Consider the following 48,566-nt stretch of genomic DNA (forward strand, 5'->3'; position numbering starts at 1 on the left):
CGGTCGAGAATACGACGAATGACATGATCAGGAACGTCGATCCTGGATTGACGCATGCCACTCCGGCCATTCAGATCGGGTATGGTCATCGATTTTTCCGGGTTGTCGAACCACGCGAACCACGTGCGACCCTCGCGCCCATTTGCCGTCTTTCGGCTGCCGGGCCGCCGGCAACGGCGTGAGGCACACGTCCGCAGTGTCGTGACGACAGGTCGTTTGCGCGACCCCTAAGCACGGGACGCTGCCAGACTGATGAGGTCGCTGATCTCTCGCGAATGCGAGACCGGCGATAGATGGCTCGAGCGAAGTTCGATGGTATGGGCTTTCATCCGCTTCGCCATGAAACGCTCGAAAGCGGGATCGATGGTGCGGTCCTCTGTCGATACAGCGTAATAGCTTGGCTTGGACCGCCACGCCGCAATTGTCGTTTTTTCGGCAACGAGCGCCCGGCGGAACGGTTGCTGGACTGCGTACAATATGCGCGCGCGATCGCGCGGCACGTCACCCGCGAAATCATTGAGGAAGGACGCTTCGCTGAGCCGACCCTCGTCCCCGTCGTAAACGATGCCCGCAGAAGCAGACGGAACGGGAAAGCGCTTTCCAACTAGCTAGTTGTCTGCCGCCGGCGCTCGTCACGAAGATCGCGGTCATGGACGACTGCGAACAATGGCGACGCCATCAGCGTGGTGACCACCGCCATGAGCACCAGTATCGAAAAGAGCGCCGGTCCGATGATGCCGCGCTGCAGGCCGATGTTGATGATGATGAGCTCCATCAGCCCGCGCGCGTTCATCAGCGCCCCGATGCCTAGCGCGGTCCGGTTGTCCTGGCCGGTCAGCCGGGCAGCCGCCCAGCAGGCGCCGAACTTGCCCAGCACGGACGCGGCGAGGATCGCCAGCGCGACGAGCAGCAACGACGGCTCCATCACCAGCCCGAGCTGGGTGTTGAGGCCCGAATAGGTGAAGAACATCGGCAGCAGTAGCGCGACGGTGAAGGGTTCGAGCTGTTGCCGCAGATCTTGCGACAACCGCCCCCTCGGCATCACCACGCCGAGCAGGAAGCCGCCGAACACCGCATGCATTCCGACCCAGTCCATCGCAAAGGCGGCGAGCAGGAACAGCATCAGTGCAAGACCGAGATGGGCTTGGCTCAGCCGCCCCGCGCGCTCCACCGCACGCCCGAACGGCGCCAGCAGCCTGGGGCCGAAGCCAAGCACCAGCACGGCGAACAAGATGCCGCCGCCGATCGCCTTGATCGCGACCCCGGCACCGTCGCCGAAGGTCGCGAGCACGATCGCCAGCACCGCCCACGCGCCCGCATCGTCGATCGCGCCGGCCGACAACGACAGGCCGCCGAGCGACGAACCCGTGAGACCGCGTTCGTGGATGATCCGTGCGAGCATCGGAAAGGCGGTGATGGAGATGCAGGCACCCGTGAACAGCGTCGCCTGCACGGTCGTCAGGGTCGGTGCATACAGGCCCGGCAAGCGCATCAACCAGGGCGTGATGAGCACCGCCATCAGGAAGGGCGCGGCCATGCCGGACAGCGACACCGCGGCCGCGCTGCGCCGGTGGGCACGGAAGTGCGCGGTCTCGAACCCAAGTCCCACGAGAAACATATAGAGGCCGACGCCCAGCTGCGCGCCGACGTACAGGATGCCCTTGGTGTCCTTGGGGAACAGCGCCGCCTGCCATTCGGGGAACAGCAGGCCGAACAACGACGGCCCCAGCACGACGCCCGCGATCATCTCGCCCACTACCTGCGGCTGGCCTAGAAAGCGCCGGCCGAACCAGCCGATGCTCCGCGCCGCCCCGACGATCGCGAACAGCTGAAGGAAGAAGAGCGTGCTGAGCTGGCCTGGAGTCATTCCCCGCCCACGGCTAACGGCCGGCGCGGGTAAAGGCCATAGCCCAGGATAATGGCATGGCAGGCGGCGGGGAACGCCAGCGCCGCCGCCGGGCTGCCCGTCGTATCGGCGAGCGCCGCTCGCCAGCGGCACGGCCGCGGGGATCAGGCGGCGTGAACCTGCGGCCGATCACCTCGTCGATGTTTGACGAAGGTGCATTCACCTATGCGCGGGTGAGCGGGACCGTGCCTGATCGGGTGTCGATGGCGCGAGCCGGCTTTCGCCCGGCGCGATCCCGTCCAGCGTCCAGCCACCGACGCTCCACCGCACCAGCCGCAGGGTCGGATGTCCCACGGCGGCCGTCATCCGGCGCACCTGCCGGTTCCTGCCCTCGTGCAGAGTCAGCTTGAGCCAGCAATCCGGGACCGTCTTGCGAAAGCGGACGGGCGGATCGCGCGGCCACAGGTCGGGGTCGGCGATGCGCTCGACTCCCGCGGGGCGGGTCATCCCGTCCTTCAGGCGGACGCCATGCCGGAGCGCTTCGACACCGGCCGCCGCGACTTCGCCCTCGACCTGGGCGAGATAGACCTTGGGCAGCTTGTAGCGCGGATCGGCGATCCGCGCCTGAAGCGCGCCGTCGTCCGTCAGCAGCAGCAACCCTTCGCTATCGAGATCCAGCCGCCCGGCCGGATAGACGCCCGGCGTATCGACATAGGCCGACAGCGTCGGACGGGCGCCGGTCGTCGTCCGGTCGGTGAACTGGCACAGCACGCCGTAGGGCTTGTTGAACAGGATCAGCGTCACCGGGCGTGCCGTCGGGCGAGCGCGATCCCGGCGAGGTTCTGCGTGCGCTTGATCCACCTGATCCGCGGCGGCGGCACATCGCCCACCAGCCCCCGAAACGCGGCGAGGTGCGCCGCCTCGGCGCCCCGGCATTTCAGCTCGCCTCTGGCTTTCGCGATCACGTCGGCGGCGTCCCCGATCAACACGACCTCCGTCCAGCCCGCCGCTCGCGCGACGGTGAGCGCCTGGATCAGCGCCAGCCACTCGGCATCGCTGCTGGTGCCGTGACCCAGGTCGGGCACGACCGTCGTTCGCCCACCCGCCACGACCGCGACCTCCATCACGCCCGCCTTGCCTCGGCAGCCGCCGTCGAAGAAGACCTTCACGGATGGAAATCCCGGCGTGACGCCATTCCTGCGGCGCCTGCACAAAATGGCGTGGCGACGCGCATCCGAAAAAGCAGTCGCATCGTAGCTTGCCGATATCCCCTGGCGCCGATGCCGGGTTCATGGAGCAAGTCGATGACGGACGGCAAGGCGGAACGTGGCCGTGGGTACAGCATGGGCTGCGCCACGGGGGAGGGGTACAGCGCCAATTACCTCGCCGCGAAGCATCGCATCAGCGCGCAGCAGGCACGAGACCTGCTGCAAGAAGTCGGTCCCGATCGCGAGCGCCTGAACCTGACGGCAAGTGCCGTGAGGAGGGCGATGCAGGACTGACCCTTGATGAGGGTCGCCAGGCCCCGGCGGTCGCACCGATGATCCGCGATCGTTCGACCTTGGTCGCAGACGCAATCATCTGGTAATCGGTTCAGCCGATCAGGAACGGATGCAGTCGAGCTTCCTGTTCGCGGTGGATGCGTGCCGCAGCCTGATCCGCGTCGAGATGGGCGGGTTCTTCGACGCGCCGGACGTCGCGTGCTTCAGGGCCGGGCTGGAACAGGCGTTGGCGACCTTGGACGCGGCACCCAACCAGCATGTCATGATCGTCGATATTCGCGACATGAAGGTTCAGGCGCAAGGGCGGGTGGCGGACTTCCAGGCCATCTTCGCGGAACCGGGCTACCGTTCGAGCCGCCTGGCGATCGTCGCGGGCTCCTCGCTTTCCAGGACGCAGGTGAAACGCGCCGCAGCCGGCCGGGAAGCCGCCTATTTCGACCGGCCGGACGATGCCGAAGCGTGGTTGTTCGGGGCCAGTCATCTTCTGCCGGCTGGAGTGGCATCCGGCGGGTATCGTGCCTCTTCGGATCAGATCGGCAGCGGCCGTACGGTGCCGTCCCGTCCGGTACGCGATTAGAACTGCATCATTGCCTAAGACGATGGTCGAAGTTCCGCCGTCGGCCGTGCCATCGTAACGACCCGCTCATCACATCGCGCGACTTCTCAACAGCTTCGAGGAGGATACCGTGCGAAATCGGGAAATACGTCGACGGGTGGTGCTGCCGGCCCGGATGCGTCTGGACGGCGGCTGGGTGGACGTCTCGATCCGCAACCTCTCGTCGCGCGGGCTGATGATCCAGAGCGCCCACCCGGTAGAGCGCGGCACCTATGTCGAGGTTCGTCGCGGCGCGCATGCGATGATCGGACGCGCGGTGTGGCGCAAGGGCCGAACCTTCGGGCTCCACACGCAGGATCGGCTGGACGTCGAGGCGATCATCGCGCGGCCCGACGTCGCTGACAGCGTGCGAGCGGGCGGCGAGCCGGAACGGCGACACCGGCCCCGCGTCGTACCGGACGCGGAACGCAGCGTCCGCCATGGCAGGCGCGCGCAGTTCGCCGTGTTCGGCGTCGGCGCCGTCGTGGTGGCGCTGCTGATCGGCACGACCGTGTTCGACATCCTGTCGCAGCCGTTCGCCGCGGCCAGGGCGGCAATGATTTCGCCGATGGCCGGGGAGCGGTAACCGGGCCGCGCCGTGCGACTTCGGTCTAATCGCGACCGGGATCGCCGGCGCATAAACCTCTTGCTAGGGCGGAACCGGGAACCCTGTCTGGGTGAGCCGCAAGCCGTTCTCCGTTCGCGCGTCGATCCCCCGCGTCCTTGCCTACGGGGTCGGCGTGGCCGTGTTGTCGCTCGGGTTCGCGTCGCCCGCGAGCGCCGGCTGCACCACGTCGTCGACCGCGCTGACGCTGGCACCGTCGACGTCCTACGATGTACGTGGCGGCACGGTGCCGTCGGTGGCGGGATCGGCCGGCCTGTCGTGCACTGGTACGGCCTTGAGCGTGCTCGGCGGCAGCTATGCGCGGGCGACGATTACCAGCGCCAACGATTTCCGGCTGGTCGCGCCGACGGGTGATGCGATCACCTATGCCGTGTCCGCCGACTCCGGCGCCACCCAGACTTTCACGCAGGGCGGGACCGTCGATTATATGAACGTCACCCTGGTGTCGCTGCTCGGGTTCGGCAGCGCCACCAGCTATACGGCGCCGCTGCACGCGCGGCTGACGAGCGCGCCCAACCTTCCCGCCGGCACCTACAAGGATCGGCTGACGGTCGTTTGGGACTATTCGATCTGCAACGGCGTCCAGGTGGCGGGAGTCTGTGTCCTCTATGAGCGCGGTCGCGTCACTACCACGGTCGACGTGACGCTGGTGGTCGGCAGCGACTGCCGCATCGCGGCACCGGACCTGTCGTTCGGTTCCGCGCCGTTGGTGTCGCAGTTCCAGCCGGTCACCCGATCGGTACTGGTCGATTGCACGCGGGGCACCACCTACAAGGTCGCGTTTTCCGCCGGGCGCAACGCCTCGGCGCGGCCGTGGCGGACGATGAGCGACGGGGCGGGGCACGCCCTCCAGTACAATCTCTATCGCCCTGACGGCGCGACGATCTGGGACGAGAGCAATCCGCTGGCGGCGGCTGTGGCGGGCACCGGCGGCGTCACGCCCAGCCAGGTCCAGTCCTATGTGGCCAGGATCAATCCGGCGCAGGCGACACCCGCGGCGGGCAGCTACACCGATCAGGTGCAGGTCGTCATCAGCTTCTGACGCGCCGGGCAGGTAGGCTCGTCCTGGTGGGCTGCCGTTTATCGGCAGGTCACCGTGCCGATGTCGGCGAGCGGGCCGGTATCGGCCGGCACCTCCGCCGAGCCGTGACACGCCCGGCCGTCGGCACCGCGGGCGTCGACGTCGATCCGGCCCGTCATTGCCTCGATCAGCAGCACACCGTCCCACCCGACGATCGCCTTCGCCTGCCCGTTCAGCGTCGCGACGGTGCCCGGCACCAGCGGCGCGCCCACGCCATCGACCAAGCGCGCCGTCACGCTGAGATGATAGCGTACCGGCAGGTCGATCACCGCGCCGGTTCCGGCGCGCAGCGCCGCGCGGGTTTCGGTGCGTTCCGCGATCGCGCCGACCGGCAGGCGCACCGGATCGATCGCGAAGCTGCCGGCATGATTGGCGGTGACGTTGGGCACGAACAGATGCCCGCTGCGGTCGGTGCGACCCATCGGCTGGTTCTCGTAATAGACGGGAACGCCGGCCAGCCCGGTCGACACGACCGCGAACGATCCGGGCAAGGCGTTTTTCGCATAGACGCGGCCATGCATCAGCGCGAGCGAGCCCGTCACGCTGCCCCAGACCGAGGTTGCGTCGCCGCTGGAGGCCACGCCGCCGTCGACCTGGACCATTTCTCCCCGTCCGCCGGCGCTCGCCTGCCCCAGAAATCGTCCCTGAGCGGTGCGCGCGAGGTCGGTGGCGAAACCGAACCCGCCATCGCTCGGGATCGATCGTGCGGCACTCGCCTGCACACGCACGCCGCCGTCCGGATCGCGGGCGACCCCGGCGCTCGCGATCGTGCTGCGGCCGAAGGGGATCACGATCCTCGCCTGCATGCTGAACCGGCGCCGCAGGTCGTGATCGACCGCGACGAATGCCGACGTGCGACTGCCGAGCGGGAGCGAGAGGGAGACGGAGGCCAGATCGAACCGCAGGCCGTCGCGCTGGCGTGCCGAGACATAGCCCGCGCCGAGGCTGCCGACGCCGCGCACGGGCATGCTGACGCTCACTCGATCGCTGCGGCGGCTGCCCGCATACCGGCCAAGATCGAAGCCGCCGAGATCGGTGAAGCCCCCGCTTCGTTCGACATGGTCCGCCCCGATCGAAAAGCTGCTGGACGTATAGGTATAGCCAGCGGTCACTTGCGTCCCGGTCGTCCGCGCGGTCCGGCTCACCAGCAGCGATCCGCTGACCGCGCCCCAGCGTCCCGGCGACCAGGCGGCACCCGCGCCGGCGCCGACCAGGCCCGGCGTGACCTCCGTATGCGCCGACAGCGTCAGGCTCCGGCTGAAGCCGCGCCGGATCGAGCCGGACACGACCGCGCGCCGATAGTCGAAACTGCTGCGGCCATAGCCGTGCCGCAGCACACCCGCTTCGATGCTGAAGTCGGTCAGGCCCGGTCGCAGCAGTTCGGGCGCGACATAGAACGGAATAACCGTCGCGATCTCGCGCCCGACCGCATCGGTGGTGACGATGCGCGCCTCGCCGGCGCCGTTCACGACCGGCACGGAGTCGAGCACGAAGCGGCCCGGCGCGACGGCGGCGCTCGTCTGGCGATAGCCGTTGATGAACAGGTCGACGCCGGTCGGCACCGCGGCCTCGCCGGCGAAGCTGGGCAGCGGCACGGTGATGAGGTCGGGTCTCAGGGCGAAATCGCGGGCCAGCTGGACGCCGCCGATCCTCACCGCCCCGGTCCAGGCGAGCGCGCGGGTGATGAGGTCGCCTGCGTTCACCTCGATCGCGCGGCCTTCGTCGACCCAGCCGTAGCGCGTGTCGAGTCGGGTGTAGCCGCGCCGGGAACCGGTGCTCGCGATACCGGTATTGGCGATGGTGCCGAACCGTCCGAACACGCGCTGCTCTGTCCACAGCGACGCCACCGTCCGGCGGTTCGCCCGCTGGACGTACAGATCGTAGTTAAGCAGCGCGCCGGTGTCGACGAGGGTGGCCGTCGGATCGGTGGTCGGAGCATTGATCCGCCGCGTCGGCAGCAGCGCCGGCGGAACGTCGATCAGCAGCCGCTGACCCGCGACATCATAGGTGGCGCGAACGCCGGGCCAGTGCGCGACGTCGACCGCGCCGGTCTGCGGCACTGCGATCCCGGCTTGCCGCAGTTCTTCGGTATCGACCAGCAGGCGCTCGCCGTCCTGCACCATGCCGGCCAACGCGCCACCGGCCTGACCGTTGACGACCAGCTCCACGAACAGTGTCGTGGGCAGGGCCGCCGCCGTTCGGGCCTCCGCGCGGTCGTCCGCCGCCACCGCCGGTGCCCAGGGCAGCAACAGCAGGGCGAGAAACAGAAGGGCGCGCATGCGTCCGACCCTGCCGGTGGTCAGGCCTGGTTGCCGAGCACTTGGTCGATGCCGTTTACGCGGACCCTCACCGTGCCGACCTGGCCGGCGGGCAAGGGTAGCGCCAGGGTGGCGCCCGGCAGGACGTAGCCGGCCAGCCCCGCCTTGACGACGATCTCGCGGCCGCGATCCAGCAGGCGCAGGTCCGTCAGGCGAGCGTGCGCCGCGCCCGCGTTGCGGATCAGCAGGACACGCGCCGCGCCATGGGTGACGATCCGCGTATCGAGCTGCGGCGCGCCGACCGGTCCGGTCAGCGCGAACAGCGGGACCGAGTAGCGCATCTGGACCGCAAGCCGCGCCTGCATGGCACCCGCCGCTCCGACGTCTGGCGGCTTGGGCAGCTCGTCGATCACCAGCCGATAGCTCGCCTCCGGCGCCGTACCGCGAACGCGGCGGATGATCCGGACGAGCTGACGCGCGCCCGGCGCCACCGTCGCGATCGGCGGGCTGGCGACGATCGCATCCTGGCGATCGAGCCGATCCTCGCCATCCGGCTGCGACCAGCCGAGCGTGCGGACCTGCAACGTGATCGGCTCGCCGCCCTTGTTCTCCAGCCACAGCGCCGACGCCTGCTCGCCGGCCCTGATGACCGGATCGACCGGCCAGATCACGACGGCGGAGGCATGGGCGATGCCCGGCAGACAACCGAGCAGGAAGAGCAGGCTGAAGCGGCGCATGGGAAACTCCTGCGCCCGGTCACCAGGTAAGGGTGACGCGGACGGTGTCGGTGTAGGTGCCGGCGGCGGTCGGCCCCGACAGAGTGGCGACGGCGCGGATCGGGATGGCGCGCCTGCCGCCGACGAAGGCGAGCGGCAGCGGGACGGACCACGGGATCGACGCGCCGTCGGCAAAGAGCTGATAGCGGATCGTCCCGGCACTGCCGGCGCGCTGGAGGAAACGGTCGCCCGCCGCCGGATGATCGCCGTTGTCCGCCGCCAGGGTGGCCGACATGCCGGGCGTGCACTCGACCGCGATGCCGGCGCCGGCCGTGGAAATCAGCGTCGCCGTCGCGCCCGTGCCCGCCACGCCCGCGACCGTGCCGAGATCGATCGTGCCCCAGCGGCCGCCGGTATCGGCGGCGACCAGACAGCCGGCGACGATCTGTGCCGTTACGTCGATCGACTTGCCGGTCTCCGCCGCCGCCGGGGTCGCGGCGCCCAGCACCAGCACCGCGGCCAGGGCGGCTTCGCGCGCGTGCACCGCGCTCACCAGGTCAACGTGACCTGGACGGTGTCGGTGTACCGCCCGGCCGCGATCACGGCGCCGCCGCTGTTCACGCGCGCGTAGATCGGCACGGTAAAGGGCGAGGTCGTCGCCGTGCCCAGTGAGATCCGGCTGCCGATGGTAAGCTCGCTGGTGCGCTGGGCGTCGCTGAACAGGCGATAGTCGAGCGTGTTGCCGTTGGACGCCATCCGCCGCTTGCCGGCGGCGTCGTTCGCGCCGGAGCCGACGGTGAGCTGCGGGGTGACGCCCGGCGAGCACTGCACTTGCAAGGTGCCCAGCGTGCCGACCAGCTGGCCGTCGACATTGCCGAAGATACCCGGCTGATCGGCGAAGGCGATGTCGCCCAGCGTTCCGGCGTTCGTCTGAAGCTGCGTGGCGCCGTTGACCACACAGGCGTTGGTGACGTTGAGCGACACGCCGATGGTGCCGGCGGCGCTGTCGGCCGCGGCAGGCGTGGCGGACAGCAGCGATGTGGCGACGGCGGCGCCGATGAGCGAGCGGATCAGTGTTGCGGATAGCTTGGCCATGTCGATATCCCTGTTGTCGTTCACAGGGGGGCCTCGTCGCGGGCGGTAAAGTTATCCTTACGGGCTGGTGGCAGGTTCCCGATCTTAGACCGAAGTCGCATCCCGGTCCGCGTTTCGTCGCCGATCGATCGCGGCGATCGCCCGCCGTGCTTCGCGGCGCGCGCCGCGCACGGCATCGTTCTTTCCGTGCGACAAGGCGAGCCATGCGTGACCGACGGCGGCGAAGCCAAGCGTCCCGGCGATTCCGGCGATCCGATGGGCCAGACCCGCCATATCGTCCTCACCGTCCAGGGCCACGATGCCTTTCATCAGCAGGTCGCGGAACCGCAGCGTCATCGCGCCGATCTCCGCGACGCCTAGTCCTTCTTCCAGTCGATCGAGCACGTCGACCGCGCCATCGGGCCGCCAGCGTGCCGCGGTCGCGGTCAGCTCGTCCGGCGTGCAGGGCTTGGGCAGCAGACCGTCGAATCCGTCGGCGTGGAGCAGTGCCACATCGGCGACGCGTGTGGTCGTAAAGGCGACGATCGGCACCGATGCCTCCGCACCTTCCCGCCCACGGATCGCCGCCGCCGCCTTGAAGCCGGTCATTCCGTCCATGCACAGGTCCATGAGAATAAGGGCCGGGCGCAAGGAGAGCATCGCCAGTGCCTCCTCACCGCTGGCGGCGGTGGCGATGGCCCAACCGGTCGCCGAAAGGACTTTGGCGGCGAACTCGCGATTGATCGGCTCGTCGTCGACGATCAGCGCGAGTGGCGGGATTGATCCGGACTCCACTATATTCCTGACTATTATCTATATGATCGCTGTAGACAGTCGACATCGATAGTGAAACGTGTTGGTCTGAAGCATGTAGATCATCGATAAGCGGCCGAAGGGGTGAAGACGGGCGGACGTGTCTTGATAGCGGATGACCATCCGCTCACCCGTGAGGGGCTGGCTCTGGCCGCAAGATCCGCCATGCCGGGCATTACGACGATCTGTGTCGGTTCGATCGCGGAAGCATCGGTCGAGATGGAGAACCGGGCAGGTTTCCGCATGGTACTGCTCGACTTCCAACTTCCCGATGCGCGTGGCTATTCGGGTCTGCTCGCCTTGCAGTTCCGCGATCCTCGGACCCCCATCGTGGTGGTCACCGCGCGCGAGGACCCGTCACTGGTCGAAGCGGCGAAGGCGCTCGGCGCGGCGGGGTATCTGTTCAAGAGCCTGCCGCTCGATGCGATCGCCGTGCGTCTCCGCGACGTCGACGCGGGTCGAACCAGTTTTCCCGCCGACACCGTTGCAAGTGCGACCATCGCCGCCGCCCGCGCCCGCATCGGCGACTTGTCACCAGCACAGCACGGCGTGTTGATGGCGCTGACCGACGGCCGCTCGAACAAGGAGATCGCGCGCGTTCTGGACGTGACCGAAGCGACGGTAAAGGCGCACCTGACCGCGATCTTCCGCAAGATGGGAGTCACCAACCGCATCCAGGCGCTGTTGGCGATCCAGCCGCTGATCGGGTCGGTCGGCGCATGACCCCGCCGGTCGATGGAGTCCAGGCACCGTCGCCCGCGCGCTTCCTCCTGATCGCGCTGATCGTGCCGGCGTTCCTGATCGGCCTCTTCGGCTGGCTGCGAACGGAATACGGCCGATCGGAGCAGGTCCGTGCCCAACTGGTGCGATCTTACGATCGCCGGATCGATCAGCTCCATCTCCTGTCCCGGCTGAAGGATGCCGAGACCGCTCAACGTGGCTATCTGCTAACCGGCGATCCCGCCTTTCTCGCCCCGTTCGACCCCGCGCGTCGCGATATCGAGCGACGGTTGGCCGACGCCGCCGATCGCGCCGACCCGAAGGTCCCGAGCGCGTACCCGCCGCTCGTCCGGCAGCTCGTCGCGCTGAAGTTCGCCGAACTCGACGGAACCATCAAGCTGGTACGGGCCGGCGAACGCGCGCGCGCGCTGCAGATCGTGGTCGACGGGCCCGGACAGCGAATCATGGATCGGCTGCGAACCGTGATCGGCGCGATGGCCGAGGCCGAGGAACGTCGTACGACCGAGCGACGCGCGGCCTATCTCGCTTATCGAGCCCAGTTGCAGCGGATTCTGCTGATCGTGATCGGGGTGCTGGTCGCGATCGTCCTGATAGCGCTGTCGTCGATCTGGCGTCTGCGGCAGCAACGTCATGCGTCCCTGGTCGAAGCCTTCGAAGCCGCCGAGCGCAACGCCACCATCCTGAACAGCACCACCGATGCGTTGCTGACTCTCAACCCAAGCGGCACCGTCGAAGGCACCAACGCCGCCGCCACGCGGATGCTTGGCTATGCGCCCGCCGATCTGCAGGGGCGCGATATCGGCGCGATCCTCGACCTCCCCCGCACCGAAGGAAGTTTCCACCAGCGAGTCGGACTGGTCGACGGACAGCTCCGCCAGGGGTTCCTTCCCGACCGGCTGGTCCGCCACCATGACGGGCGCGCCGTGGCGGTGGACGTGGCGATGGGCGTCATGGCTCTGCCCAGTGGCCTGCATATCGTTGTGTCGCTCCGCGACATCTCCGAGCGCAAGCGGGTCGAGCGGCTCAAGGGCGACCTGATGTCGACCGTCAGCCATGAACTCCGCACCCCATTGACCTCGGTGGTCGGATCGCTGGGATTGCTGCGCGCCGGGGCGGCGGGCAAGATACCTGTCGCCGCCGCTCGCCTGGTCGAAATCGCCGAAAACAACAGCCGCCGGTTGATCCGGTTGATCAACGACATGCTCGACATCGACCGTATCGAGTCGGGCAAGCTCGAGATCGAGCAGGTGCCCATCGACCTGCGCGCCGTGCTGGACCAAGCCTGTGTCGGGAGCGAGGGGCTGGCCCGTGCCAAGGGTGCGACGATCGATTGTCACAAGCCCGCAGCGCCCGTCGTGATCGCGGGCGACCACGACCGGCTGCTGCAGGTCGTCACCAACCTGGCCTCCAACGGCATTCGTGCCGGCGCGGTCGGTGCGACGCTCGACATGAGCGTGGTCTCCGACGGGGTAACCGCGACGGTGCTGGTCGAGGATCGGGGGGCGGGTGTGCCGCTGGCCTTCCGGGATCGGATATTCGGTCGCTTCGAGCGGGCGACGCCGGACGACGGCGCGACCGGCACCGGGCTGGGGCTCGCCATCTCGCGGGAGATCGTGATCCGTCACGGCGGCAAGATCTGGTTCGAGGATCGCGCCGGCGGCGGTACGCGGTTCGCCTTTTCCGTGCCGCTGCTAGGTCGTGCGGCGAGCGCCGACCCGGGCGCGGCCGCGGTACTGGTATGCGAGGAGGACGACGAGGTGGCGCGTCAGCTCATCGCGATCGTCGCCGCGGAAGGATGCGCCTATGATCTGGTCAGGTCCGCCGACGAGGCACGCGCGGCGATCGCGCGGCGGACCTACACCGCGATCCTGGTCGGGATCAGCCTGCCGGAGGAAGGCGGCATCGCCTTCGCCCAGGCCGCCCGAGACGGAGACCCGCCGGTCGATGTGCCGATCGTCGTCGTCGCGCGGGCGACGACCGGCGGCGACGATCTGGTGGTTCTGGACGTGGTCGACCGGGTCGACAAGCCGGCCGACCCGCGACGCCTGTCGCTCGCGATCCGGTCTGCGCTGGCGAGAGCCAATGCCCGCCAACCGATCATCCTGCACCTGGACGACGATCGCGACCTGCTGGAGGTCGTCGCCGCCGCGATGGAGCCGGAGGCGCGGATCGTCACGGCGACCGATCTCGACTCGGCCCGGTCGATCCTGCAGCGAACGTCTCCCGACGTGGCGATTTTGGACATGAAGCTCGCGAACGGATCCGGGCTCGATCTGCTGCCGTTCCTGACCGATGCCGACGGTGTGGCGATCCCGACGATCATCTACTCCGCCCAGGACGTCTCCCCCGAACTGGCGCGATCGGTGGATGCGGTGCTGGTCAAGGCGCGGGGTTCGATCCCGGACCTGAAGGCGACGATCCGCCGCGTCCTGGAATTGGGAGGGACTGGCCCATGAAGCCGCTGTCGATCCTGTTCGTCGACGACGACGACGATATCCGGGAGATCGTGGTGCTCGCGCTGTCGCTCGATCCCGCCGTCACGCTGCGCGCGATGGCGTCCGCGCGGGAAGCGCTGAACATGCTCGCCGCCGGCTATCGCCCGGACGTGGCGCTGCTGGACGTGATGATGCCGGGGATGGACGGTCCGACGTTGCTGGACCAGCTGGGGCGGCTGCCCGCGACGGCCAACATCCCGGTGATCTTCATGACCGCCAAGGCCCGGCAGGCCGACGTCGCCCTTTATCGCGCGCGCGGCGCGACCGGCGTCATGACGAAGCCGTTCGATCCGATGACGCTGGCGGCCGACATCCGGGCGGTGCTGGCCGGCGGCGATCGACCGCCCGGCGACGGGTAGACCAGCGACCGCCGCGCCGCTGGACCGGCTGATCCTGCGACGATCGTGGGCGGCGCCCCTCGATCGACGGAACGTCCCGCGTACCTCGAAGGTTGGGGCCACCGCATACCCCGATCGCACACAAGGAAACGACATGGCCGACCGTCTCGACATCGACAATGCGAGTATCTTCGACAATCTCGACGAGCAGCAAGTGGAGTTCGCGGGCGAGGTCGACGGCGACGAGTACCAGTTCGCCGTCCGCTACGACCTGCTGGAGGCGCTGACCGGCGACGCGCCGGAGGGCGACGCCGCCGAGACGTTCAACCGCTATGTCGATCCGATCAGTGATGCAGCCCTGGTCGCGCTCGCCCGCGATCGCGACCAGTCGATGATCGTGGTCAGCGAGAACGACCTCGAATAGCGGGCCGCGTCAGAACTTGGCACCGACCTCCACGCCATAGAAACGCGGCTCGCCCGCGATATAGGTCGGGTCGCCGAAGCCGCCGCCGGTGTTGCCGGCGTCGAGCAGGTAGCGCTTGTTGGTCAGGTTGCGCGCGAAGCCGCCGATCCGATAGCGCCCGTCCGCCAGCTCGATCCCGGCGCGCAGGTTGACCAGCGTATAGCCGCCCTGGCTGATCGCCTCCGAATTGGGCAGCTCGAAGAACACCTTGCTCTGATAGGTCGCCGACGGCGTCGCGTAGAAGGTGACGTTGTCGGCCACCGGCGCGCGCAGGCTGGCGCCGAGCGACGCGGTGTAGTCGGGCTGGAGGCGGAAACGGGCGCCGGCATAGGTCGGCGCCACGTTGTTGCCGCGGTCGATCCGTCCGTTGAGATAGGCGAAGCTGCCGAACAGCGACAGCACGGGCATGACGCGGTAGGTCGCCTCCAGCTCGAAACCGGGGTTCTTGGCCGACCCCGCGCTCTGCGTGGTGACCACGCCGGCGCTGTCGGTGACCGACACCTGAAAGCCGCTATAGGTCTGGTAGAATCCGGACAGCGTCGCCGACAGCGTCGGCGTGCCGATCTTCACGCCCGCTTCGTAGTTCCACACCACCTCGTTGGGCACGATCTGAAGGTTCGGGGTGACCGGTGTGCCCGCCCGCGCGGCGAGCTGGACGATCGGGCTGCGGCGGCCCTTGCTGATCGTCGCGTAGAGGTTGACGTCGTCGCTGACGCGCAACAGCGCGTTGACGCGCGGCAGCACGGCGGTGAACGAGCGTTCCGCGACGAACTTAACGCCGCCGGTGCTGGCGGTGCCGAGCAGGCTGGTCCGCACGCCCAGCGCGGCGAGGATCGTGGAGTTGGGCTGGATCGAGCTGTAGCCCGATTGGCGGTCCTCGATCAGGATGCGCGCGCCGGCGGTGACTTCCAGGCGCGGCGTCGGAATCCAGGTCGCGTCGGCGAACACCGAATAGGTGTCGTTGTTGCCGAAGTTCGAGAACACGGAGCTGTACGGGATCTGCGTGGCCGCGCCGCGCGTCAGGATGGCGGTGGCGCGGGTGGCGGGGATCGTGCCGTTCGCCGCGACGCAGGCGGTGCCGGTCGGGATGCCGGCGCCGTTCAGTGCCGTGCGGATCGCGGCGAAGGCGGGTGCGACCGAACACGCGATGTACGTGCCTTCCTCGGTCGAGAAGGGCACCCGCTGCGAGCCGTTTTCGAAAAAGGCGTTCCAGCCGAACGACGCGCGAAATTTCGGCCCGTCGAAGGCGAAGCGGCTCTCGTGGCTCCACTGGTCGCCGCGCGCGTCTTCCGCGAACTCCAGATACCAGGCCGGCCCGCCGTCCGCGTCGAACACCTCGTTGCTGTTGAAGCGGCGATAGCCGTTGACGGTGGTGAAGGTGATGCCGGGCGACAGGTCGACCTGCACCGTCAGGTTGGCGTCGTAGAGGTCGCGCGTCAGCCCGAGCCGCGCGTCGCCCAGTACGGCGGCGCTGAACGGCGAGCCCGACAGCTCGGCACGGCCATAGTCGCCGGTCTGGCCGCCGGTCGGCGCGAAGACACGCGACCTGAACGCGGTGCCGGGATTGCGCTGGCCGTCATAGGTCAGGACCAGGCTGGCCGTCACCGCCTCGTTCGGCCGCCAGCGCAGCGAGCCGCGAATGCCGCGCTGGTCCTGGCCGTTCAGGTCGTCCTGATCGATCCGACCCTGGTTCTGATTGGGAATGGTCGGATCGCCGGCGATGTTGCGGACATAGCCGTCGCGATATTTGTACGCGAACGCCAGTCGCGCGGCGAGCGTGTCGTTGCCGATGTTGATGAAACCCGACGCCTGCGTGCGGTTGAAATTGCCATAGGTCGCGGTCAAACCCGCCGATGTCCCCGCCTCGGCCGGCGCGGAGATGATGCTGACCGCACCGATCGCGGCGGCGGTGCCGAACAGTGTCGCCTGCGGCCCCTTCACCACCTCGACGCGGGCGACATCGTACAAGTCCTGATACGCACCGCGCGACCGCGAGATGTCGATGCCGTTGTAGTATAGCGTCACGCGCGCGCCTTGCTGCGCCGACCCGGAATCGGACGTGATGCCGCGGATCACGAAGCCCGGATTGTTGGCGCTCTGTTCCTGGATACGCAGGCCCGGCACGTAAAGCGCGAGATCCGACAGCGAGTTGACGCCCAGGTCCGCCATCCGCGCGCCGGTCTGCGCGGAGACGGTGACGGGCACGTCCTCGACCTTCTGCTCGCGCTTCTGCGCGGTGACGACGATGTCGTTCTCGCTCGTCTCGGGCGTCGGTACGCTCGACGAGGACTGGGCAAGCGCAGTCGTGGAGGCACAGGTCAGAAGAGCGGCCAGAAGGCCGCCGGTGAGCTTGGTCATGTCGATTATCCCCTTTGTCGGCGGCGATAGGCGACGCGTCTTGCAATTATGCGACAGTTCGACGTGACGACGATGACATCGGTGTCACGCGATGACGCGGCGATCCCGCATCACGGTCGCGCTATGGCCCACGCGCCCGCGCGGCGTCCGCTGCTTCACGGTGTCGACCATGATCCAGTCGTTGCTGACCCGGTCGGCGGCGATCGTCAGCGCCATGTAGCCGCGCCGCGACGTGTCGCACCACTTCAGCTCGGGATTGGCGCGCACCAGCGATGCGGCGACCGTCTTCGGGTCCGCCGCGATGCCACCTTCATAGCCCGGCGACGTGACGCTGTGCCCGGCGAACTCGACCGCCGCGGGGCGACCGCCCTGTGCCAGATCGTACGCCCAGGCATTGTGGCTGTCGCCGGAGATCACCACCGTGTTGCCGCCGCCCGCCTGCGCACCCTTGAGAAAGCGAGCCCGCGCCGCCGGGTAACCGCCCCAGCCGTCGAAGTTGAACGGCAGTCCCGCCTTTGCCGCGGCGATCCCGCGTTCGACGAAGCCACGCGCCCGATCGGTCGATCCACCGAGCCATGCGCCGGCGTCGGCGGGCATCTCGGTATCGCCCATGATCGTGCCGAAGCCGACCACCTGCCACGGTCGCCCGCTGCGGACCGATGTAGCCATCGCGTGCGCCAACCAGCTTTCCTGCTGCGATCCCATCATCGTCGCCGCCGGGTCCTGCCACGCGCCGTCGCGGAACCCACGCAGCGCGCTCGCCGGGTCGGTGCCCTCGAACAGCGGGGCGATGTCGGGTTGCTCGGTGCGGGCCAGCAGCCGCGTCTCGGTGCGGAACAGCGTCGCCAGCGCGCCGATGTCATACGCCTTCCACGGCTCGTCGGACACCGGCATCCACTCGCGGTACGCCTGGATGGCGGCAGCGCGACGCGCGTTCCAGTCGCCTTCCGTCGCGGGACTGTGGTTCTCGGCGCCACCCTCCCAGCTGTCGTTGGCGCTCTCATGGTCGTCCCACTGCGCGATCATCGGCAGCTTGATGTGGAGTGCCTGCAGGTCGGAGTCGGCGCGATAGCTGGCGTAGCGCAGGCGATAGTCGGCGAGGTGGATGATCTCGCCGGCGGGCAGGGGCACCCGCCCCGGCACCGCGTCCTTGGCGGGCGGGTATTTGTCGGGCGCGTATTCGTAGAAGTAGTCGCCGAGGTGGATCGTGCAGTCGAAGTCGTCGCGCGCGACCGCATGGCCATAGGCGTTGAAAAAGCCATAGCCGATGTTCGAGCACGAGAAGATCGCCGCCCGCCACGGCCGCGTGCCGTCGGCCGGCAGCGTGCGGGTGCGGCCGACCGGCGAGAAGCTGCCGTCGGGAGCGACGAACCGGAAATGATAGCTACGGCCGGGCTGCAACCCGTCGACCGTGATCTTCGCCGTATGATCGCGCCACGGGCCGGTAACCTGCGCGCCGGTCGTGACCGGGCGCGCGAAGTCGGCGGTCTCCGCGATCTCGACCTTGAGTTCCGCCGCGCCGCCGCCGGCGGGGACATAGCGCGTCCACAGCAGCACCGAGTCCGCCCCCGGCTCCCCGCTCGCCACCGCATGGGTAAAGCCGGTCAGCCCGATCACGCCCTGCGCATGCAGGAAACCGGGGATGGCCAGCGCGCCCGCCCCGAACATGCCGGTGGCGAGGACGGAACGGCGCGAGACGGGGAAGGTCATGAGACGGCTCCGATCAGCGAAAGCGACCACTCAGCTGCACGCCGATGACGCGCGGCTCGTTGTACACGGCGGCGAGGTAGTTTTCGATCACGCCCTTGAGGTTCTTCTGGTTGGTGACGTTGCGCGCGAACGCCGCGATCTCCCACGCATCGTTCGGCGCGGCATAGCCGACCCGCGCGCCCAGCTCGTAATTGCCGTCCGCGTAGAACTCGCGGGTGCGATAGAGGACGAAGTTGGTGTAGCCCTGAATCGTGAAGTCGCCCGCGACGAACAGCCGGCCCTGATTGGCGAGCGGCAGGTCGTAGCGCGCGTTCGCGTCGATGCTGTACTTGGGCGCGTTGGGCAGCGGGTTGCCGTTGATCGCTGCGAAATACGTCGTGCCGGCGCCCGAACCGCGCGTGAAGAACGGGTCGAGCACGGTGCAGACCTGCACGCCGTTCAGGCCGCAGGTCTGGGCGAAGACGTTGCGGTCCTTGATCTCCGTGTGCAGCGCGCTGGCGCCGAGGCCCAGCGTGAAGTTCGGTACCGGCCGCCACGTCACCTCGGCCTCCACGCCCCGGCCGATCGCATGGTCGGCGTTGAACAGCACGCCGTTGCCGTTGCTGTCGTTGCCGTTGAGCTGAATGTCGTTGACCGAATAGGTGAACACCGCCGCGTTGAAACGCAGCGTGTCGTTGAAGGCGCTGCTCTTGATGCCCGCCTCGAACGACAGGTTGGTTTCCGAGTTGGCGGTGGTGAAGTCGGCGTTGAACACCGCCGATCGGCCCTGGATGGTCGGGCCGCGGAAACCGCGCGCGGCGCGCACGTAGAGGCTGACGTTCGGATCGGCCTGCCACAACAGCGACGCATCCCAGCTCGGCTGCGTGTCGGTCAGCCGCACGTCGCGTCGCCCGGTGTAGGTGACGATATTCGCCTGCGTGTTCGCGGTCTTGAGCAGCACCGTACGCTTGCGGTCCTCGGTCACTCGCGCGCCGCCGGTGATCGTCAGCGTCGGCGTGAGCTTGAAGCTCGCCTGGCCGAACGCGCCCCAGCTGGTGTTGATGTCGTGGAGCAGCACCCAGTTGTTCGGGTTGCGCGCCGCCGTGGTCAGGAAGAACGCGCGCTGATCGAACTCGGTGAAGTCGCGCTGATCGAAATAGATGCCGCCGACCTGCCAGGTGAAGCGCCGGTCGCCGGGGCTGGCGAGGCGCACTTCCTGCGTCCACTGGTCGAGGTCGCGCAGCCGGCCCTGCGACTGACCGAAGCCGTTGGCGACACCGTTGAACGGATAGTTCGCCGCAGCACCACCATCGGTATCGCCGCGGCTATAGCCCGAGCTGGTCTCATAGCCCGTGATCGACGTCAGCGTCGCCGCGCCGAAGTCCCACGCCGCGCGCACGGAGCCGCCATAGGTGTTGTACGCCTGCGGGTTCTGCTGCCCCTCGTCGAGCGCGACGCGGTCCCACGGCTCCGCGTCCGACTGGTTGGAGCCCTTCCTGAGCGCCGCGCGATGGAACAGCGTCGAGGTGCCCTCGTACCAGCGCGCATGGCCCGACGCCTCGATCGACACGCCGTCGGCCGGGGTCAGCCGCAGTTGGAGGCGCAGGTTGCGGTCGTCATAGCCGCCCATCACGTCCGACTGCCCGACCGCCGTGCCGTCCGCGCTCGGGCCGGTATAGCTGTTGCTGACCCAGTTCTCGCGGTGCTGGAGCAGCGTCGAGACGCGGAAGTCGAGCACGCCGGGGATCAGCGGCCCGCCCACGCCCGCGTCCAGACTTTCGGTGAAATAGCTGCCGACCGACAGGCTGGCGCGCGACTGGAAGGTGTCGCTGGGCTTGATCGTGTCGAACTTGATGATGCCGGCGGTGGTGTTGCGCCCGAACAGCGAGCCCTGCGGGCCGCGCAGCACCTCGACCTGGCCGATGTCGTAGACCGGGTTGGACTTCAGCACGACGTGTTCGAGGACGATGTCGTCCTGGATGATCTCCACCGGCTGCGACGCGCCCAGGTAGAAGTCGACGTTGCCGAGGCCGCGAATATAGAAGCGCGGAAAGATGCGGCCGGTGGTGGTCTCGACGTACAGGCCTGGCACACGGCCCGACAGCGCCAGCAGCGTATCGTCGCCGCCACTGGCATAGGTGCGCTGGTCGTCGCCGCCGATGACGCCGACGGAGACCGGGACGTTCTGCAGGTTTTCGGCGCGGCGCTCGGCGGTCACGATGATGTCGCCGACGCCGGTCTGCCCGTCAGACGCGACGCTCGGGTCGGCAACCGGGGCGGTCTGCGCCCCGGCGGTGCCCGCCATCAGCAGCGCGGCGGGCGCCGCACCGAGCAGGAAGGCGGCGCGGCGCAATGGATCGATCGTCATGGAACCCCCTGATGTACCTCGGGTCCCCGGCCCGGCGCGTGCGATTCAGTCGCCGCCCCGTTGTGCCTGCCCGTTGCCCGGCCGCTACGGGCCGATTGTGTCACGGCCATGACATTGCGCGCTTCGACCGGCCGCATCGCGCACCCGGTCGTCGCGAGGTCATTGCACCGGGACGTGCGCTTGGGCATGGACGGTGGCGCGGTGACAGAGCGTTCGGTCTTTTACGACGTCTCCGGACGCCGACGGCGGCGATTCGGGGTGGCGGTGGCCGCCTTCGTCGCGCTGCTGCTGCTGGCGGCGGTGGCGCTTGCCGGAACGGTGCTGGACGTCACCCCGCAGTCGCAACTGCCGTTCGCGGTCGAGCACGGCACGCCCTCGGCGACCCGGTACGAAAGCTTCTTCCATCGTGGCGATCGGCGGTTACGTCGCGAGGCGCACAAGCTGCGGCGACTGTGGGACGGTGGTGCGGTCACGGCGAACCGGCCGCTCGCGATCGCTTTTCACGCGCCATGGGACGATGCCAGCGCCGCCTCGCTGCAACGCCATGTCGAGGGGCTCGACTGGCTGGTGCCGGGGTGGGTGTCGGTTACCGGCGCCGATCACCGGGTCACGCTGTTCCCCGATCCGCGCGGGCGCGCGATCCTGGCGCATGCGGTGCACCGGCCGCTGTTGCTGCCGATGATCCAGAACGCGCTGAACGGGGAGTGGGACGGTCCGGGCATGGCCGCGCTGCTGCACGACCCGAAGGCGCGGGCGGCGACGCTGAACCGGGTCGAGGCGCTGCTCGTCGCCGAAAAGGCAGACGGCGCGTTCTTCGATTTCGAAAACCTGCCCGTCAGCGCGCAACCCGACTATCGCCGTTTCCTGGCGGAGGCGCATGCCCGCTTCGCCGCGCGCAAGTGGGTGATCGCGATCGCGGTGCCCGCCGACGATCCCGACTGGGACCTCGCCGCCTATGCGCGGGTCGCCGACAAGCTGTTCCTGATGGCGTATGACGAACATTATCAGGGCGGCCCCGCCGGCCCGATCGCGTCGCAGCGCTGGTTCGAGGGCGTGGTCGCGCGCGCGCAGCGGCTGGTGCCGCCCGACCGGCTGGTGGTGGCGGTCGGCTCCTATGCCTATGACTGGCGCACCCCCGGCGACACCGACGCGAACTCCGTCGAGGAAGCGTGGCTGGCGGCGCACGATTCGGGCGTCGTGCCGACCTTCGATCCCGGCAGCGGCGACAGCAGCTTCGCCTATGACGAGGAAGGCGTCCATCATCAGGTCTGGATCGCGGACGCGGCGGCGGTGCACAACCAGATCGCCGCGCTGACGCGGGTCGGCATCCGTTCGGTCGCGTTGTGGCGGCTGGGCAGCGAAGACCCGTCGCTATGGACGATCTTCGGCCGCGATCACCGCACGTTGCCGCCCGCCGGGGTGTTGCAGTCGCTGCCCGCCGGCAACGAGGTCAACATCGACGGGGCCGGCGAAGTGCTGCGGATCGGCGCGGTCCCGGTCACCGGCCGGCGACGCATCCAGACGGACCGGGCGGGCGCGATCACCGGCATGCGCTGGGATGAACTGCCGATGCCATGGCAGGTACAGCGGACGGGCTTCAAGCCGGGGCTGGTCGCGCTGACCTTCGACGACGGCCCGGACCCGACCTGGACCCCGCGCGTGCTCGACGTGCTGAAGGCGTTCCACGTCCCCGCGACGTTCTTCGTGATCGGCGAGAACGGGCTGACCGAGCGGCGCCTGCTGCTTCGCGAGCTTGCCGAGGGGCATGAGGTCGGCAGCCACACCTATACGCATCCCAACCTTGCGCGCGCGGGCGAGAGCGAGACGCGGCTGGAGCTGAACGCGACGCAGCGGCTGTTCCAGGCGTTCACCGGCCACTCGCTGCGGCTGTTCCGGCCACCGTATTTCGGCGACGCGGAGCCGAGCACGGCGGACGAGATCGTGCCCGTCGCGCAGGCACAGGGTATGGGCTATCTGACGGTCGGGTTGCACGTCGATCCCGGCGACTGGAAACGGCCGGGCGTGCAGGCGATCGTCGACGCGACGGTGGCGGGGGTGGAGGCCGGACCCAAGGTCTGCGATCCCGACGCGGCGGCGAATTGCAGCCGTAATATCGTGCTGCTCCACGACGCCGGCGGCGACCGCGCGCAGACGGTGGCGGCGCTGCCCGCGATCATCCGGACGCTGCAGGCGAAGGGTTATCGCTTCGTGCCGGTGTCGGCGCTGGCCGGGCTGTCGGGCGGGGCGGTCAATCCGCCGCTGGCGGCCGGCGACCTGCGCGCGGCGCGCGTCGATCTGGCGGTGTTCCTGCTGCTCGGCTGGCTCAGCGAGGCGCTGCAATGGCTGTTCGCGATCGCGATCACGCTGGGCATCGCGCGCGCGGTCGCGCTGTCGGGACTGGCGCTGGTGCAGGCGCGGCGCGAGGGGCGGACGGTGTTCCCCGCGATCGATCCGGCGATGCGCGTCACGGTGCTGATCCCCTCGTACAACGAGGAGCGCGTGATCGAGCGCGCGGTGCGGCGCGTGCTCGACAGCCGCGACGTGCATGTGGCGGTGGTGGTGATCGACGACGGGTCGAAGGACCGCACCAGCGCGGTGGTCGCCGACGCCTTCGCCGACGAACCGCGCGTGACGCTGCTGACCCTGCCCAACGGCGGCAAGGCGCGCGCGCTCAACACCGCGCTCGCGAGCGTCGATACCGCCGTCGTGATCGCGCTCGACGCGGATACGCAGTTCGAGCCGACGACGATCGCGCGCCTCGCCCGCTGGTTCGGCGATCCGTCACTGGGCGCGGTCGCGGGCAATGCGAAGGTCGGCAACCGCGTCAATCTGGTCACCCGCTGGCAGGCGCTGGAATATATCACCGCGCAGAACCTGGAGCGGCGTGCGCTCGCCCGGCTGAACGCGATCACCGTCGTGCCCGGCGCGGTCGGTGCGTGGCGGACCGAGACGCTGCGCGCGGTCGGCGGCTATCCGGTCGACACGCTGGCCGAGGATCAGGACCTGACGATCGCGGTGCAGCGCGCGGGGTGGCGGGTGACCTACGACCAGCACGCCGTCGCCTGGACCGAAGCGCCCGAGAGCTTCCGCGGGCTGGCCAAGCAACGCTTCCGCTGGGCGTTCGGGACGCTGCAATGCCTGTGGAAGCACAGCGGGGCGATCGGGCGCAGCCGTCCGCGCGGACTGGGCTGGATCGGGCTGCCGCAGGCGATCCTGTTCCAGGTGCTGCTGGCGGCGATCTCGCCGATCATCGATCTGGCGCTGCTGATCAGCATGGTCGGCACCTGGCTGCGCGTCGAGGAACATGGCTGGGCGCAGACGCAGACCGATCTGGGGCGGATGCTCACCTTCTGGCTGATCTTCACCGCGATCGACCTGTTGAGCGGAATCATCGCCTTTGCCTTGGAGCGGCGCGAGCGATGGCGGCTGTTGTGGCTGCTGGTGCCGCAACGGATCGGCTATCGGCAGGTCATGTATTACGTCGTGCTCAAGGCGCTGGTGCAGGCGATCCGGGGGCCGAGCGTGGGGTGGGGCAAGCTCGATCGGACGGGGCGGATCGCGGCGGGGACCGCGTCGGGCTAGGCCGGTCGCCAGTCGGTGAGGCCATCGCCGGCGGCGACCGCAACGCCCGCCGTTCCGACCGGCTCGACCGCGCCGTCGGTGAGGAACGCGATCGTGCCGGTCTCAGCGGCGGGGACCCTCGCCAGCAGACGCGCGCCGGCCGAGCTGCGCGCGACCACGACGCCCGCATTCGGGCTGCCGTCGCGCGCGTAAAGCACGGTGTAGCTCTCGATCGCCGCCGGGCCGGTGTAACCGAGGTCGAGCGGCGGCACCGGGCCGTGCCGCGCCTCGGCCTGCCAATCGAAGCCGAAGGGCCGTGCCGCGCCCGGTTCACGGCTCAGCACGATCGCGTGGCTATAGGTCGCGAAACCGCCATTGCCGAACAGCAGCGCGCGCTCGCCGCCTTCTCGCAGCCGCTCGCACGCGGCGGCGACGGCGTGGCTCATGAAATTGCCGATCGGCCCGCCGGCGAAGGTCAGCCCGCCGGTCAGCGTCATCGCCCGGTCGACGCCCAGCCCCAGCACGCGCCGCGCCATCTTGGGCACGCACGGGAAGCACGAATACAGCTCGACCAGATCGACATCGTCGATCGCCAGCGCGTTGGCGGCGAGCGTCGCCGCCAGCGTCACGCGCATCGAGCCGCTGTCGGCGAAGCCCGGCCGCGCGAGCACGTCGTCCGCCTCGCGCGCCGCCGCGCCGCGCCCGACGAACGCGAGCCGATCGTCCGGCACGCCGTGCGCGCGGGCCAGCGCCAGGCTGGTGACGATGAACCCCGCACCCTGGTTCACTGCGCTGTTGGCGACCTGTAGCTTGGTATAGGGGAAGGCGATCGGGCGGTTGGCGGCGCTCGGCGTGACGACCGCCGCCGCCGTGACCGGCGCGCGCAGCCAGGCGTGCGGGTTCGCCGCCGCCACCGCCGCCATCCCCGACCAGATCGCGCCGCTCTCCGCCTGCGCCTCCGCCAGCGACTGTCCCCACGCGGCGCGACAGGCATTCTCATAGAGCGGGTAGACGTCGACCGGCGCCACCAGGCCATAGCGTGCGCGGTCGCCCGGTGCGCGCACGCCGTGCCGCCCGCGCATCGCGTTGTGATCGCCCGGCGCGTCGCCCGCAGCGGCGGCGGCCCGCCGCGCGGCGGTGCGGAGCGCTTCGCCGCCGACGACTGCCGCCACGTCCAGCTCGCCCGCCGCGATCGCGTTCGCCGCCTCGTCGAGCAGCCGGATCGGGCTGTCCCCCATCGGCGCCGGCGTCTGTTCGCGACGGCGCGGCGCGCTCCCGAGCGCATCGGCGATCCGATCGACCACGGGGTTGAGCATCGGGAACGACAGCTGGTCGACGACCGCCAGCGAGTCGAGCCGCGCCAGCCAGCCGCCGCCCGCGTCGCGATCCGCCGCGCGCAGCGCCGCGACCATCAGCCCGACCGAGTCCATCGCCGCGAACGGGTCCTGCTCGCGGTCGTTCGCCTGGCCGACGCCGACGATCACGGGAGTGCGGGCAGGGTCCATGCCGCCGTCCTATCGCGGCCGAGGCGCCCGCGCTATGTTGCGCTGAAACGGGAGAGGCACGGATGGAACGGTTCGAGGTGCGCAACGGCGGGGTGACGTTGAGCGTGCTCGCCGATGGTCCGGTAGGCGGCACCGATCTGCCGATCCTGTGCGTTCACGGCTGGCCCGAACTCGCCTGGTCGTGGCGCCACCAGATCGCGCATTTCGCCGCGCAGGGCCGCCGCATCGCCGCGCTCGACGTGCGCGGCTATGGCGACAGCAGCAAGCCGACCGCGATCGACGCCTACACCATGGCCGAGCTGACGAGCGACGTCGCGGCGGTGATCGACGCGCTTGCCAGCGACACGGGCGGCCGCGCGATCCTGTTCGGCCACGACTGGGGCGCGCCGATCGCGTGGCAGACCGCCGTGCGGTATCCCGACAAGGTCGCGGCGGTGGCGGGGCTGAGCGTGTCCTACACGCCGACGAGCGACACGTCCTTCATCCCGGTGATGCGGACGCTCAGCGAGGGTCGCTTCTTCTACCAGCTCTATTTCCAGACGCCGGGCGTCGCCGAAGCGGAGTTCGAGGCCGACCCCGACGCGCTCGCGAAGACCTATCACGCCATTTCGGGCGAGGGGATGCGCGCGGGCGCGATGCAGCCGAAGGGGCCGGACGCCGATTTCCTAAGCGGCCTGCCGATGCCGGACCCGCTGCCGGCCTGGCTGCCGGCGGAGGACCTCGACATCTACCAGCGGGCGTTCGCCGCCGGCGGCTGGACCGGGCCGTTCAACCGTTACCGCGCGCAGGAACTCGACCATGAGCAGCGTGCGCCTGTGGTCGGCAGGCACGTGACTCAGCCGGCGACGTTCATCGCGGGCACGCTCGATCCGGTGCGCCGCTTCCTTCCCGGTCACGACAGCTACGCCGATGCCGGCCGCGCCTGCGACGACTTTCGCGGCACCACGCTGATCGACGGTGTCGGCCATTGGGTGCAGCAGGAGGCACCGGCAGCGACCAACGCCGCGCTGGAGGCGTTCCTGGCGGGCTTGTAGCTCCCCGCGTTTGACCCTCGCGCCCGCGCCGCCTACCCCGCCGCCGTGGCCGAACCCGCTCCCACCATCGTGCTGGTCGAAGACGACCCGGCACTCCGCACGCTGACGACGCGCGCCTTGCAGGAGAACGGCTTTACCGTCCGCCCCGCGAGCGCCGCGCCGGAAATGTGGCTGGCGATGGGGCAGGGGCCGGTCGATCTGGTGCTGCTCGACATCATGCTGCCCGGCACCGACGGCATCGCCTTGTGCCGCCAGCTGCGCCGCGACAGCGACGTGCCGATCATCTTCATGAGCGCGAAGGGCAGCGAGACCGATCGCGTCGTCGGGCTGGAGCTGGGGGCCGACGATTACATCGCCAAGCCGTTCGGAACCCGCGAGCTGGTCGCGCGTGTCCGCGCGGTGCTGCGTCGCCCGCCGATGGAGCGGCGCGAGGGCGCGCGCGAGCGCGGCGAGGTGACGTTCGACGGCTGGACGATCAACCTGCCGCGCCGCGAGGTCACCTCGCCCGACGGCGCGCTGGTCGAGCTGACCGGCGCCGAGTTCGACCTGCTGGTGGTGCTGCTCGACCATCCCGGCCGCGTCATCGCGCGCGAACGGCTGATCGAGCTGTCGCGCACCCGGCTCGGCGACAGCTCCGACCGCAGTGTCGACGTGCTGGTCAGCCGGCTGCGCCGCAAGCTCGGCAGCGCTGGGGCGGAGGCGCCGATCGTGACGGTGCGCGGCGTCGGCTATATGTTCAAGGCGCCGGTGGAGCGCCGTTGAGCCGGGCACGCCCGCATCTGGGGCTGGTCGGGCGGCTGGTCGCGATCCTGCTGCTTGCGGTCACCGTCGAGTTCGGCATCTCCACCTTTCTCTATGAGCGCGCCAGTCGCTTCTCGGTGCGCGACGACGAGGCGCGGCGGCTGGCGGAGCATCTCGTCATCGTCCGTCGCCTGATCGCCGAGGCGCCGCCGCCGACGCGGGCGCGGGTCGCCGCCGAGCTGTCGACCGACCGCTATCTCGTCGCGTGGAACCCCACCACCCGCCGGCCGCCGCCGCTCGCGCCGGCGCTGGAAGGGATGCGGCGTCAGGTCGTCGCGTGGGAACCGGCGCTGGCGTCCGGCGGTCTGACCTTTTACCTGGTCTCGCCGGGACGGCAGGGCACGGTCGCGGGCACGCTGGTGCTGCCCGACGGCGGCGCGGTCGACTTTCGCACGTTGCAGCCGGTCACCGAGTTCGATCTGGCGGTCGGGCGCGTCCTGTTGGCGCTGGTGCCGGCGCTGGCGCTGATGGCGCTGGGCGGGCTGGCGGTGCGGCGCGCGCTGCTGCCGCTGCGCCAACTGGCGGCGGCGGCCGACCGGGTCGGCGACGGCAGCGCGGCGGGGCCGCCGGTGCCGGAGGCGGGGCCGGGCGAGGTCGCCAGCGTCATCGCGGCGTTCAATCGGATGCAGGGCCGGATCGGCACGCTGATCGCCGACCGGACGCAGGCGCTCGCCGCGGTGGGTCACGATCTGCGAACCCCGCTGGCGCGCCTCCGACTGCGCGCGGAGCGGGTCGTCGATCCGGAGCGCCGCGCCGCCATGGAGGGGGATGTCGGCGAGATGGAGGCGATGGTCGCCTCGCTGCTCGCCTATCTCGGCGGCGCGGAGGAGGCGGAGGCGCCGGTGGTCGCCGACCTGGCGACGATCTGCGCGACGGCGGCGGACGACGCGGTCGATCACGGCCATGACGTGGGCTATGGCGGTCCCGACCACCTGCCGATGCGGCTGCGCCGATCGGCGGTGAAGCGTGCGCTCGGCAATCTCGTCGACAATGCCGTCCGCTTCGGAAATCGCGTGACGATCACGCTGACGTCGACCGACGCGCAGGTGGTGATCGCGGTCGAGGACGACGGCCCCGGCATCGATCCGGCGCTGATGGCGCGGGTGCGCGAGCCCTTCGTCCGCGGCGCGGCCGAACGTGGGCGCGATACCGCCGGTTTCGGCCTCGGGCTGGCGATCGTCGAGCGCATGGTGACGGCGGAGGGCGGAACGCTGGGGTTGGCCAATCGCGCGGCAGGCGGGCTGCGTGTCGCGATCGTGCTGCCCCGCAACAATTCCTCACAGGCGGGTGCGACGCCGGCAAAAGGAGGACGCTAGTTCAAGCTCCCAAGTGTGCCGCGCCCCGCGCACGAGCAACAGGAGCTTTTCCATGCAGGACCTCATCGGCCGCGTTCTCGCCTTTCAGAACCGGGTATTTCCGGATCAGAGCGCGCTCTACACCCGCCTCGCGCGGCATGGGCAAAGCCCCAAGGCCCTGATGATCTCCTGCGCCGACAGCCGCGTCATCCCCGAGGAGATGATGCAGGCCGGTCCCGGCGAGCTTTTCGTCTGCCGCAACGCGGGCAACATCGTGCCGCCGTTCGCGACGCAGAACGGCGGCGTGTCGTCGACCGTCGAATATGCCGTCGCGGCGCTGGGCGTGCGTGATATCGTCGTGTGCGGCCATTCCGACTGCGGCGCCATGAAGGCGCTGATGGCCCCGGAGACACTCGCGGGCATGCCCAACGTCGCCGCCTGGCTGAAGCATAGCAGCGCCGCGCGCGAAGTGGTGTGCTCCTCCTACAAGGGCATCGAAGGCGCCGACGCGGCGCGCGCGGCCGCGCAGGAGAATGTGGTGATCCAGCTCGCGCATCTGCGTACCCATCCCTCGGTCGCGGCGGGCATCGCGCAAGGCGAGATCGCGCTGCACGGCTGGTTCTTCGACATCGAGAAGGGCGACGTGCTGGCGCTCGACGGCGTCTCCGGCCGCTTCGTCGCAGTGCGCGAGGGCATGGAGCTGCCCGTCGCACTCCCCGCGGCCACCCGCCGCGCGTACGATCAAGACTCGGTCGTAGAAGTCGCGGCGTGACGCTGAAGGACCTCCTGCCGGCAAGCATCGGGCGCGACGCGGTAGCGTCGTTCGTCGTCTTCCTCGTCGCCATGCCGCTGTGCATGGGGATTGCGGTTGCGTCGGGCGTGCCGCCGGAGAAGGGCCTCATCACCGGCATTATCGGCGGCCTGGTCGTCGGTGCGTTCTCGGGATCGCCGTTGCAGGTCAGCGGCCCCGCCGCCGGCCTGGCGGTGATCGTGTTCGAGCTGGTCCGCGACAAGGGGCTGAGCGCGCTCGGCCCGATCCTGCTCGTCGCCGGGCTGATCCAGCTCGCGGCCGGCGTGTTCCGCCTCGGCGGCTGGTTCCGCGCGATCTCGCCCGCCGTCGTCCACGGCATGCTGGCGGGGATCGGCGTGCTGATCGTCGTCGGTCAGTACCACGTCCTGTTCGACGCCAAGCCGCTGCCGAGCGGCCCGGAGAACCTGGCCGCCATGCCCGGCCGGCTGCTCGGCCTGTCGGCCTTCAACGTCGCGGCGGCCGAGATGGCCTTTGCGGTTGGGGTGGTCACCATCGCCGCGATGCTCGCCTGGGAAAAGCTGCGCCCGGCCAGGCTGAAGCTCATTCCCGGCGCGCTGATCGGGGTCGTCGTCGGCACGCTCACCTCGGTCCTCTTGGGGCTGGACGTGACCCGCGTCGACGTACCCGACTCGATCGTCGCGGCGATCGTGCCGCCGTCGGGCAGCGCGATGGCGCAGCTGCTCGATCCCGCGGTTCTCGCCGCGGCACTCGCCATCGCCTTTATCGCCTCGGCGGAGACGCTGTTGTCGGCGGCGGCGGTGGACCGGATGCACGACGGCGTCCGCACCGACTACAACAAGGAGCTGCGCGCGCAGGGCATCGGCAACATGCTGTGCGGCGCGGCCGGCGCCCTGCCGATGACCGGCGTCATCGTGCGCTCGTCCGCCAACGTCCAGGCGGGCGCGGTCAGCCGCGCCTCGACGATGCTCCACGGCGTCTGGATACTGGGCTTCGTCGCGCTGCTGCCCTGGCTGCTGGAGGCGATGCCGATGGCGGCGCTGGCGGCGATCCTGGTGGTCACCGGCTGGCGGCTGGTCAGCCTGGCGCACGTGCGCCACCTGTTCCACGGCTATGGCTACATGCCCGTGCTGATCTGGGCGGCGACGCTGGCGGTGGTGGTGATGGAGGACCTGTTGACCGGCGTGCTGGTCGGCATCGGCCTGTCGCTGCTGGAACTGGTCCCGCATCGGCGGCGGCTGGGCCTGACCGTCGCGCGCTCCGACGAGGGCACGGTCAGCGCGCTGACGCTGGACGGCACCGCGACCCTGCTGACGCTGCCCAAGCTGACGGACGCGATCGACAAGGTGCCGGCGGACGCGCATGTCCGGCTCGACGTGTCCGGCTTGCAGGGCGCGGACCACACCACGGCCGAGATGCTGCGCGACTGGATCGCGCGACGGCGGGCGGGGGGTATGCCGGTCGAGGTCACCGGCACCCATCCCCGCGTGGCCGCCCTCTTCGCTTGAGAGGGCATGCGGGCTGAACAGGAACCGGTCGCCATGCGTTACGCTGCCGAAAGGATCGTGGCCATGGAGATCATCAAATTACCCTGGGGCGAAGTGGCACCGGAAGACAGCGACTGCATTCACGTCGAGGAAGCGGACGGCGGCCGCTGGCTGCTCAACACCTCCGCCTTGCAGAGCTGCGGTCCCGACGGCGATACGGAGTCGGACGCGACCGTCGCCAGCGCCCCCTATGACAGTTACGACGCGGCGGAGGCGGCCGGGCTGGCCATCGCCGGTGAGCAATGCGCGACTACCGTCTACGTCAGCCGTGCGCGGCGCGGGCAGGAGGCGCCGGCGGGTTAGCGGCCGAGCCGGTCGCGCGCGACCACCCAGTGATGGACCTCGGTCGGCCCGTCATAAATCCGCATCGTTCGCAGCTTGGCCGCCATCAGGTGGAGCGGCAGCTCGCGGGTCATGCCCATCGCGCCCAGGCATTGCATCGCACGGTCGACGACCTCCCACGCCATCTCGGTCGCGAACGCCTTGACCATCGACACCTCGACACGCGCGTCCTGGCCCGCGTCGAGCATCCAGGCGGCATGCCAGGTCATCAGCCGCGCGGCGTGGATGCGCGTCGCCGCGTCCGCGACCCAGCCCTGCACCACGCCGCGGTCGCTCAGCCGCTGGCCGAAGGTCACCCGCTGCGTCGCATAGTCGCTCATCATGTCGAGCGCGCGGCCGGCCATGCCGATCGACCATGCCGCCATCTCCAGCCGCCGGGTGCCGAGCCGCAGCTGCATCGGCGCGAAGCCCTCGCCCTCCCGACCCAGCAGCTTCCAGCCGGGCAAGCGGCACTCGTCCAGCGCCACTTCGTAGGTGACGTGGCCGCCGATCATCGGGATCGGCCGCAGCACCGCGAACCCCGGCGTGTCGCGATCGACCAGGAACGCCGACATGCCGCCGCGTGCGCGCTTCTCGGGATCGGTCACCGCCATGACGATGGTGAAGTCCGCCTCCGCCGCGCGCGTGATCCATATCTTGCGGCCGTTCAGGACCCAGTCGTCGCCGTCCCGGATCGCGCGCGTCGTCATGCCGGCGGGGTCGGAGCCAGCGCCCGGCTCCGAGATGCCGATCGCGGAGATCGTCTCGCCGCGCACATAGGGCGCCAGATAGGCGTCGCGCTGCCGGTCGGTGACGGTGGCGGCGAGCATCCGCAGGTTGGGTGAGTCCGGCGGTAGGGTGAAGGGCGTGACGGTCCGCCCCAGCTCCTCGTTGACCCCGACCATCGCGACCGCCGGCAGATCGTGGCCACCCAGATCGGTCGGCGCGTCGAGGCTCCACAGCCCCAGCTCGCGCGATCGTTCGTCCAACCGCGCCTGCTCGGTGGCGACAAGATGCGGCCCGCCGCCGCTTACCTCCCGCGCCAGCACCGCGGCCTCCAGCGGCATCAGCTCGTCGTCGACGAAGCGCCGCACCAGGTCCTGCACCATGCGATGGTCGTCGGCGATATCGAAGTTCATGTCGGTCGACTCCAACGGACCGCGCGATCCACGCCTATTCCGCCGCTTCGTCCTGCGGCGGCATGTTGTGGCCGAGCAGTCGCAGCACTTCCTCGGCGGCGGCGATCAGGTTGGTGCCGGGGCCGAAGATCGCCTGCACGCCCGCATCGCGCAGCGTCTGGTAATCCTGCGCGGGAATGACGCCGCCCGCGATCACCTTGATGTCGGCGCGGCCCGCCTCGCGCAAATGGCCGATCAGTTCGGGGATCAGCGTCTTGTGCCCGGCCGCGAGCGACGACGCGCCCACCACGTCGACGTCGCTGTCGATCGCCAGCGCGCTGGCCTCCGCCGGTGTCTGAAACAGCGGGCCGGGCACGATGTCGAAGCCGAGATCGCCGAACATGCTAGACACCAGGTTGGCGCCGCGGTCGTGGCCGTCCTGCCCCATCTTGGCGACCAGCATCCGGGGTCGGCGGCCGAGCCGGCGCTCCGTCGAGGCGACGCCGTCGGTCAGCCGCTCCCAGCGCGCGTCGTCGGCATAGGCGCCGCCATAGATGCCGCTGACCGGGGTCGGATTGGTGCCGTAGCGACCGAACACGTCCTCCATCGCGCTGCTGATCTCACCCAGCGTCGCGCGCGCGCGCGCGGCGTCGACCGCGAGTTCCAGGAGGTTGCCGGTGCCGCGCGCGCCGTCGCGCAACGCATCCAGGGCGGCGCGGCACGCCGCCTCGTCGCGCGTCGCCCTGACGCGCTGGATGCGCCGCACCTGCGCCTCCCGCACGGCGACGTTGTCGACGTCGAGGATTTCGATCGGGTCCTCGCCGGCCTTGCGGTACTTGTTGACCCCGACGATCACGTCCTCGCCGCGATCGACGCGGGCGGCGCGGGCGGCGCTGGCCTCCTCGATCATCGCCTTGGGCCAGCCGGCGGCGACCGCCTTGGCCATCCCGCCCTCGCGCTGGATGCGTTCGATCAGTTCCCAGGCGCCGTCGACCAGGCTCTGGGTCAGGCTCTCGACATAAAATGAGCCGCCGAGCGGGTCGACGACCTTGGTCATTCCCGTCTCTTCCTGGATCACGATCTGCGTGTTGCGCGCGATCCGGGCGGAAAAGTCGGTCGGCAGTGCGATCGCCTCGTCCAGCGCGTTGGTGTGGAGCGATTGCGTGCCCCCCAGCATCGCCGCCATCGCCTCGATCGTCGTCCGCATGACGTTGTTGTACGGGTCCTGCTCGGTCAGGCTGACGCCCGAGGTCTGGCAATGGGTGCGAAGCATCTTGGAGCGCTCGTCCCGCGCGCCCAATTGCGTCATCGCGCGGTGCCAGAGCACGCGCGCGGCGCGGAGCTTGGCGATCTCCATGAAGAAGTTCATGCCGATCGCGAAGAAGAACGACAGGCGACCGGCGAACCTGTCGATGTCGAGGCCCGACGCGACGCCGTATTTCACGTACTCCATGCCGTCGGCGATCGTAAAGGCCAGCTCGTGGAGCTGCGTCGCCCCCGCCTCCTGCATGTGATAGCCGCTGATCGAGATGCTGTTGAACTTGGGCATCTCGCGCGACGTGTAGCCGAAGATGTCCGAGATGATCCGCATGCTCGGTTCGGGCGGATAGATGTAGGTATTGCGGACCATGAACTCCTTCAGGATATCGTTCTGGATGGTCCCGTCGAGCTTCGACCGGTCGACGCCCTGTTCCTCGCCCGCGACGACGAAAAAGGCGAGGATCGGGATCACCGCGCCGTTCATCGTCATGCTGACCGACATCTGGTCGAGCGGAATGCCGTCGAACAGGATCTTCATGTCCTCGACGCTGTCGATCGCGACGCCCGCCTTGCCGACGTCGCCGGTGACGCGCGGGTGGTCGCTGTCGTAACCGCGGTGCGTCGCGAGGTCGAAGGCGACGCTCAACCCCTTCTGCCCGGCGGCGAGGTTGCGGCGGTAGAAGGCGTTCGACTCCTCCGCGGTCGAAAAGCCGGCATATTGCCGGATCGTCCACGGCCTCCCGGCGTACATCGAGGCGCGCACGCCGCGCGTGAAGGGGGCGAAGCCGGGCAGGCCGGGGTCGGCGGTAACGTCGTCGGCGGTGTAGAGCGACTTGACCGCGATCCCCTCCGGCGTGCGCCAGACGAGGTCCTTGCCCTTCACCTCCTTCGCCGCCAGCGCCTGCCAGTCGGCGACCTCGGGGTGCGCGGCTGCCGGTGGGGTGGGCTCCGGCGCGCGCGGGGTGCTGCCGGCGTCCTCGCCGATATTCTGTTCGATGATCGGTCGTTCGGAGTCCGGCATCAGGCCCCTCTGAACGCCGCCTTGCGCTTCTGCAAGAATGCCATGCCGCCCTCCATGGCGTCGCCGGTCTCGACCGCCGTCCGCTGCGCGATCGCTTCTCGATTGAGCGCGTCGGCATAGCCGTCCATCCCCGCTGCGATATTGCGGCGCATCAGGCCGAGCGCGACGGTCGGCCCCGCCGCCAGCCGCGTCGCGAGCGCCAGCGCCTCCGCCATCAACCGGTCGTCGGCCACCGCCTTGTGGATCAGGCCCCATTCGGCCGCCTTGTCAGCGCCGACCTTCTCACCCAGCAGCATCATCTCGGTCGCGCGCGCCTTGCCGATCAGGCGCGGCAGCATCCACGATGCGCCGCCATCGGGCACTAGGCCGATGTTGACGAACGCCTGGAGGAAATAGCCGGACGCGCCCGCGATCACGAAGTCCGCCGCGAGCGCGATGGAACAGCCGATGCCCGCCGCCGGGCCGTTGACCGCCGCGACGGTGGGGACGTCCAGCTCGGCCAGCTTCACCATCAGCGGATTGTAGTGACGGGTCAGCGCGTCGTGGCTACCCTGCGCCCCGGTCACCGTGCGCTCGCCTCGCGCCGCCAGATCCGCGCCCGAGCAGAAAGCGCGTCCCGCCCCGGTCAACAGCACCGCGCGCGCGCCATCGATCCGGTCCAGCGCCGCCGCCAGCTCGTCCGCCATCTCCGGCGATGCGGCGTTGAGCCGGTCGGGGCGATTGAGGGTGAGCACGAGCACGTCGGCGTGGCGCTCGGCGAGGATGGTCTGATAGTTCGACATGTCGGTTCCCCTGGCTGCCGAGGGCGTGCCTTCACCACGGACGGAAGTCTAGGCCGGATCGTATCCGGGATTTTGACGTGTCGTGAGCGATGGCCGCGTCGCAGCGCACCGTGCGATCGACCGGCGGCGTGCCTGTTTCGCGATATCGCCAACGAGCGGATCGGCCGCACGCCGCTTCGCAGATAGGGCGGCGTCACGGGACCGGGCGTGGTGATGACCAAGCGCCTCGACGGCGATGCTTAAGCGGTGGCAAGCCCCAGCACCGTGGCCCACTCCGCCGCGGTCACCGGCGACACGCTGAGCCGCGACTGGCGGATCGTCGCCATTTCGGCGAGCGCCGGGTTCGCCTTCATCGCGGCCAGCGTAACGGGTGCGGGCAGCGGGCGGACCGGCTCGACCCGAACCGACACCCACCGGCCATCGTCGCCGTCGGCCTGCGCCTCCCGTGCGACCCGCGCCACGCCGACCGCCGCCTTCGCCGTGCCGCTATGATAGAACAGCAACTCGTCGCCGACCTTCATCGCGCGCAGGTTCTTCGCGGCGGTGGCGTTGCGGATGCCGTCCCACTCGGTGCCGCCGTCGCGCACCAAGTCCTCCCAGCCATAGCTGTCGGGTTCGCCCTTGATGAGCCAGTGCGCCACAGCTTTCTCCCAGTTGAACGCACCATTCCGTGCCGGTTCAGGGCGACTCGGGCAATACCGGTAACAAGGTCGCGGTGGTGTTCGTTCAGCCCGCACGACCGAGCTTTGTGTAGGAGGTCCGACATGACTGGTCTGTTCAAGAAGGCAGTGCTCGGCACGGCGATGGCCGCGAGTGCGTTTGCGGCGTCCGCTCCGGCCGACGCGCAATATCGCGGCTATCGTGGCGGCTATGGCCATCACCGCGGCGGCATCGGCGCCGGTGGCGCGGCGGTACTGGGCGGCATCATCGGTCTGGGCGTCGGCGCGGCGATCGCGTCGAACGACCGCGGGCGTTATTACGATCGCGGCTATTACAACGACGCGCCCCCGCCGCGCGCCTATTACTACGACGATTACCGGGCGAACTACGACTACCAGCCGCGCTGCTATTACCAGCGCCAGTACGACCGCTGGAGCGGACGCCCCTACGACGTGCGCGTCTGCAACTGATCCGACGAGGTCACGCGGGGAAGCGGCGCGGTGGCTCATGGCTGCCGCGCCGTTTTTTGTGGGCAAAGGACCGGTAGGGCCGTTAAGGCGCAGGCATGACCGACACGCCGCCAGACCATCTCTCGATCGATCCCCGCTCGCCGCATTTCGACCAGGCGGCGCTGGAGCGCGGCATCGGCATCCGCTTCAAGGGCGTCGAGCGCAAGGACGTCGAGGAATACAGCCGCTCGGAGGGCTGGATTCGCGTGGCGTTGGGCAAGAAGGTCGACCGTCAGGGCCGGCCTCTCACGATCAAGCTGGCCGGCGAGGTCGAGTCGTGGTTCCAGCGGCCGGCCGAGGAAGAGCCCGCCGAGGACTGACCTCGGGCCGATCCTCAGTGAACGAAGCGTGCCACCACGTCGCGATAGCTGCGGCTGACCTTCACGCTGCCGCCCGAATTGAGCACCAGGAAGCATTCGCCGTTGGTGTGCGGCTTCACCTGCTTGACCTGATCGAGATTGACGATGGTCGAGCGGTGGACGCGCTGGAACCGGCGTGGGTCCAGCCGCTTTTCCAGGTCCTTCATCGTCTCGCGCAGCACCAGAGAATTGTCGCCGGTCTTGATGACCATGTAATCGCCCGCCGCCTCGATCAGCTCGATCGTATCGACGTCGACGCGGAAGATCTGGCCCTGGTCCTTGATGTTGATGAGCTTCTCGAACCGATTGGACGAGGGGTCCCCGCCCGTACCGCCGCCGAGACCCTCGGCCTCCATGTCGGCGGCGGCCTCGGGCGCGTGCTCGGCCAGCGCGTCCTTCAGCATCGCGGCCTCGCCGACGCTCTGCTTCTCGCTCAACCGCAGGCGCACCCGGTCGAGCGTGTCGGCGAGCCTCGACTCGTCGACCGGCTTCATCAGGTAATCGACCGCCTGCGCCTCGAACGCCCGCAGCGCATGGTCGGAATAGGCGGTGACGAACACGAACAGCGGCGGCTCGACCTCCATCAGCCCCTGCACGACCGAAAATCCGTCGAAGCCCGGCATCTGTATATCGAGGAAGACGAGGTCGGGCTTGTGGGTCTTGATCGCGCGGATCGCCTCGCGTCCGTTGATGCATTTGTCGATGATCTCGACGTCGTCGAACTGCTGCAACCGCAGCTCCAGCCCCTGAATGGCGAGCGGCTCGTCGTCGACGAGGATGGTTCGAATGGTCATGCGGCCTCGTGATGAATGGCGTCGGCCCTAGGCGGATGCGCCTGAACGGGAGATTGCGCGGACATCATGCAGCCTCCTTCAGTTCCTCCAGCTGGAAGGGGAACTCGATCGTGACCGAGAAGCCGCCCGCCGGCATCGATTGGGTCGTGAGCTGCTGGTCCGGGCCATAGGCCTGCACCAGCCGCTCGCGGATATTGGGCAGTCCGACCCCGGTGGAAAGGCTGACCGGCAAGGCGCCGTCGCGCAAGCCGGGGCCGGTGTCGGACACGACGATCCGCACCCGTTCCCCGGCGAGTTGCACCTTGACGCAGATATCGGCGCCCTCTTCCTGCGGCGTGACCGCATATTTGATCGCGTTCTCGACCAGGGGCTGGAGCAGCAGCGAGGGCAGGCGGGCACGCTCCGCGGCGGGATCGATGTCGAACGCGGTCCGCAACCGGCTCTCGAACCGCATTTTCTCGATCTCCAGATACAGTTTCAGCGTATCGACCTCCTGCGCGACGGTGACGTGCGCGGTCGGCTCGTTGGCGAGCGTGTAACGGAGGAACGACGACAGCCGCGACAGCATCGCGTTGGCGCGGTCGGTCTGCTTCAACAGCACCAGCGTCGAGATGGAATTGAGCGTGTTGAACAGGAAATGCGGGTTGAGCTGATAGCGCAGCATCGCCAGCTGCGCCGACGACGCCTGCGCCTCCAGGTCGCGCATCTGGTCGATCTGCTCCTCGACCAGGATGTAGAAGTTGATTCCGAAATACAGCGCCGACCACCCGGCGAGCACCGTAAAACAGATGTAGAAGGCGGAGACGAACGACGCGAGGCTGACGCCGGGCGTCACCACCCGCACGCTGATGAACGAAAACGCGAAGGCGACCAGAAAGGCATAGAGCAGCGTCACGCCCAGCAGGGTCGCGACGGTCAGCGCCACGCCCGCGACGCGCCGCATCCGGCGGTAATATCCGTAGAGCGTCGACAGCAGCAGCGTCAGGCAATAGCCCAGGATCGCCTCGACCAGCACCGGCACGACCACGTCGAGTGACGGCCCGCCGGAGATCGACGCCGCCTCGCGCACGATCAGATACCCGCCCCACCCGATCGCCTGCAATGTCCAGAACGCGCGGCTCTTGTCCTCGAAGAACGGCCGGACGTTGAGCGGGGGGTGAGGGGGTGGGGCGAGATAGGCCAAGGCCTGCGCGCTATAGGCGGCGCGGGCCGAACGCAAAAGAGGCCGCCGCTCCGATCGGAAGCGGCAGCCCCTCCGGCTCCGACGGAGCGCCCCCTCCTTAGAAGGAGAAGCGCGCGCCGATGCGGATCAGGTACAGCGAGTTGGACACGCTCGGCAGCACCTCCGACGCCCGCGGATCGCGGAACGACGAATAGCGATACTGCGCGCAGGTCTGGGTCGGCAGCGTGTTGGCGACTGCCGGCAGGCCGGTCGGGTTGTTCGCCGCCGTGGTGCCGATCGCCACCACGCCCGTGCCCGTCGCGACCGGGGCGCTCAGGCACTGCACCTGCACCACCGCCGACTGATACGGGAAACCGAGCTGGCGCAGCCCGCCCCACTTGCTGTTGATGAGGTTGGGCAGGTTCTCGATGTCGCCGAACAGCGACACGCGCGAGCCGCCGATGAAGGTCGGCAGTTCCTGCTCCAGATGGAGGTCGATGCGGGTGAAGGCGCGGTTGCGGGCGATGTTCTTCGCCGCGATCCGGCCGCGATAGTCCTTCAGCGCGGTACGCCCGATCAGCCCCTCGACCGCCGTCTGCGTCGCCGCCGAGTCATAGCTGACCAGCGGATCGGTCGCGCTGGTCGGCACGTAGAACAGGTAGCGCGTGTTGCCGTTGGTGCCGATGTTGGTCACGGTGCCGAACACGGGCGAGCGGTTGCCGCCCGGATCCTGCATCGTGAAGCTGTAGCGGCGGCCCGACCGGGTCTCGCCGAACAGCTGGATCGAGGTGCGATAGTCGCCGAAGAAGGCGTGATCGAACCCGACATTGTACTTGAACGCCCAGGTCGTCTCGTCCGACGAGCGGCCATAGGACGCGAAGTTCGGGTCCGCCATCGCGGCGTTGGCGTAGTTCGACGTCGCGGTCGACGAGGTCGCCGGGCTGACGTCCTTCACGTCCTGACGCGCATAGCTGCCGCCGAAGGTCAGGCCGAAGTCGAAGTCCTTCTGGAACCGGACCACGCCGATATGGCTGCGGCCGCGATCGTCGTTGTAGATGATCGTGTCGAGGTTGGTGTCGCTGCCCAGCCCCGTGGTCGCGATCTGGCCGTTATACAGCGTGCGCGCATTGTAGCGGGGACGCCCGTCGGGCAGCCGGCCGATGACGATCGACCGCGCGTCGGTGAACGCCACGCCGCTGACCGTCTCGGTGTAGATATAGTCCGCGCCGACGTTGAAGCCGAACAGCGTGTAGTCGGCGGACAGCGTCGCCTTCAGCACCGACGGCAGGCGGAAGTCCTGCGCCAGCGCGTTGACCGGTGCGGTCAGCAGGCTGGCCGTGTTGGTCGACAGGAAGGTGTTGGCAGCGCCGGGAATGTTGGTGCCGGTGACGCCGTTCAGCGCCGTCGTGCACAATGCCGCATTGGCGCCCGTGAACGGGGCCGCGCAGACCGCCGTGTTCTGCGAGCCGGCCACCGCGCCCGGCGTCGTCGCGCCCGCCGTGGTGGCGCGCGTCACGGTGGTCAGGCGGTTGGAGAGCACGCCGGTGTTCGAATAGCTGTTGGACAGATAGATGTCCGGCGACCCGCCGCCGAAGATGCCCGCGCCGCCACGGATACGCAGCGAGTTCACGCCCGGCTTCCAGTTGAACGAGAAGCGCGGCTGGAAGTTGTCCAGGCCCTTGTAGGTCTGCGTGTTAAAGAAGCCGACCCGGTTGAAGAACGCCGTGTTGGGAGCGATCGGCGAGCGCTGCGCGTAGACGTCGTAGCGGAAGCCATAGGTGATGTTCAGCGCGTCCGAGATCGTCCAGTTGTCCTGGAGGCCGAACGAATATTGCTGATAGCGGAAGTCCGCCGCCACGTCGCGCGTGTTGAGCGATACCGCATTGGCATAGTCGAAGGTCGACGCCGACTTGTTGCGGAAGTCCGCGATCGAGTCGAAATAATAGGCGCCCGACGAGTATTGCAGGAAGTAGTTGAAGGTCCGGTTCGCCGTGACCTCGAACAGCGCCTTGATGTCGTGACCGCCGCCATTGTAGCGCGCCAGCAGCGAGCCGCCCCAGGTGTCGTTGAACAACTCGTTGGTCTGCCGGCTGATGTCCGGGCCGAAGGCGACGATCGGCACGCCGACGCCGCACGCCGTCACCGATCCCGCCGAGACCGCATCGGTGCAGACGCGGAACTGTGCGAAGCCGCGGCCGAGCAGCGGGTCCTGGCCCGTACGCTGCGACTTGTACTGGAACCGCGCCTCGGTCGAGAACTGGTCGGTCCAGTCGGAGTTCAGCTGCGCGATCCCCGCGCGCACCAGCACGGAGCGCTGATAGGCGTCCGATTCAAGTCCCAGGCTGGGCGCGGTCGCCGACGTGGAGTTGGTGTTCTGCAGGACGTTCGCCGATTCATAGGCGTTGACGTAGGTCACCGACAGCCGCTGGCCGGTGGTGATGTTCCAGTCGATCCGCCCGACGATCTTCTCGTCCTTCTGCGGATTGATCGCCAGCACGCTGCCCGGATTGTAGTTGTAGACGCTGTTGGAGATGCCGGTGACGGTGTCCACCGTCGCCTGCGACAGGCCGACGACCTGGTTCGCGGCGGACGGGGTGAACGGACGCGGATCGGTGTTGCGCTCGGCCGAGACCATGAAGAACAGCTTGTCGGCGATCAGCGGCCCGCGGAACGTCGCGCCATAGGTCTCCGAATTGTAGCGCGGCAGCACCAGCGTGTTGGAGCCGATGCGCTTGCCCTGCAGGCTGTCGCGGCTCTGCGAGTAGAAGCCCGTGCCGTGGAAATCGTTGTCGCCCGACAGCACGACGGTGTCGATCGCCACGCCCTGGAAGTTGCCCTGGCGGATGTCGTACGGCGCGAACGAGGTCGAGACCTGCGCGATCGCGTCGAACGGGATCGGCCCGCGCCCGGTCGGGTTGGCGTCGGAGTTGAGCCCGAACTGATCGCCGACCTGAACGCCGTTGATCGTGAACCGGTTGAAGCGTGGGTTGACGCCGCCGAAGCTGACCGCGCGGGTGTTGGACAGGTCGAGGCTGGCGAGCGGATCGCGACGCTCGATGTCGCGGATGTCGCGGTTGACCGAAGCGACGCGGCGGATGTCCGCCTGCGTCAGCACCGTCTGCGGCCCGTCGGACCGGGTGCCCGCGCCGCGGATGGAGGCGGCGGTCACGACGATGTCGGGGCCGGCGGTTTCGGCGCCGTTCGCCGCCGCGCCATCCGTCGCGGCCAGCTCCACCGGCAACTCGAACGGCTGCTGCACCACCGTGAAGATGTCGGTGACGGTCTTGTTGCCCGACGCGCTGGTGATCGCCACCGTATAGGGCCCACCCGGACGCAGGCCGGTGAACGTGAAGGTGCCCGACCCATCGGTCGTGGTCTGCGACGTCGTGCCCGACGCGGTCTCGGTGGCGACGACCGTGGCGCCCGCGACGGGGGCACCGGCGTTCATCACCGAACCGCGAATCGAGGACGTGGTCTCCTGCGCCGACGCGGCGGCCGGAATCACGAGCGCGACGGCGGCCGCGCCCAGAAGGAACTGATGTCGCATGATTTTTCCCAACCCCTTGGAATTCTTGTGCGGCCCATTCTGCCGATGCGGCCGCCCTGGCAGGGTAATAAGTCGCTTCCGTGACTCGGGCTAGGGTAGTGGCGGGCGCACGCACGAGTCTTCATGCTGCGTTGCAAAATAGCCACGGTCGGGAGCCGGCGGCCGGCTGTTTCCGTCGCGGCGACGCTACCCCGTCGCCGCCGCCACCAGCGTCGCCCAGTCCGCCTCCGCGATCACCCGCACGCCCAGCTCCGCCGCCTTTTTCAGCTTCGAGCCCGCATTGGCGCCGGCGACGACCAGATCGGTCTTCGCCGACACCGACCCCGCCACCCGCGCGCCCAACGCCTCCGCCTGCGCCTTCGCCTCGTCGCGCGACAGCGTCTCCAGCGTGCCGGTGAAGACCACGATCTTGCCGCTGACCTCCGATGCGCGGGTCTCCACGACGAAGGGTGGCGGCGACACCTGTGCGAGCAGGTCGTCCCACAGCGCCTGATTGTGCGGTTCGTGAAAGAAGTCGCCCAGCGCCGCGACGACGCTGGGGCCGACGCCGTCGATCAGTTGAAACCGGTGCAGCGCGTCGGGATCGCCGCCGCGCACCGCCGCCGCCGCGTCCCGCAACGCAGGCAGCGTCGCAAACGCCTTCATCAGGTCGCGCGCGGTGATGCTGCCGATATGGCGGATGCCGAGTCCGAACAGCAGCCGCGCGGCGTCGGGCGTGCGCTTCGCCTCGATCGCCGCGAGCAGCGCGTCGACCGACTTCGCCTGCCACCCTTCGCGCGCCAGCAACGCCTCGCGGTGCGGTGCCAGCCCGAACAGATCGGCCGGCTCCTTCACCCAGCCGAGTTCGATCAGCTCGACCAGCGTCTTTTCCCCCAGCCCGTCGATGTCGAGCGCCCCCCGGCTGACGAAATGCCGTAGCCGTTCCAGCCGTTGCGCCGGGCAGATCAACCCGCCGGTGCAGCGGATGTCGACCTCGCCCGCCTCCGCCACCGCCTCGCTGCCGCAGGCGGGGCAGTGATCGGGAAAGACGAAGGCGGGGCGATCGTCGGCGGCCGACAGGTTCTCGACGATCTGCGGGATCACGTCGCCCGCGCGCTGGAGCACGACGCGGTCGCCGGGCCGCACTCCCAACCGGGCGATCTCGTCGGCATTGTGCAGCGTCGCGTTGGTGACGACGACGCCGCCGACGGTGACCGGCGCCAGCCGCGCGACCGGCGTCAGCTTGCCGGTGCGCCCGACCTGGATGTCGATCGCGTTGAGCGTGGTCTGCGCGCGCTGCGCCGGAAACTTGTGCGCGACGGCCCAGCGCGGGGCGCGGCCGACGCTGCCCAGCCGCGCCTGCCAGTCGAGCCGGTCGATCTTGTAGACCACGCCGTCGATGTCGAACGGCAGGTCGGCGCGTGCCGCCTCGATCGTGCGGTATTGCGCCAGTGCCTCGTCGAGATCGGCGCAGCGGCACAAGCCCTCGGCGATCGGAAAGCCCCAGCCGCGCAGGCGATCGACCACCCCCGCCTGCGTGTCCGCCGGCACCACGCTCGCCTCGCCCCAGCCATGCGCCAGGAAGCGCAGCGGTCGGCTGGCGGTAACGGCCGCATCCTTCTGCCGGAGCGACCCGGCGGCGGCGTTGCGCGGGTTGGCGAACTGCCGCGCGCCCTCGCCGCCGTCTGCGAGCAGCCGCGCGTTGAGCGCCGCGAACGCGGCCTTCTCCATATACACCTCGCCGCGCACCTCGAAGACTGTCGGCGCGTCGGCGGGGAGCTGTTTCGGGATGTCGTCGATCGTCGCGACGTTCGCGGTGACGTCCTCGCCGACCGCGCCGTCGCCCCGCGTCAGCGCCTGCACCAGCCGCCCGTCCTCATAGCGCAGCGAACAGGACAGCCCGTCGATCTTCGGTTCGGCGGTCAGCGCGACCGGCTCGTCCTCGGCAAGCTTCAGGAAGCGCCGAACCCGCCCCACGAAGTCGCGCACCTCTTCGTCGGAAAAGCCGTTGTCGAGGCTCATCATCGGACGCGCATGCGCGACCTTGGCGAGGTGCCCGGCGGGCGCGGCGCCGACCTGTCGGCCGGGCGAGTCGGCGCGGACCGCCTGCGGAAACGCCGCCTCGATCGCCGCGTTACGCCGCACCAGCGCGTCGAAGTCGGCGTCGTCGATCTCCGGCGCATCGTCGGTATGATACAGCCGGTTGTGCCGCGCGATTTCGGCGGCGAGTGCCTCCAGCGCGGCGGCGGCCTCGGCGTCGGTCGTGGGCAGGTCCGTCATCGGCGAACGGTAGGGGAGGGCGCCGCCGCCCCGCAAGCGTTCAGGACCACCACCCCGGCCACCCCGCCACGATCGCCCCGCTTCGCGCCAGCACCAGCGGCGCGGGCCGCCAGTCGAACCCCGCCATGATCGCGATCCCGGCGAGCATGTTCCGCACCGCGACGATTGCGGCGAGCAGCGCCCATAGCAGGAACCATACGCCACCCCGAAACGGTGCCGCGATCGCCAGCGATACGACGGCCGGCAGCGCCAGTGCCGACACCACCAGGGTCACTGCGCCGAACGGCAACGTCGCCAGGCCGATACGGACCTCGCGCCGCTGCGACCTGCTTAGCGATGTCGATGGCACCAACGGCCCGCTTGCGCTCACTTACACGAGCTCATCGCGCTTCGCCTGGGGTCTGATGCGCCCGATGCGTCGTGCGCCGGCGTGTGGTCGCCGCAGTTCGAACCGCCGGAACGGCAGGGCGGCATCGGTTTCACCTGCTCTGGCCGCGCGACGGAGCCAGAAGTGGTAACGCGCCATGTCCCGCCTGGCGAAGAACGACATGGCCAGATTGTAGGCGGCGTTCCCGTTGCCCTGTCGATACGCCCGCCGATACAGGCCGAACGCGCTGAACGGGTCGGCAAAGTAGCCTAGTTTTGTCGCAAACGGCTGCGCGTAGTGGTCCGCCAGCGCCACCATCGCCTCCGTCTCGCCGCGTAGGGCAAGATGCTGCGCGATCAGCATCCAGACCCCGCGCGCCTTGCCAGCGCGGATGCGCGACGCCCGCCACAGGAGCCGTTCGTTGCGCGCCGAACTCACGCCGCCTCCAGCAACCGTTCCGCCTGCGCGCGCGCCTCGTCCGTCACCTGCGCGCCCGACAGCATCCGCGCGATCTCCTCGCGGCGTTCGGCCTCGTCCAGCGCGCGGACGCCGGTGCGGGTGACGGTGCCGTCGTGGCTCTTGGCGATCAACAGGTGCTGGCGCCCGCGTGCCGCGACCTGGGGGCTGTGGGTCACGACCAGCAGCTGCGTGCCCTCGCTCAGCCGTTGCAGCCGCTCGCCGATCGCGCTCGCCACCGCGCCGCCGACGCCGCGATCGACCTCGTCGAACACCATCGTCCGGACCGCACCGCGTTCCGCCAGCGCCACCTTGAGCGCGAGGATGAAGCGCGACAGCTCGCCGCCCGACGCGATCTTGACCAACGGTGCGAACGGCGCGCCGGGGTTGGTCGCGATCTCGAACTCGACGCGGTCCGCGCCTGCCGCCGACCATTGCTCCGGGCCGAGCGGCGCCACCGCGGTGCGGAACTTCGCCGCGTCCAGCTTGAGCGGCGCCAGCTCGCGCGCCACCGCCGTGTCGAGCCGTGCGCCGGCCTCGGTGCGCGCCGCCGTCAGCGTGTCGGCGGCGGCGCGATAGCCGTCGCGCGTCCGCGTCACCGCCGCCGCCAACGCGCCCAGCCCCTCTTCGCCCGCGTCCAGCCGGTCGAGCCGCCCGCGCAGCTCGCCCGCCAGCGCCGCAAGATCGTCGGGCTGCACCCGATGCTTGCGCGCCATCGCCCGCAGCTCGAACAGCCGCGCTTCGTCTTCCTCCTGCGCGCGCGCGTCGAACTGCAGCTCGCGCGCGGCATCGCGTAGCCGCTCCTCGGCGACGGCGCCCTCGATCACCGCGCGGTCCACCGCCGCCAGCGCATCGGCCAGCGCGGGGTGATCGCCCGCGATCCGTTCCAGCACCCGCGCCGCCTGGCGCAGCTTCGACAAGCCGCCCTCGGCTCCTTCCAGATGGCCCTCGACGACGTTCAGGTCGTCCGCGATCTTCTCCGCGCGCTGCATCATGCGGCGGCGGTCGGCGAGCGTCTCCTCCTCGCCCGGTTCCGGCGAGAGCGCCTCCAGCTCGGCGACGGCATGGTCCAGCCAGTCGCGGTCCGCCTGCGCGGTCGCGATCTCGCCCTGCGCCGCCGCCAGCGCGGCCGTCGCTTCCCGTAGCTGCTCCCACGCCCGCGCGACCGGCGCGGCGTCGACCCGACCGAAGCCGTCGAGCAGCGCGCGATGCCCGGCGGGGGCCAGCAACCCGCGATCGTCGTGCTGGCCGTGGATCTCGACCAGATGCTCGGCCAGCTGGCGCAGCAGCGCCGCCGAGGCGGGCTGGTCGTTGACGAAGCCGCGACTGCCGCCGTCCGCCTTCACCAGCCGTCGTACGATCAGCGGCTCGCCCGGCTCGATCGCCAGCCCGCTGTCGGCGAGCATCGCCAGTGCGCCGACCGGCGGGTCGAAGCTGGCGGTCACCACCGCCTGGCTCGCGCCGTGCCGGACCAGCGCGCTGTCGCCGCGCGCGCCCAGCGCCAACCCCAGCGCGTCGAGCAGGATCGACTTGCCCGCGCCGGTCTCTCCCGTCAGCACGCCCAGCCCCGCATCGAAGCGCAGGTCGAGCGCCTCGATCAGCACCACGTCGCGGATGGAAAGCGCGGTCAGCATCGGTGCGATATAAGGCCCAGCGCTACAGACGGAATAGCGTTGCCACCTTGGGTCGGCGTCGCCGCCCCGTCGTCATGTCGACCTCGTCTCAGCATCCCTGAAGTGAATTCAGGGCGACGAGGGCCGCCGTGTCGCGCTTATGGCGTCGTCGTGCCGCTCGCGGGCGTGCCCGCCGTGCCGCTGTTGGTCGTCGCCGGTCCCGAGGTCGCGGGCGTCGGCGCGGCGGCGGCGTCGGTCGGTGCGGCCGTCGTCGCGCCCGGCCGCGTCGTACCCGAATCGCCCGGCAGCGACAGCGCCTTCGCGCCCGGCGTGCCCGGCGGCACCGCCTGCGCGCCGCGCCCGACCGCCGCCAGCTGCGTCGCCGGATGGTCCTGCATCAGCTTGTAGGCCTGCTTGTACCAGATCGAGCCGGTGTAGTTCCGCCCCAACACCGCCGCCGACCGTTGCGCCTCCTCAGGCACGCCCAGATTGAGGTAGCATTCGGTCAGTCGCATCAGCGCCTCGGGTGTGTGCGTCGTCGTCTGATAGGTGTCGATCACCGTCCGGAACCGCATGGACGCCGCCAGCCACTGCCCGCGCGTCTCGTAGAAGCGGCCGACCTCCATCTCCTTGCCCGCGAGATGGTCGTTGACCAGGTCGATCTTCAGCCGCGCGTCGGCGGCATAGCGGCTGGTAGGATAGCGCCGCGTCAGCTCGCCCAGCGCGTCCAGCGCCTGACGCGTGATCTTCTGGTCGCGCGTCACGTCCTGGATCTGCTCGTAATAGCCGAGCGCGACCAGATAATAGCCATAGGCCGCGTCGCGATTGCCCGGATGGATCGAGATGAAGCGCTGCGCCGACTGG

The 48,566-nt window shown here is 69.4% G+C and carries 43 protein-coding genes; 18 read left to right on the forward strand and 25 right to left on the reverse strand.

From position 1 onward, the window contains the following. A partial coding sequence (locus tag ACOFKS_RS01795; RefSeq protein WP_419807539.1) for a hypothetical protein occupies nt 1-182 on the forward strand: 182 nt, incomplete at its 5' end. A gap of 45 nt (nt 183-227) precedes the next feature. On the opposite strand, the gene ACOFKS_RS01800 is transcribed toward ACOFKS_RS01795, so the two are convergent. The 4 genes from ACOFKS_RS01800 to ACOFKS_RS01815 all read right to left on the reverse strand — a co-directional run bounded on the left by ACOFKS_RS01800 (nt 228) and on the right by ACOFKS_RS01815 (nt 3,015). Beyond that, nucleotides 228-566: an alpha/beta fold hydrolase gene (locus tag ACOFKS_RS01800; protein WP_419807581.1), complete on the reverse strand. Its 339-nt coding sequence runs from the start codon at nt 564-566 to the stop codon at nt 228-230. Nucleotides 567-604: 38 nt separating this feature from the next. Continuing rightward, nucleotides 605-1,867: a cation:proton antiporter gene (locus tag ACOFKS_RS01805; RefSeq protein ID WP_419807540.1), complete on the reverse strand. Its 1,263-nt coding sequence runs from the start codon at nt 1,865-1,867 to the stop codon at nt 605-607. A gap of 198 nt (nt 1,868-2,065) precedes the next feature. Next, entirely contained in the window at nt 2,066-2,650 is a 585-nt protein-coding gene (locus tag ACOFKS_RS01810; RefSeq protein WP_419807541.1) for a pseudouridine synthase, read from the reverse strand. Continuing rightward, complete coding sequence (locus tag ACOFKS_RS01815; protein ID WP_419807542.1) at nt 2,647-3,015, reverse strand: reverse transcriptase-like protein; 369 nt, start codon at nt 3,013-3,015, stop codon at nt 2,647-2,649. Before ACOFKS_RS01815 ends, ACOFKS_RS01810 begins: the two co-directional genes overlap by 4 nt. 135 nt (nt 3,016-3,150) lie before the next feature. On the opposite strand from ACOFKS_RS01815, the gene ACOFKS_RS01820 reads away from it, so the two are divergent. The 4 genes from ACOFKS_RS01820 to ACOFKS_RS01835 all read left to right on the forward strand — a co-directional run bounded on the left by ACOFKS_RS01820 (nt 3,151) and on the right by ACOFKS_RS01835 (nt 5,610). Beyond that, nucleotides 3,151-3,348, forward strand: a complete 198-nt coding sequence (locus ACOFKS_RS01820) for a DUF3606 domain-containing protein (protein ID WP_419807543.1) — start codon at nt 3,151-3,153, stop codon at nt 3,346-3,348. 133 nt (nt 3,349-3,481) lie between these two features. Next, nucleotides 3,482-3,925, forward strand: coding sequence for a hypothetical protein (locus ACOFKS_RS01825; RefSeq protein WP_419807544.1), 444 nt, complete (start codon nt 3,482-3,484; stop codon nt 3,923-3,925). Nucleotides 3,926-4,034: 109 nt separating this feature from the next. Beyond that, nucleotides 4,035-4,529 carry a PilZ domain-containing protein gene (locus ACOFKS_RS01830; RefSeq protein WP_419807545.1) on the forward strand — a complete coding sequence of 165 codons (495 nt, stop codon included), beginning with the start codon at nt 4,035-4,037 and terminating at the stop codon, nt 4,527-4,529. Nucleotides 4,530-4,620: 91 nt separating this feature from the next. After that, nucleotides 4,621-5,610 carry a spore coat U domain-containing protein gene (locus ACOFKS_RS01835; protein WP_419807546.1) on the forward strand — a complete coding sequence of 330 codons (990 nt, stop codon included), beginning with the start codon at nt 4,621-4,623 and terminating at the stop codon, nt 5,608-5,610. A 38-nt stretch (nt 5,611-5,648) separates the two neighbouring features. Here ACOFKS_RS01835 and ACOFKS_RS01840 read toward each other — a convergent pair whose 3' ends face one another. The 5 genes from ACOFKS_RS01840 to ACOFKS_RS01860 form a co-directional block, all read right to left on the reverse strand. Continuing rightward, entirely contained in the window at nt 5,649-7,928 is a 2,280-nt protein-coding gene (locus ACOFKS_RS01840) for a fimbria/pilus outer membrane usher protein (protein WP_419807547.1), read from the reverse strand. A 20-nt stretch (nt 7,929-7,948) separates the two neighbouring features. Continuing rightward, nucleotides 7,949-8,644 (reverse strand): molecular chaperone, encoded by a 696-nt coding sequence (locus tag ACOFKS_RS01845; protein WP_419807548.1) that lies wholly within the window; start codon nt 8,642-8,644, stop codon nt 7,949-7,951. Between the two features lie 19 nt (nt 8,645-8,663). Continuing rightward, complete coding sequence (locus ACOFKS_RS01850) at nt 8,664-9,176, reverse strand: spore coat U domain-containing protein (RefSeq protein WP_419807549.1); 513 nt, start codon at nt 9,174-9,176, stop codon at nt 8,664-8,666. After that, on the reverse strand, nt 9,173-9,718 hold the full coding sequence (locus ACOFKS_RS01855; RefSeq protein ID WP_419807550.1) for a spore coat U domain-containing protein: 546 nt from the start codon (nt 9,716-9,718) through the stop codon (nt 9,173-9,175). The genes ACOFKS_RS01850 and ACOFKS_RS01855 overlap by 4 nt, the downstream gene beginning before the upstream one ends. Before the next feature lie 84 nt (nt 9,719-9,802). Then, nucleotides 9,803-10,492 (reverse strand): response regulator, encoded by a 690-nt coding sequence (locus tag ACOFKS_RS01860; RefSeq protein ID WP_419807551.1) that lies wholly within the window; start codon nt 10,490-10,492, stop codon nt 9,803-9,805. 102 nt (nt 10,493-10,594) lie between these two features. On the opposite strand from ACOFKS_RS01860, the gene ACOFKS_RS01865 reads away from it, so the two are divergent. From ACOFKS_RS01865 to ACOFKS_RS01880, 4 genes are all read left to right on the forward strand, one after another. Further along, nucleotides 10,595-11,233, forward strand: coding sequence for a response regulator transcription factor (locus tag ACOFKS_RS01865; protein ID WP_419807552.1), 639 nt, complete (start codon nt 10,595-10,597; stop codon nt 11,231-11,233). Then, complete coding sequence (locus ACOFKS_RS01870) at nt 11,230-13,707, forward strand: CHASE3 domain-containing protein (protein WP_419807553.1); 2,478 nt, start codon at nt 11,230-11,232, stop codon at nt 13,705-13,707. Before ACOFKS_RS01865 ends, ACOFKS_RS01870 begins: the two co-directional genes overlap by 4 nt. Beyond that, a complete protein-coding gene (locus ACOFKS_RS01875) occupies nt 13,704-14,105 on the forward strand; it encodes a response regulator (protein ID WP_419807554.1) in 402 nt (133 codons plus the stop codon). The genes ACOFKS_RS01870 and ACOFKS_RS01875 overlap by 4 nt, the downstream gene beginning before the upstream one ends. 133 nt (nt 14,106-14,238) lie before the next feature. Continuing rightward, on the forward strand, nt 14,239-14,508 hold the full coding sequence (locus ACOFKS_RS01880) for a DUF1488 family protein (protein WP_419807555.1): 270 nt from the start codon (nt 14,239-14,241) through the stop codon (nt 14,506-14,508). A 9-nt stretch (nt 14,509-14,517) separates the two neighbouring features. Here ACOFKS_RS01880 and ACOFKS_RS01885 read toward each other — a convergent pair whose 3' ends face one another. The 3 genes from ACOFKS_RS01885 to ACOFKS_RS01895 form a co-directional block, all read right to left on the reverse strand. Further along, complete coding sequence (locus ACOFKS_RS01885) at nt 14,518-16,905, reverse strand: TonB-dependent receptor (protein ID WP_419807556.1); 2,388 nt, start codon at nt 16,903-16,905, stop codon at nt 14,518-14,520. Between the two features lie 84 nt (nt 16,906-16,989). Further along, on the reverse strand, nt 16,990-18,615 hold the full coding sequence (locus ACOFKS_RS01890) for an alkaline phosphatase D family protein (RefSeq protein WP_419807557.1): 1,626 nt from the start codon (nt 18,613-18,615) through the stop codon (nt 16,990-16,992). A 13-nt stretch (nt 18,616-18,628) separates the two neighbouring features. Next, a complete protein-coding gene (locus ACOFKS_RS01895) occupies nt 18,629-20,962 on the reverse strand; it encodes a TonB-dependent receptor (protein WP_419807558.1) in 2,334 nt (777 codons plus the stop codon). A 201-nt stretch (nt 20,963-21,163) separates the two neighbouring features. On the opposite strand from ACOFKS_RS01895, the gene ACOFKS_RS01900 reads away from it, so the two are divergent. Continuing rightward, entirely contained in the window at nt 21,164-24,544 is a 3,381-nt protein-coding gene (locus ACOFKS_RS01900) for a glycosyltransferase (protein ID WP_419807559.1), read from the forward strand. Here ACOFKS_RS01900 and ACOFKS_RS01905 read toward each other — a convergent pair. Next, nucleotides 24,541-26,028, reverse strand: coding sequence for an acetyl-CoA acetyltransferase (locus ACOFKS_RS01905; protein WP_419807560.1), 1,488 nt, complete (start codon nt 26,026-26,028; stop codon nt 24,541-24,543). The genes ACOFKS_RS01900 and ACOFKS_RS01905 overlap by 4 nt on opposite strands. 62 nt (nt 26,029-26,090) lie before the next feature. Here ACOFKS_RS01905 and ACOFKS_RS01910 point away from each other — a divergent pair, with 62 nt between their 5' ends. The 6 genes from ACOFKS_RS01910 (at nt 26,091) to ACOFKS_RS01935 (ending at nt 31,777) form a co-directional block, all read left to right on the forward strand. Then, nucleotides 26,091-27,062 (forward strand): alpha/beta fold hydrolase, encoded by a 972-nt coding sequence (locus ACOFKS_RS01910; RefSeq protein ID WP_419807561.1) that lies wholly within the window; start codon nt 26,091-26,093, stop codon nt 27,060-27,062. Nucleotides 27,063-27,107: 45 nt separating this feature from the next. Further along, nucleotides 27,108-27,824 carry a response regulator gene (locus tag ACOFKS_RS01915; protein WP_419807562.1) on the forward strand — a complete coding sequence of 239 codons (717 nt, stop codon included), beginning with the start codon at nt 27,108-27,110 and terminating at the stop codon, nt 27,822-27,824. Continuing rightward, nucleotides 27,821-29,179: an ATP-binding protein gene (locus tag ACOFKS_RS01920; protein WP_419807563.1), complete on the forward strand. Its 1,359-nt coding sequence runs from the start codon at nt 27,821-27,823 to the stop codon at nt 29,177-29,179. Before ACOFKS_RS01915 ends, ACOFKS_RS01920 begins: the two co-directional genes overlap by 4 nt. Before the next feature lie 52 nt (nt 29,180-29,231). Next, nucleotides 29,232-29,930 (forward strand): carbonic anhydrase, encoded by a 699-nt coding sequence (locus tag ACOFKS_RS01925; RefSeq protein WP_419807564.1) that lies wholly within the window; start codon nt 29,232-29,234, stop codon nt 29,928-29,930. Then, the gene (locus tag ACOFKS_RS01930) at nt 29,927-31,435 is read left to right on the forward strand and encodes a SulP family inorganic anion transporter (RefSeq protein ID WP_419807565.1); all 1,509 of its coding nucleotides are present in this window, start codon (nt 29,927-29,929) and stop codon (nt 31,433-31,435) included. Before ACOFKS_RS01925 ends, ACOFKS_RS01930 begins: the two co-directional genes overlap by 4 nt. A 63-nt stretch (nt 31,436-31,498) precedes the next feature. Then, nucleotides 31,499-31,777: a hypothetical protein gene (locus tag ACOFKS_RS01935; protein ID WP_419807566.1), complete on the forward strand. Its 279-nt coding sequence runs from the start codon at nt 31,499-31,501 to the stop codon at nt 31,775-31,777. On the opposite strand, the gene ACOFKS_RS01940 is transcribed toward ACOFKS_RS01935, so the two are convergent. From ACOFKS_RS01940 to ACOFKS_RS01955, 4 genes are all read right to left on the reverse strand, one after another. Beyond that, nucleotides 31,774-32,934 (reverse strand): acyl-CoA dehydrogenase family protein, encoded by a 1,161-nt coding sequence (locus ACOFKS_RS01940; protein WP_419807567.1) that lies wholly within the window; start codon nt 32,932-32,934, stop codon nt 31,774-31,776. The two genes, ACOFKS_RS01935 and ACOFKS_RS01940, sit on opposite strands and share 4 nt — an antisense overlap. A 34-nt stretch (nt 32,935-32,968) precedes the next feature. Continuing rightward, nucleotides 32,969-35,194, reverse strand: a complete 2,226-nt coding sequence (scpA, locus tag ACOFKS_RS01945) for a methylmalonyl-CoA mutase (RefSeq protein ID WP_419807568.1) — start codon at nt 35,192-35,194, stop codon at nt 32,969-32,971. Next, on the reverse strand, nt 35,194-35,976 hold the full coding sequence (locus ACOFKS_RS01950; RefSeq protein WP_419807569.1) for an enoyl-CoA hydratase-related protein: 783 nt from the start codon (nt 35,974-35,976) through the stop codon (nt 35,194-35,196). The genes scpA and ACOFKS_RS01950 overlap by 1 nt, the downstream gene beginning before the upstream one ends. 239 nt (nt 35,977-36,215) lie before the next feature. Beyond that, entirely contained in the window at nt 36,216-36,617 is a 402-nt protein-coding gene (locus tag ACOFKS_RS01955) for an EVE domain-containing protein (RefSeq protein ID WP_419807570.1), read from the reverse strand. A 123-nt stretch (nt 36,618-36,740) separates the two neighbouring features. Here ACOFKS_RS01955 and ACOFKS_RS01960 point away from each other — a divergent pair, with 123 nt between their 5' ends. Together ACOFKS_RS01960 and ACOFKS_RS01965 are read left to right on the forward strand one after the other, a co-directional pair. Then, nucleotides 36,741-37,106, forward strand: a complete 366-nt coding sequence (locus ACOFKS_RS01960; protein WP_419807571.1) for a hypothetical protein — start codon at nt 36,741-36,743, stop codon at nt 37,104-37,106. A gap of 95 nt (nt 37,107-37,201) precedes the next feature. Continuing rightward, nucleotides 37,202-37,465, forward strand: a complete 264-nt coding sequence (locus ACOFKS_RS01965; RefSeq protein ID WP_419807572.1) for a DUF3297 family protein — start codon at nt 37,202-37,204, stop codon at nt 37,463-37,465. A 14-nt stretch (nt 37,466-37,479) separates the two neighbouring features. Here the strand turns inward: ACOFKS_RS01965 and ACOFKS_RS01970 are convergent, their stop codons facing one another. The 8 genes from ACOFKS_RS01970 to ACOFKS_RS02005 form a co-directional block, all read right to left on the reverse strand. Beyond that, the gene (locus tag ACOFKS_RS01970) at nt 37,480-38,298 is read right to left on the reverse strand and encodes a LytR/AlgR family response regulator transcription factor (RefSeq protein ID WP_419807573.1); all 819 of its coding nucleotides are present in this window, start codon (nt 38,296-38,298) and stop codon (nt 37,480-37,482) included. A gap of 64 nt (nt 38,299-38,362) precedes the next feature. After that, nucleotides 38,363-39,481, reverse strand: coding sequence for a sensor histidine kinase (locus ACOFKS_RS01975; RefSeq protein ID WP_419807574.1), 1,119 nt, complete (start codon nt 39,479-39,481; stop codon nt 38,363-38,365). Between the two features lie 97 nt (nt 39,482-39,578). Continuing rightward, complete coding sequence (locus ACOFKS_RS01980; RefSeq protein WP_419807575.1) at nt 39,579-43,007, reverse strand: carboxypeptidase regulatory-like domain-containing protein; 3,429 nt, start codon at nt 43,005-43,007, stop codon at nt 39,579-39,581. Between the two features lie 186 nt (nt 43,008-43,193). After that, entirely contained in the window at nt 43,194-45,266 is a 2,073-nt protein-coding gene (gene ligA, locus ACOFKS_RS01985; protein ID WP_419807576.1) for an NAD-dependent DNA ligase LigA, read from the reverse strand. Nucleotides 45,267-45,306: 40 nt separating this feature from the next. Continuing rightward, the gene (locus ACOFKS_RS01990) at nt 45,307-45,615 is read right to left on the reverse strand and encodes a hypothetical protein (RefSeq protein WP_419807577.1); all 309 of its coding nucleotides are present in this window, start codon (nt 45,613-45,615) and stop codon (nt 45,307-45,309) included. Between the two features lie 21 nt (nt 45,616-45,636). Continuing rightward, nucleotides 45,637-46,071: a hypothetical protein gene (locus ACOFKS_RS01995; RefSeq protein WP_419807578.1), complete on the reverse strand. Its 435-nt coding sequence runs from the start codon at nt 46,069-46,071 to the stop codon at nt 45,637-45,639. Further along, nucleotides 46,068-47,723: a DNA repair protein RecN gene (gene recN / locus ACOFKS_RS02000; RefSeq protein WP_419807579.1), complete on the reverse strand. Its 1,656-nt coding sequence runs from the start codon at nt 47,721-47,723 to the stop codon at nt 46,068-46,070. Before recN ends, ACOFKS_RS01995 begins: the two co-directional genes overlap by 4 nt. Before the next feature lie 137 nt (nt 47,724-47,860). Beyond that, nucleotides 47,861-48,566 (reverse strand): outer membrane protein assembly factor BamD (locus tag ACOFKS_RS02005; RefSeq protein WP_419807580.1); only part of this gene is annotated, 706 nt, incomplete at its 5' end.

Source organism: Sphingomonas sp. (genome assembly GCF_965200135.1).
In the GTDB taxonomy this organism is placed as follows: Bacteria; Pseudomonadota; Alphaproteobacteria; order Sphingomonadales; family Sphingomonadaceae; genus Sphingomonas.

Excerpts from the sequence above, each read along its gene's own strand:
- ACOFKS_RS01805 (WP_419807540.1), bottom strand. The coding sequence starts at position 1,867 with ATGACTCCAGGCCAGCTCAGCACGCTCTTCTTCCTTCAGCTGTTCGCG.
- ACOFKS_RS01820 (WP_419807543.1), top strand. The coding sequence starts at position 3,151 with ATGACGGACGGCAAGGCGGAACGTGGCCGTGGGTACAGCATGGGCTGC.
- ACOFKS_RS01840 (WP_419807547.1), bottom strand. The coding sequence starts at position 7,928 with ATGCGCGCCCTTCTGTTTCTCGCCCTGCTGTTGCTGCCCTGGGCACCG.
- ACOFKS_RS01845 (WP_419807548.1), bottom strand. The coding sequence starts at position 8,644 with ATGCGCCGCTTCAGCCTGCTCTTCCTGCTCGGTTGTCTGCCGGGCATC.
- ACOFKS_RS01855 (WP_419807550.1), bottom strand. The coding sequence starts at position 9,718 with ATGGCCAAGCTATCCGCAACACTGATCCGCTCGCTCATCGGCGCCGCC.
- ACOFKS_RS01870 (WP_419807553.1), top strand. The coding sequence starts at position 11,230 with ATGACCCCGCCGGTCGATGGAGTCCAGGCACCGTCGCCCGCGCGCTTC.
- ACOFKS_RS01875 (WP_419807554.1), top strand. The coding sequence starts at position 13,704 with ATGAAGCCGCTGTCGATCCTGTTCGTCGACGACGACGACGATATCCGG.
- ACOFKS_RS01880 (WP_419807555.1), top strand. The coding sequence starts at position 14,239 with ATGGCCGACCGTCTCGACATCGACAATGCGAGTATCTTCGACAATCTC.
- ACOFKS_RS01885 (WP_419807556.1), bottom strand. The coding sequence starts at position 16,905 with ATGACCAAGCTCACCGGCGGCCTTCTGGCCGCTCTTCTGACCTGTGCC.
- ACOFKS_RS01890 (WP_419807557.1), bottom strand. The coding sequence starts at position 18,615 with ATGACCTTCCCCGTCTCGCGCCGTTCCGTCCTCGCCACCGGCATGTTC.
- ACOFKS_RS01895 (WP_419807558.1), bottom strand. The coding sequence starts at position 20,962 with ATGACGATCGATCCATTGCGCCGCGCCGCCTTCCTGCTCGGTGCGGCG.
- ACOFKS_RS01905 (WP_419807560.1), bottom strand. The coding sequence starts at position 26,028 with ATGGACCCTGCCCGCACTCCCGTGATCGTCGGCGTCGGCCAGGCGAAC.
- ACOFKS_RS01910 (WP_419807561.1), top strand. The coding sequence starts at position 26,091 with ATGGAACGGTTCGAGGTGCGCAACGGCGGGGTGACGTTGAGCGTGCTC.
- ACOFKS_RS01925 (WP_419807564.1), top strand. The coding sequence starts at position 29,232 with ATGCAGGACCTCATCGGCCGCGTTCTCGCCTTTCAGAACCGGGTATTT.
- ACOFKS_RS01935 (WP_419807566.1), top strand. The coding sequence starts at position 31,499 with ATGGAGATCATCAAATTACCCTGGGGCGAAGTGGCACCGGAAGACAGC.
- ACOFKS_RS01940 (WP_419807567.1), bottom strand. The coding sequence starts at position 32,934 with ATGAACTTCGATATCGCCGACGACCATCGCATGGTGCAGGACCTGGTG.
- scpA (WP_419807568.1), bottom strand. The coding sequence starts at position 35,194 with ATGCCGGACTCCGAACGACCGATCATCGAACAGAATATCGGCGAGGAC.
- ACOFKS_RS01950 (WP_419807569.1), bottom strand. The coding sequence starts at position 35,976 with ATGTCGAACTATCAGACCATCCTCGCCGAGCGCCACGCCGACGTGCTC.
- ACOFKS_RS01960 (WP_419807571.1), top strand. The coding sequence starts at position 36,741 with ATGACTGGTCTGTTCAAGAAGGCAGTGCTCGGCACGGCGATGGCCGCG.
- ACOFKS_RS01965 (WP_419807572.1), top strand. The coding sequence starts at position 37,202 with ATGACCGACACGCCGCCAGACCATCTCTCGATCGATCCCCGCTCGCCG.
- ACOFKS_RS01970 (WP_419807573.1), bottom strand. The coding sequence starts at position 38,298 with ATGACCATTCGAACCATCCTCGTCGACGACGAGCCGCTCGCCATTCAG.
- ACOFKS_RS01980 (WP_419807575.1), bottom strand. The coding sequence starts at position 43,007 with ATGCGACATCAGTTCCTTCTGGGCGCGGCCGCCGTCGCGCTCGTGATT.
- ligA (WP_419807576.1), bottom strand. The coding sequence starts at position 45,266 with ATGACGGACCTGCCCACGACCGACGCCGAGGCCGCCGCCGCGCTGGAG.
- recN (WP_419807579.1), bottom strand. The coding sequence starts at position 47,723 with ATGCTGACCGCGCTTTCCATCCGCGACGTGGTGCTGATCGAGGCGCTC.